We start from the raw sequence: 57671 nt of genomic DNA, 5'->3' as shown, positions 1-57671 counted from the left end.
CCGGTCGCAAACACAAAATTCACACCACGAGCCGTCAGCAGTTTCAGCGTCTCTTTGGCATACGGGGACAGGGTATGGTCGGGGGAAAGCAGCGTACCGTCTAAATCAGATGCAACTACCTGATACATAAAAAATTAAACCTCTAAGCAAAGCGGTGTCCGCTGGATGAGTTATGCCTGTCGAAAAATTCAACAATGGCGTTGAGCGCGACTGAGCGCATTGCGTCCTTTTCAAAAAGGATCTCATGGTAGGCGCCTTTTATGACCAGCGGTTGACCTCCTTCTACAGGATGGCCCGCTGCAGCGCGGAGTTCACAAAAACGATAGTGCATGCGGTTATCCACCACACGCTCTTCTTCAGCCTGAATAAGCAACGTCGGGGTCGCATCATCTCCGGCCCCGGCCAACACCTGCTCACCCGCCAGAATGCCTTCACGCACCCAATGATAGGTCGGACCGCCTACGCGCAACTGCGGATCATCAGCATAGAAGCGCAGATTACGCCGATAGCGCTGTCGGCTATGGGTGAGCGCATTCATCCCAAACGGCAACGCCCGCCAGCGACCGGTCCCCATGGCATAGCCTTCGCGAATGCGCGGATACCCTTCAGCCCAGTCAAGAATATGGCGCACCATCCAGTCAGGAAAGCGCATCACGATCCCGAACATCGGGGCGCTGAGGGCAATAGCATCACACTGATTAGGGTGGCGCTGCAGGAACAGCGTGGCAATAGCGCCTCCCATGGAATGCGCCAGTATATAGCGTTTTCTCCATGGACCTGGCTGCACTTCCTGCTGCCAGAAGGCGGTCAAATCGTCGACATAGTCATTAAAGTTATCCACATGGCCACGGTGCGGATCCGAGAGCATCCGCCCGGAACGCCCCTGGCCACGATGGTCGATAATGAGGACGTCAAAACCAGAATAAAACAGGTCATACGCCAGTTCAGCGTATTTTACGTAGCTTTCTATGCGCCCGGGACAAACGACGATGACGCGATCGTTTTTTTCTGCACGAAAGCGAACAAAGCGTACGGGAACATTATCTACGCCAGTGAATTCCGCTTCCTCCCGCTGACGCCAGAAATCTGTCAGTGGCCCCATGGAAAAAGCGGCAAACGCGTTTTCTCTTGTTTCCCAGTCTTTTTGCTGCTGAAACATCGGGTATCCAGCCTCGTTGACCAAGTAAAATCGTTTTTTTTGCCGAGCCTGTTACAACGCATCGGCAGTAGCGTATTGTGGCATAAAAATAGACAAGTCGGGAGTTTCTCATGACCTTTGAATGGTGGTTCGCCTACCTGCTGACGTCCATTGTTTTGAGCTTGTCGCCAGGTTCAGGGGCGATCAACACCATGACAACCGCCATCAGCCATGGTTATCGGGGAGCAGCGGCGTCGATTGCCGGTTTGCAGACCGGGCTTGGCATTCATATCGTGCTGGTCGGTGTTGGGCTAGGAACGCTATTCTCACGGTCAGTGATCGCCTTTGAGGTACTGAAGTGGGCGGGGGCAGCCTATCTTATCTGGTTGGGCATTCAGCAATGGCGCGCGGCGGGAGCCATCGACCTGAACACCATCGCCAATACGCAATCACGCAGTCGCCTGTTCAAGCGCGCCGTCTTCGTCAACCTGACCAACCCAAAGAGCATTGTATTTCTCGCCGCCCTGTTCCCGCAGTTCATCATGCCGCAGGAGCCGCAGTTGATGCAGTACGTGGTGCTGGGCGTGACCACCATCGTGGTCGATATTATTGTGATGATCGGTTATGCGACGCTGGCTACCCGCATTGCGGGCTGGATTAAAGGGCCAAAGCAAATGAAGGCGCTGAACAAAGTGTTTGGTTCGCTGTTTATGCTGATAGGTGCCCTGCTGGCGTCAGCACGGCATGCCTGAGATCAGTGCCGGATGACGCTACCGCTTATCCGGCCTACTGGTAAGTTAACGCGAAATAATCAGATGAATGCCGAAGCCCGCGAATAACGCGCCGGCAAAGCCGTCAATCCACTTCGCCAGACGCTGATAGCCACGACGCATTTTCGGCAGTGCAAACAGGCTGGCAACCACGGTAAACCACGCCAGCGTCTCGACGATAATCAGCGCGAAAATACCCCAACGGGCAGCGGTACCGACGTTGTCGCCGACAAACAGCGAAAAGACGGAGCCAAAATAGATAATGGCTTTGGGATTCGCCAGGTTGGTCAACAGACCTTTTAAAAAACTGCGTCCGCTCTGCGCCAGCTCAACCTGCGGCGCGGGTGCCGCAACGTCCTGTTTTTTAAACGCGCCGCGCAGCATCTGATACCCCATCCAGCACAGATACAGACCACCGCCGACCATAATAATAGTGTGCAGCCAGGCCATTTTTTCGATGATCAGATGCAGACCGAGCAGTGCCACGCCCGCCCAGACCATGACGCCGCAGGTAATACCCAGCACACCCATCATCGCCTCTTTGCGCGAGCGACTAACGGCCGTTTGCGAAACAAAGAAAAAATCGGGGCCAGGACTCATCAGCGCTACGATGTGTACCAACGCAACGGTAAAAAATAGCGTTAACATAAAAATGACTCGCGGGGAAATAGTTCAGAGAGTCACCATCCTGGCATTTTTTTGCCTGGCTGACTACTCTTCGTCGTCACCATCAACATGTGCGCGGATAAGTGCCATAAACTCTTTGCCAAAACGCTCAAGTTTACGCATTCCCACGCCGTTGACGCTCAGCATTTCGCTCGGTGACACCGGCATTTGCTCGGCCATTTCAATCAGCGTGGCGTCGTTAAAGACCACATACGGCGGGATATTCTCCTCATCGGCAATGGCTTTACGCAGCTTACGCAGTTTGGCAAACAGCTTACGATCGTAGTTACCGCCAAAGGATTTCTGCATTGCGCGTGGTTTAAGCGCCACAATACGCGGCACGGCAAGCTGTAGCGGCACAACGCCGCGCAGTACCGGACGCGCAGCTTCGGTTAACTGCAACGCGGAGTGGTGGGCAATATTCTGCGTCACCAGTCCGAGGTGAATCAGCTGGCGAATGACGCTCACCCAATGTTCGTGGCTCTGTTCACGACCAATACCGTAGACCGGCAGCTTGTCATGCGCCATCTCACGAATGCGCTGGTTATTCGCCCCGCGCAGAACCTCGACGACATAGCCCATACCAAAACGTTGGTTAACGCGGTAGATCGTCGACAGCGCTTTACGCGCATCCATTAAGCCGTCGTACTGTTTTGGCGGATCGAGACAAATATCGCAGTTGCCGCACGGCTCCTGACGCCCTTCGCCAAAATAGTTCAGCAGCACCAGACGACGACAGGTTTGCGCCTCGGCAAAGGCCCCCATCGCATTGAGCTTGTGACGCTCGATATCCAGCAGCTGTCCGGCGGGTTTCTCTTCGAGACAACGGCGGAGCCACGCCATATCGGCCGGATCGTAAAACAGCATCGCTTCTGCGGGCAGGCCATCACGCCCGGCACGCCCAGTTTCCTGATAGTAGGACTCGATATTACGCGGGATATCAAAATGCACCACGAAGCGCACGTTGGGTTTGTTAATTCCCATGCCAAACGCCACGGTCGCGACAACGATTTGCAGGTCGTCGCGCTGGAATTTCTCCTGCACGTCGGCGCGCACGTTGTTGTCCAACCCGGCATGATAGGCCCCAGCGCTGATCCCACGGCTTTGCAGACGCGCCGCGGTGTCTTCAACCTTCGCGCGGCTGTTACAGTAAATAATGCCGGACTTTCCGCGTTGTTCCTGCACGTAGCGCATCAGCTGATCGAGCGGCTTAAACTTCTCCATTAGCATGTAGCGGATATTGGGACGGTCAAAGCTGCTGATCTGAATGAGGGGATCGTTAAGCCCGAGCAGACGCACAATATCCAGCCGGGTGGTGTCATCAGCGGTGGCCGTGAGCGCCACAAACGGCAGTGCAGGGAAACGCTGACGCAGCTGACCCAGCGCGGCATATTCCGGGCGGAAATCATGCCCCCACTGGGAAATACAGTGCGCTTCATCTACCGCCAGCAGTACCGGGTTCCAGTGCGCCAGATTATCAAGGAAGTTATCCAGCATCAGGCGCTCGGGCGCAATGTACAGCAGGCGGATTTGCCCGCTACGGCAGCCTGCCATCACCTCTTGCTGCTGTTCACGGCTCTGGGTGGAGTTCAGACACGCCGCCGCTACACCGTTTGCCAGCAGCTGATCGACCTGGTCTTTCATCAGGGAAATCAGCGGCGAGACAACAACGGTGAGGCCGTTCAGCAGTAATGCGGGAATTTGATAACACAGGGATTTACCACCACCGGTTGGCATAACGACCAGGCAGTCGCGGCCAGAGAGCACGGTGTCGATGATTTCTTCCTGACCAGGGCGAAACTGTTGGTAGCCAAAGGTTTCCTGCAAAACCTGTTTAGCGCCCATTTCCAGATTCAACACTTCCGCCTGCGCCACATTAACCCCGTTAACCTTAAATAAAAACAGGCGCTATTTTCAGCGCCTGAGAGAGAAACTGCAATGATTAAAATACTCTCAATGCCGATCAGAAGATATCGTTGAGCATTACGCCCACGCCAACGCGCGTCTGATTAAAGTTATAGTCAATCAGCGACTCGCCATAACCACTGTAGACCTGGGTATAAAGACGAACATGTTTGGTGATGGGGTAGCTGACACCCAACTCAGCGCCGCCGTAGCCGGTATTCCAGTTGTACTGACCTTTCACGCTTAACACGGCGTCACCGAGGTGGTAACCCAGTTTGAGCTGATAGTAGCCCATATATTTAGTGATATCTGGGTTATCGTCAGTGCTGCCGATGACGTACCACGGCTTCACTTCTACCAGCCAGTTACCGTTTTCTGCCATCAGGCGGGTATACAGGCGGTTCCAGCTGCGCGAGGTCGGTTCGGAACGACCGTTAGAGTCGTGGTTGTATCCCATTTCCACATCACGTAGCGTCCAGCCGGCAACGCGGTAATCGGTGGCGAAACCGAGGAACAGTTGTGGTTCGTAGTTAGTTTCGCGAAACGGTGCCGATTCTTCGCTATTAGAAAGCTGCCACCAGGATTTCTGGGTATAGGAACCACCAAGCACGGAGTTCGGGCCTAAAATCCCGCGCCACAGCGGAAACGCCAGGCTCAGCTGAAACTTCACCTCATCTTTACGCGCATTTTCAGACCAGCTATAGCTGCTGATGGCCTCTTTATTCATGTCGCTGGTATTGGTGTAGATGAGGTAGTTGGTGTCATAAGGGTAAAGCGTGAAAGGATTGTCATGCTCTTGCAGCATGTTGGCAATAATACTGCCGCGCACAGCGGGTGCATCATGAATCTCTTTCACTGTCGCTTCCTGCGCATACACGGTCAACGGCAGCATAACTGCTGGTAGTAACCATCCCAGAATCGCCCGCATCGGTCATGTTCTCCTGAACTAAAATATTGATGAATTGTAAGATTTTATTGATAGCATTTTACATACTTAGTGCGCTCTTCGTTAGTTATCCCGTCCCAAAGTAGAAAACAACAATTAAGAAGCATAATATCAACACCTCATTAACCATCGAGAGTTAGGGATTGTATGTCTGCCGTACTGACTGCTGAGCAAGCACTGAAATTAGTGGGCGAAATGTTTGTCTACCATATGCCGTTTAACCGGGCGCTGGGGCTGGAGCTGGAACGTTACGAAAAAGAGTTTGCCCAACTGGCCTTTAATAACCAACCGATGATGGTCGGCAACTGGGCGCAAAGCATCCTGCATGGCGGCGTGATTGCCTCAGCATTGGACGTAGCAGCCGGACTGGTGTGCGTGGGCAGTACGCTGACCCGTCATGAAACCATCAGCGAGGACGAGCTGCGCCAGCGGATGTCGCGCATGGGAACCATCGATCTCCGCGTCGATTATCTGCGCCCAGGCAGGGGGAATCGCTTCACGGCTACCAGCAGTTTGCTGCGGGCAGGCAATAAAGTTGCCGTTGCACGCGTGGAGCTGCATAACGAAGAGCAGCTTTATATCGCCAGCGCCACCGCAACGTATATGGTGGGGTAAGCGCCTGAAACAAGGTAAACTGCTGTTACATTTCTGAAATGAGTTTTCCCGATGGATGCTAAGCAAACGCGGCAGGGCGTATTACTCGCTCTTGCTGCCTATTTTATTTGGGGCATTGCACCCGCATATTTCAAGTTGATTTACTACGTCCCCGCAGACGAGATCCTGACGCACCGTGTGATTTGGTCATTTTTCTTTATGGTGGTGTTGATGAGCATCAGCCGCCAATGGTCAGGGGTCAAAACGCTGCTGCAAACGCCAAAGAAGGTTTTCCTGCTGGCGCTTTCCGCGGTGCTCATCGGCGGAAACTGGCTGCTATTCATTTGGGCGGTCAACAACCACCATATGCTGGAAGCCAGCCTCGGCTACTTTATTAACCCCCTGGTGAATATTGTATTGGGCATGATTTTCCTCGGTGAGCGCTTTCGCCGCATGCAGTGGCTGGCCGTACTGCTCGCCGCCTGCGGCGTGTTGGTACAGTTGTGGACGTTTGGATCACTGCCAATCATTGCGCTGGGACTGGCCTTCAGCTTTGCTTTTTATGGCCTGGTGCGTAAGAAGATCGCCGTCGAGGCGCAAACCGGCATGCTGATCGAAACCTTGTGGCTGTTACCGATTGCGGCAATCTATCTGTTTGGTATTGCCGACAGCCCAACCAGCCATATGGGACAGAACCCCATGTCGCTCAATCTGTTGCTGATTGCAGCAGGGGTCGTGACCACCATTCCACTGCTGTGCTTTACCGGTGCAGCGACCCGTCTGCGTCTGTCCACGCTGGGCTTTTTCCAGTATATCGGGCCGACGCTGATGTTCCTGCTGGCGGTAACATTCTACGGTGAAGTACCGGGCGCAGATAAGATGGTGACGTTCGCCTTTATCTGGGTCGCGCTGGCGATATTCGTGATGGATGCGATTTATACCCTACGCAGAACGCGAAGGGGGCTGTGATTGCGCCTGATGGCACTGATTTTGTAGGCCGGATAAGACGGTTACGTCGCCATCCGGCATCTTTCTGCCTGATGGCGCTGCGCTTATCAGGCCTACGGGAGCGTTAATAATTCTCTGCTACAGCCAGTTCTTGCGCTTAAAGTACAAATACGGCGCCAGGCCCGCGAGCATCATAAAAACAATCGCTCCGGGGTAACCGAAGCTCCAGTGCAGTTCCGGCATGAACTCAAAGTTCATGCCGTAGCTGGATGCCACCAGCGTCGGCGGCAGGAACACGACGGAAACCACCGAGAAGATCTTGATGATGCGGTTCTGTTCGATGTTGATAAAGCCCATCGCCGCCTGCATCAGGAAGTTAACCTTCTGGAACAGGGATTCATTGTGCGGCAGCAGGGATTCGATATCTCGCAGGATCTCGCGCGCCTGCTCCAGTTGACCGCCCGGCAGTCGCGCCTTACGCACCAGGAAGTTTAATGCGCGCTGGGTATCCATCAGACACAGACGAACTTTCCAGCCGATATCTTCCAGTTCCGCCAGCGTGGAGAGCGCTTCGTCATATTCATCGCCCTGACGCCCTTCCATAATCACGCGGCTGAGTTTTTCCAGATCGCTGTAGATATTTTCTATTTCATCCGCCAGCTGTTCAATTTTCGTTTCGAACAGATCGAGCAGCAGCTCGTAAGCGTTGCCGTCGACCATCGACTGGCTGCGCGCACGCATACGGTACAGGCGAAACGCTGGCAGTTCGCGCTCGCGCAGGGTAAACAGACGACCTTCGCGAATGGTGAATGCCACGGTTGAGTTGCCCGCATGATCGTCGGCATCTTCATAGAAGAAGAAGGAGTGGATGTGCAGGCCGTCTTCGTCTTCAAAAAAACGTGCGGATGCTTCGATGTCTTCCAGTTCAGGGCGCGTAGCCAGGTTCTGGCCCAAGTCCTTTTGCACACGGTTTCGTTCATCGTCATCCGGCTCGACTAAATCGACCCAAACCGAACTGGCGAGATGATCAATTTCATCCGCCTCAAGACGTATTAAACGATTGTTTTCCAGTTGAAATGCGCTCAGCATGACCGGGACTCCCAATGCAAAAAATTATCGGACAGTTCGGTGGGCACACAGAAACAAATTGGGTTTCAGACCATTAAACAGCCTGACTCGGCGCGACGAGAAAAAACAGAAGGTCGCTGACAACCGCGAAGGCTATCAGCAAAAAGGGATAGCCTTAGGAGTTGATCCTGGATGACAGGATAATGAGCCAGTATCTACTGGGTGTGTCCAAGGCGAATGTCCTCTTAGCGTAATCGTGCGCGCATGTTACGCCAGCAAAATTTTGACGTCAACACGCAACAGATGGCGAAAAAGTAATAATTTCCCCTCATGCTGCAAGGTTAGCAGAACGGGGGGATTTATCTATGATTTCAGAATATTAACCGAAAGATTGCCGGATGGTGGCTTCGCCTTATCCGGCCTACAAATCATAATATTAAGCGACATGCAGGCCTGATAAGCGTAGCGCCATCAGGCGATCAAACGGTTTCTAGTCTGGCGTAGGCAGCAACCAGCCATTTGATCCCCTGCCCCTGGAACGCGACCTGCAAACGACTGTGTTCACCGCTACCTTCCAGGTTGACGATGGTGCCCTCGCCAAATTTGGCGTGACGCACACGCTGACCGAGCTTATAGCCGGTGTCGTTCTCCGCCATCGGCGTACCCATCCGTTGATGACTTACCGGACGGCTGACCGTGGCGCGCAGGCGAACCTCTTCCACACAGGTCTCTGGTAATTCACCAATAAACCGGGATGGACGGTGGTAAACCTCTTTGCCGTACAGGCGACGCGTTTCGGCGTAGGTCAACGTCAGTTTCTGCATCGCACGGGTAACGCCCACATAGGCCAGTCGGCGTTCCTCTTCGAGGCGCCCACCTTCATCGAGTGACATCTGGCTGGGGAACATGCCCTCTTCCATTCCGACAATAAACACCTGCGGGAACTCCAGACCTTTGGCTGAGTGCAAGGTCATTAGCTGGACCGCATCCTGCCAGGTATCCGCCTGCCCTTCGCCCGCTTCCAGCGCCGCGTGGGAGAGGAACGCCTGTAGCGGCATCAAGTCTTCGTCTTCTTCGTTGTAGCTGAACTGGCGCGTTGCCGTCACCAGTTCCTCTAAGTTTTCGATACGCGTCTGGCCCTTCTCACCTTTTTCCTGCTCGTACATCATGCGCAGGCCGGAGTCTTTTATTACCCGGTCGGTCTGCACGTGCAGCGGCATATCGGCGGTTTCCTGCGCCAGTGCGTCGATAAGTTCCATAAAGCGCTGTAGTGCGCTGGCGGCACGCCCGGCCAGGGCTTTTTCCTGCAGCAGTTCACGACACGCCTGCCACATTGTCAGCTGGCGGTCGCGCGAGGTCTGCCGCACCACGTCCAGCGTACGATCGCCGATACCGCGCGTGGGGGTATTCACCACACGCTCGAACGCGGCGTCGTCGTTACGATTAGCTATCAGACGCAGGTAAGAGAGCGCGTCTTTGATTTCCTGACGCTCGAAGAAGCGCATTCCACCGTAAATACGGTACGGCATACTAGCCTGCAACAGCGCTTCTTCCAGCACGCGCGACTGGGCGTTGCTGCGATAAAGAATGGCGCACTGTGTCAACTGACCGCCATTGTCCTGCCAGGCTTTGATTCGGTTGACCACAAAACGCGCTTCATCGAGTTCGTTGAACGCGCAATAGAGTGAGATCGGCTCACCGTCGACGCCCTCGGTCCACAGCTTTTTGCCCAAACGCCCGTTATTGTTTTCAATCAGGGCGTTAGCCGCGCTAAGGATATTATTGGTCGAGCGGTAGTTCTGCTCCAGACGAATAGTTTCGGCACCGGGGAAGTCGTTGAGGAAGCGCTGGATGTTTTCCACCTGCGCCCCGCGCCAACCGTAGATTGACTGATCATCATCGCCGACGATCATCACCTTGCCGGTGTCACCCGCCAGCAGGCGGATCCAGGCGTACTGGATATTGTTCGTATCCTGGAATTCGTCCACCAGGATGTTGGTAAAACGTTCGCGGTAGTGCTGCAGAATGTGCGGTTTGTTGAGCCACAGTTCATGCGCGCGCAGCAGCAGCTCGGCGAAATCCACCAGCCCGGCGCGATCGCACGCTTCCTGGTAGGCCTGGTAAACCTTCTGCCAGGTTTGCTCGACCGGATTGCCGTAGCTCTGCAAATGGTGCGGGCGCAGCCCTTCGTCTTTCTGGCTGTTGATAAACCACATTGCCTGGCGCGCTGGCCACTGCTTCTCATCGAGGTTCATCGCTTTGATCAGACGCTTCAGCAGGCGCAGCTGGTCTTCGCTGTCGAGGATCTGGAAATCCTGCGGCAGGTTGGCATCCATATGGTGCGCACGCAGCAGGCGGTGTGCCAGTCCGTGGAAGGTACCGACCCACATACCACCCTGGCTGGTTCCCATGATCTGACCAATACGGTGGCGCATTTCTGCCGCCGCTTTGTTGGTAAAGGTCACGGCCATAATCGAGTATGGCGAGTTGTTTTCAACCGTCAGTAACCAGGCGATGCGGTGTACCAGCACGCGCGTTTTACCACTCCCCGCGCCTGCCAGAACCAGCATGTTGCTGCGTGGCGCAGCCACAGCCTGGCGCTGTTCGTCATTGAGGCTATCGAGCAGGTAAGAAACGTCCATTGGCACCGCCGGAATCAACAGGGCCCAGCCGGACCCCTGGGAATTTATACAGAGTTGTTGATGATTATATCAGCGAGGTCAGAGATGCCAACTGTGAAATTTCGATATGCGGCAGTAAACGGCTGTCAGCGGTTTGCATCAGGTCGGCATTTTCCGGCTTGATCCAGCAGGCCTGCATGCCACAGCGGATGGCCCCGGCGACATCTGTCGTCAGGTCGTCACCGACGTGCAGGATCTCACCCATGGGCATATTCAGTTTTTCCGCCGCCAGCAAATACATGTCGCTGAACGGTTTTGATCGCCCATCGGGGCCGGCACGCAGTACAAACTCAAAATATTCGCCCAGACCAAACAGCTCCGGCTGCGCGTTACCGTTGGTGATCGCCACCAGCGGCCACTTGCGGGCCAGTACCTTCAACGTGTCATGCGTAGATTGCGGGACGTCGATGCGGCTGCGCCATTTGGCGAAGTTCATCATCGCCGCGTTTGCCCCCATTTTCGCCTCTGCCGCCGACAGGCCAGCCTCCAGCATAGCGCGCTCTACGGCACGATGACGCCATTGGGTGACGTCATGGTAAATATCCGGCTCGGCGTCGCGCACAGCCTGGCGCAGGCGCTGCAGGTCGGTATTTTGTAAGGAGCTCAGCGCCGGGTGATAATTTTGCACAAACGCGAGCGCTTCCTGCTCGGTGCGCGTGATAACGGGACGGTTATCGTAAAGGGTGTCATCAAGGTCAAAGGTGAGCGCAGAAATACGCCCCAAAGGCCGGTAAAAACGCATTATTTCCCCCGTTTGGCGCGCGGATGCGCCGCATCGTACACTGAAGCCAGGTGTTGAAAATCAAGATGGGTATAGATTTGCGTGGTAGAGAGGTTGGCGTGTCCCAACAGCTCTTGTACCCCGCGCAGGTCGCCGCTCGACTCCAGCATATGCGTCGCAAACGAGTGGCGCAGTTTATGGGGATGCACATGGCTATTCAGCCCCTGCTTGATACCCCATTCGGCAAAACGTTTCTGCACGTTACGCGCGGAGATACGTTTGCCCAGTTTTGACAGAAACAGCGCGTCTTCGTCACTGCCGAAAAGCCCGCGCAGATCCAGCCAGTGTTCGATCCACGCCACCGCATTGCGGCCAATTGGCAGGCGGCGCTCTTTGCTGCCTTTACCCATCACCCACACTTCGCCGGTGTCGAGATCGAGATGTTTAATATCCAGGCCAACCAGTTCCGACAAACGCAGTCCCGCGCCGTACATCACCTCCAGCATAGCCCGGTCGCGCACGGCGAGGGGATCGTTGAGATCGATATCCAGCAGTCGGTTAACGTCATCCACATCAATATTTTTCGGCAGATGCCGCGGTGCCTTCGGCGCAGAAATACCTTTTGCCGGGTTGGCTTTCAGCTCACCCTGATTCACCAGCCAGTCGAAGAAACTGCGTAATGCGGAGAGGCGCAATGCCAGACTCGCCGGTCCCAGACCGTTGCGGCGACTGCGCACAGCAACACTGCGCACCCTTGCAGCATCACATTGTTGCCAGCTTTGCAGGCCGGTTTCTTCGGCTATCGCGATGATGGCATCCAGCTGACGCCGATAATTGAGTAACGTGATGGGACTAAGCTGACGCTCCACGCCCAGATAGCGTAAGAAGCGTGCAACGTCCTGAGAAAGCGGTGAGTCGGTCATACGCGTTCAATCCAGCGCTCCAGCAGTTCCGGCAACATCAGCGAGATTTCCTGCAATAGCTGCGTGCCTTGCCCTTGCTGGTAATGATTAACATCACGGCTGCTGAACAGCATGACGCCAAGGGAACCATCTTGCCCCAACATCGACATGGCTACCGAACCAATCGCTTTCGCCTCCGGCATCATCACCAGCAGTTCCGGGCCATTGAGCGGACCCAGATAGTGCTGTGACTGCCCGAGACGCTGAATACGCAGCGGCTCGAAGGCCTGACGACTTAATGCCAGATGGGTAAACTTTGAAGGGGCGCCAAGCCGCCAGCGATCCGGGAACAGACGAACCGTCGCGCCAGCCAGCCCCAGCTCACGTGCCCAGCGATGAAATCGCATCAGCATATCGTCGAGGCTGCTGGCCGCCGCCAGCCGTCCTTGCAGATTTAACAGGCGATAAAACAGACTTTCGTTGGCGTTAGCCTGTTCCATCAATAACGTCATGTTCTCTTCAAGCACGTTGATGTGATTACGCGCTCGAGCCATATACCATTCAACTAAAGAGATCGTACCCCGCACCGGGTGCGGGACGCGCATCGCTTCAACCGCTTGCGCATTACGGATAAAAAACTCAGGGTGACGTTGTAGATATTCGACGACCGCCCGATCGTCAAGTTCCATGAGCGTTTCCTGTAGTTCTTCCCCTGGTTGCTTCATAGATGAATAAATCCGTCGTAGACATGTGCCGCCGGGCCAGTCATATACAACGGATGACCCGGGCCTTTCCAGGCGATATCAAGGCAACCGCCCGGTAGTTCCACGCGCACTTCTTCTGCCAGCAGGCCCTGCTGAATACCAACAGCGACAGCAGCGCACGCTCCGCTGCCACAGGCCTGCGTTTCACCCGCCCCACGTTCATAGACGCGCAGCCGGATGTGTTCGCGTTTCACCACTTGCATAAATCCAATATTGGCGCGCTCAGGAAAGCGTTCATGGCTTTCCAGAACCGGTCCCAGCGTTTCCACCGTGGCTGTATCCACATCATCAACCTGAATGACGCAGTGTGGATTCCCCATTGATACCACGCCGCACAATACTGTCTGCTCGGCCGCCCGCATAATATAGGTCTTCTCTGCTTTATTGGCGCGAAAAGGCACCTGCGAGGGTTCAAAATTGGGCTCGCCCATATTGACCCGCACCAGCTCATCGTCCGTCACAGTTAATACCATGCGGCCATTCGCCGTACTGACGCGGATATCACGTTTATTGGTCAGCCCTTTCAGGCGTACAAAACGCGCAAAACAACGGGCACCGTTACCGCACTGCGACACTTCGCTACCATCAGCATTAAAGATACGGTAATGGAAATCCAGCTCCGGATCATACGGAGGCTCAACCACCAGCAGCTGATCAAATCCCACACCAAGATGCCTGTCGGCCAGGCGGCGGATCAGCTCAGGTGAAAAAAAGACATTCTGCGTTACCGCGTCGACGACCATAAAATCGTTGCCAAGGCCATGCATTTTAGAGAATTGCATCGTTCACTCCGTTCACGCGGGTACAGAGACTTCGCTTTAGTAGTTTACCTGGGAAGGCCCATCTCCCGTTGCTCGATCGTTTCGATCGGGCACTGTGGACTGCGATTGCGTTTCAACTGGCTTCGTCGGTGGCGGCGCGGTTTTATCTGCTGGCGGGAAATAGAGTGGACCTTTCAGACCACAGCCCGTCAGGCTGAACAGAGTAAGAAGTACAGCGAGTGCCTGAAACACGTTTTTCATTATGGATTGCCCGTAAAGTTCATACTTTCTGTTTTCTATCATCGCAGGAGAAGACGTAAAAGCAAGAGTTTGGCTAAAACTGCAACGTGAATTCTTTCAGGTTATACTCTCGCCATCATGAAAAAACGGAAAAACACCAATGAACGACAGTGAATTTCACCGCCTTGCCGACACCCTGTGGATGACCATTGAAGAGCGTCTGGACGACTGGGACGGCGACAGCGATATCGACTGTGAGATCAACGGCGGCGTGCTGACCATCAGCTTTGAAAACGGCAGCAAGATTATTATTAACCGTCAGGAGCCGCTGCATCAGGTGTGGCTGGCGACCAAACAGGGTGGCTACCATTTTAACTTGAAAGGTGACGAATGGATTTGCGACCGTAGCGGTGAACGCTTCTGGGATCTGCTGGAGCAGGCTGCAACGCAACAGGCGGGAGAAGCCGTGAGCTTCCGTTGAGGTTTTGTGCCGGATGCGCTTTGCTTATCCGGCCTACCCGTTTCGCGTCAATTGTAGGCCGGATAAGGTGTTTACACCGCCATCCGGCACAATAATCACGAAAAATACTGCTGCAACATCGGCGTGTCATTATCCTGATTAGCCGGCGGGACCGGGTTAATCGGCTGGGTACGGAACGGGATAACCTGCGCGCGACCATCGGTTTTCACAATCTGATAGAACTGCGGCAGATTAAAGTTAATGAAGCTGGAGCCGTAGGTAAAGCGATCGTGCGACGAGGAGTAGAAGCGGCTAACATCGCGAACCAGCTCTTCTTTGCTGCCTTCGCAATGGTGATACACCTCGACCCGATTACTCTCGTCCAGAATGTAGATATTAAAGCCCTGCTCATCACCCGTTTCTTCGAAAAAGAACTGGATGATCCCTTCACTGGCAAAACCATCCACTACAGACGGCAATTTCACGTGATTGGTCTCAACCTGAACGGAAAGACCGTGCAGCTTGTTGTGTGAAATTGCGCCGTAGAACTCAATGGCGTTTTCCAGTTTCTGTACCGACACATTCAAACGCTCAAAGAACAGTCCCCACGTCTGCCCGGCAACGCGCAGCGCTTTGAAGCGACCGGTTTCATGGCGTGTACTGGAAAGGCGCAGCTCAATGCACTCGGACACCAGTTGCTGGACGCGTGTACGGATCAGACCACGTAAATGCTGGCTATAACAGAAGACCTCGACGCTGTCCGGCGGTGCCGCATCTTGATGCATTTTGCCGAGAATCGTTTTTAACGCTTCAATCATCGCCTGCTCGCCGTTGAAGTGCAGCGTACGTACTTCGTTCCACGAGTTGCGGTACAGCAGGTCTACGCTACCGACCAGGCAATTTTGTTCTTCGCCAAAGCTGAAGACGTCCAGCTTACGGAAATCAAAATGCACCACCTGATTGCGGAATGCCGCCGTAGGGTCGTATTCAAGGTTGACGATAATCGCCAGATGGCGAATCTCACACGGGCTGTACAGCGCTTTCGGCGTAGGTGCCGGCAAGCGCAGCGGGAAGTGGTGCGATACGTCAGCGACCATCTCCTGCAGCTTCGGCAGATCGACAATGCCGTTGCCCTTAATAAACAAATGCGTACGTGATGTCAGCAGACCGTTAAACCACGCCCACGCCACCAGTTTGTTCAGGTAGCGGTTATATTCCAGCGGCTGATGGCTGATGATCGAATCCATGTTGGGCGCACGGTTGTAGAGATACCAACCTGAACGGTTAGCACGACCCGGCGGCACATGGATAAAGGTCAGATACGGTTCCGAGAGGTCCGGTGAGATCTGCGGGTTCACCAGCGTCACTTTGCCCGGCAGGGCCTCAAACGCAGCGTAAAGCTTACGGGTCAGCACGCCAATGTCCTGCGGGCTGGCGCTGACGCTGAGGTTGTTACGACGCGCGAAGCGGATCAGGTTACGGTAACTCTGCATCATTGCATCGAGCAGTTCGTTGTGCGCTTCACGAACCTGGTCAATCTTCCAGTTGGCGCGGTTATCCAGCATGGTCAGACGGGCGTCGTCCCAGCCCCACTCTTTCACTAACTGACTTAGCACTTCACGACGCCAGCCCACACAGGCGCGCTCGCGGCTCAGTTTCTCGCACACTTTTAAGTAGAAACATCGACGAACTAAATCGAGGCGCGTCGGATCTTCGATTGCCGTGAGGTACTCGGTCACGCGCTCCAGCATCATGCAGTACGGATCGAGACCAAAAGAGACGATCTCGCCGTCGTGCAGGCGCTGTTTAATGTCTTTCGCCAACAGGCGTGGATTGGGGTATTCCCAGGAATACGCTTCCAACAGCAGCGTTTTCAGCACCGCTTTGTACGGGGAGTCGATACTCTTGTACAACTGCCAAAGGCTGGCGCCAAAGTACTCTTCGGCGGAAAGCGAGCTGAGCCCACCCAGATCCAGCCATTCGTTTGGCGTTAACACCCCCTGTGCGTAGAGCGTCATAACGTAATCGTCGTAATGCTCTTCTTCGTCGCCCGGCACCATATTCCATAGAATACGTTTGCCCGCGAGGCGCACGGCGGTGCGATAAAATTCATCAAGCAACAGGATGTGCTGCGTTGAGCCACAGTCTTCACCACCCAGACTGCCGCTTTCATTGTGACGGAAACGGTTTTCATCAATCAGGAAGAAACTGACTTCCACGCCCAGCGAGGCGGCCCAGCTTTCCAGCAGGCTGCATTTACGCTGCAGCAACTGGCGCTCTTCGCTATCCAGCCAGGATTGATGGCAGACCCAGATATCCAGGTCAGAGGAACAGCTTTGCCCGACTGAAGAGGTGCTGCCCATCGAGTAAACGCCGGTAATCGGCAGCTCACCCTTCGGGGGGTCCTGCGGCGACATGCCGCGGTACAGCTCCAGTTCATTCAGGTAGTGACGTTGGGTTTCATCAGGCGTGTAAAAGCATATGCCTTTGGGAACGTTACCATCGAGGTAACCCGGCATCAGCGGATGGTGGTAGTGCAATAATGTCGGCAGCAGACTGTATACCTGCTGAAAAGCAGGGCCCATGGCAGCAAGCGCGCGATCGACACGCAGTTGATTTATGGCATCCAGTCTCTGTTTCAGAGTCTCAATATAGAGGTACAAGACGTATCGCCTGATTTTGCTATCCGTCATGGTGTCGACTGCTGCAGCGCATGCGCTTACCAACACTCTTCAGCAATTCGGATAAACCGTATGTCAAAAATAACCGTTACCTTTTTTTCTCCGCACTTTTTTTAGGGAGTACAGCCGAAAAAATGGTCTAAAACGTGATCAATTTAACACCTTGCTCATTGACCGTAAAGAAAGATGCGCTACATACAAGTGTAGCACCGTTCGTTGCGTGTAAATTCCTTCATACGGTCGGGAGGTATCTCGTCATTAATCACTGCCAGTGATGATGCAGCGCCTTTTCGTCTCACTACGTTTGAGCGTAACGCTGACATCCCTTTGATAAGGATGTTAGGATGGTTAATGATTGATAATGACGGTAACAAGCATGTTAGACAATGTTTTGAGAATTGCCACACGCCAAAGCCCCCTTGCGCTCTGGCAGGCACATTATGTCAAAGACGCTTTAATGGCAAATCACCCCGGTCTGGTCGTTGAACTGGTCCCTATGGTGACCCGTGGCGACGTGATCCTGGATACTCCGCTGGCGAAAGTCGGGGGGAAAGGTTTATTTGTCAAAGAGCTGGAAGTCGCGCTGTTAGAAAAACGCGCCGATATCGCCGTGCATTCCATGAAGGATGTGCCGGTCGAGTTCCCTGAAGGACTTGGGCTGGTTACTATCTGTGAACGCGAAGATCCACGCGATGCGTTTGTCTCAAATAAATTTAACTCACTGGATGACCTCCCGGAAGGCAGCATCGTTGGGACGTCGAGCCTACGTCGCCAGTGCCAATTGGCGAAGCAGCGCCCGGATCTTGTTATCCGCTCATTGCGTGGCAACGTGGGCACACGCCTGAGCAAACTGGATAACGGCGACTATGACGCCATTATTCTTGCCGTCGCCGGGCTAAAGCGTTTAGGGCTTGAGTCACGCGTCCGGACCGCGCTGCCGCCAGAGGTCTCTCTGCCAGCTGTCGGGCAAGGTGCTGTGGGCATAGAATGTCGACTTGACGATCTACGTACCCAGGCGCTGCTGGCCCCGCTCAACCATGAAGAAACCGCCCTGCGCGTCAAAGCGGAACGCGCCATGAACACCCGCCTGGAAGGGGGCTGTCAGGTGCCTATTGGCAGCTATGCAGAACTCATCAACGGTGAGATTTGGCTACGTGCGCTGGTCGGTGCACCTGACGGGTCGCAGATGGTGTGTGGAGAGCGTCGTGGTGCACCGCAGGATGCCGAACAAATGGGCATTTCCCTGGCGGAAGAACTGTTAGAGAACGGTGCGCGCACCATTCTGGCTGACGTTTATAACGGAGAAGCACCGGCATGAGTATTCTGGTCACCCGCCCGTCTCCCGCAGGGGAAGAGTTAGTGAGCCGTCTGCGCACACTGGGGCAGGTGGCCTGGAGTTTTCCGCTTATCGAGTTTTCGCCCGGTCGGGAACTGGCAACGCTAGCCTCCCGGCTGTCGGCGCTCACGGAAAACGATCTGGTCTTTGCTCTCTCGCAGCATGCCGTCACCTTTGCCGACGCCGAGCTTTCGCAGCAGGGGGCAAACTGGCCCACTCTCCCGCGCTATTTTGCTATCGGTCGCACAACAGCGCTGGCATTGCATACCGTGAGCGGATGCAATATTCACTATCCGCTGGATCGGGAAATCAGCGAAGTCTTGCTACAATTACCTGAATTACAAAATATTGCGGGAAAACGCGCGCTTATTTTACGCGGCAACGGCGGTCGTGAGCTGATAGGCGAAACCTTAACAGCTCGTGGTGCAGATGTTGATTTTTGTGAATGTTATCAACGCAGTGCAAAACATTACGATGGTGCAGAAGAGGCGATGCGCTGGCATTCACGCGGTGTGACGACGGTGGTTGTCACCAGCGGAGAGATGCTGCAACAGCTCTGGTCTCTTATTCCGCAGTGGTATCGTGAGCACTGGTTACTACGCTGTCGGCTGCTGGTCGTCAGTGAGCGTCTGGCGCACCTCGCCCGGGAACTGGGCTGGCAAGATATTAAGGTCGCTGATAACGCCGACAACGATGCGCTACTGCGCGCATTACAATAACTCTCATAATGGGATGCCATAATGACGGAACAAGAAAAATCCTCCGCCGTGGTTGAAGAGACCAGGGAGGCCGTGGAAACAACGCCACAGCCAGTCAAAGCAGAAAAAAAGAACCACAACAACACCGCACTGATCCTAAGCGCAGTGGCAATTGCGATTGCACTGGCGGCGGGCGTGGGTCTGTATGGCTGGGCGAAACAGCAGGCAACAACGCAAACAGCAACCAGCGATGCGCTGGCGACTCAGCTCATCGCGCTACAAAAAGCGCAGGAAAGTCAGAAGAGCGAGCTGGAAGGCATTATTAAACAGCAGGCCACACAGCTGGATGAAGCCAGTCGACAGCAGGCCGCGTTGGTCAAACAGCTTGATGAAGTCCAGCAGAAGGTCGCCACCATCTCCGGCAGTGATGCAAAAACCTGGCTGCTGGCACAGGCTGATTTCCTGGTGAAACTGGCCGGACGTAAATTATGGAGCGATCAGGACGTTACGTCTGCGGCAGCGCTGCTGAAAAGCGCCGATGCCAGCCTGGCAGACATGAACGATCCCAGTTTGATTACCGCCCGTCGCGCCATCACCGATGATATCGCCAGCCTGTCTGCGGTTTCACAGGTCGACTACGACGGCATTATCCTCAAGGTAAATCAGCTCTCTAACCAGATTGATAACCTACGCCTGGCGGACAACAACACCGACGATTCACCGATGGATTCCGACAGCAGTGAGCTTTCCAGCTCTATTAGCGAATGGCGCGTCAATCTGCAAAAAAGCTGGCAGAACTTTATGGACAGCTTTATTACCATTCGCCGTCGCGATGAAACTGCCGTTCCGCTATTGGCACCAAATCAGGACGTTTACCTGCGCGAAAATATCCGTTCTCGCCTGTTAGTGGCCGCACAAGCCGTGCCACGTCATCAGGAAGAAACCTATCGCCAGGCGCTGGAGAATGTCTCCACCTGGGTACGCGCCTATTACGACACCGACGATGCAACCACCAAAGCGTTTCTTGATGAAGTGGATCAGCTGAGCCAGCAAAGCATCAGTATGAACGTGCCGGACACGTTGCAGAGCCAGACCATTCTCGAGAAGCTCATGCAAACCCGCGTGCGTAATTTACTGGCACAGCCAACAACCTCTCCAGCCGAGGCTGAAACTGCACCTGCACCTGCACCTGCACCTGCACCTCAGGCTGACACGCCGGCAACCGCGCCGCAGGGAGAATAATGATGCTAAAAGTATTATTGCTCTTTGTGCTGCTGATCGCCGGGATCGTCGTCGGCCCAATGATCGCCGGTCATCAGGGATACGTGCTGATCCAAACAGACAACTACAACATTGAAACCAGCGTGACGGGTCTGGTGATCATCCTGATCGTCGCCATGGTCATTCTGTTTGCGATTGAATGGCTGCTGCGCCGTATTTTCCGCACCGGTGCGCATACGCGCGGCTGGTTTGTGGGTCGCAAGCGCCGCCGTGCACGTAAGCAGACCGAGCAGGCTCTGCTCAAGCTGGCAGAAGGCGACTATCAGCAGGTTGAAAAACTGATGTCGAAAAATGCCGATCACGCGGAACAGCCGGTAGTCAATTATCTTCTGGCAGCAGAAGCGGCTCAGCAGCGTGGTGATGAAGCTCGCGCTAATCAGCACCTTGAACGTGCAGCTGAACTGGCCGGGAACGATACAATCCCGGTGGACATCACCCGTGTTCGCCTACAGTTGGCCCGCAATGAGGACCACGCCGCGCGCCACAGCGTCGACAAGCTGCTGGAAGTGACGCCGCGTCACCCGGAAGTTCTGCGTCTGGCTGAGCAGGCTTACATTCGCACCGGTGCATGGAGTTCCTTACTGGATATCATTCCTTCTATGGCCAAAGCACGCGTGGGTGATGAAGAACACCGTGCCATGCTGGAACAACAAGCCTGGGTGGGCCTGATGGATCAGGTTCGCGCCGATCAGGGTAGTGAGGGTCTACGCGCATGGTGGAAAAACCAGAACCGTAAAACCCGTCATCAGGTTGCCCTGCAGGTCGCCATGGCTGAGCATCTGATTGAGTGCGACGATCATGATACGGCACAGCAAATCATCATTGAGGGTCTGAAACGCCAGTATGACGACCGCCTGGTACTGCCTATCCCGCGTCTGAAAACCAACAACCCTGAGCAGATAGAAAAAGTGCTGCGCCAGCAGATTAAAGCCGTGGGCGATCGCCCGCTTCTGTGGAGTACGCTTGGTCAGTCGTTGATGAAGCACGGTGAATGGCAGGAGGCAACGATCGCCTTCCGTGCGGCCCTTAAACAGCGTCCGGATGCCTACGACTACGCCTGGCTGGCCGACGCGCTGGACAGACTGCATCAACCGGAAGAAGCCGCCACGATGCGTCGTGATGGCCTGATGCTGACGCTACAGAACAACAATCCTTCGCAGTGATTCCCTCTTGCCCGGTGGCACTTCGCTTACCGGGCAATCGTATACACAAAATCATTCAAGATGCATCAAGGCGGCAAGTCTGGGAATCCCCAGGAGCTTACATAAGTAAGTGACTGGGGTGACAAATCTGTCAGGAACAGATTTGAACGCTGTTTGCGGCGGCCCCGTAGGGGTGAGGCCCAGGGATGGGCCGAATAACCCAGGCGTAGCCAACAAAGAGGCAGCTTGAAGGATGACGTGATATGCATAAAAAAACGCCCGCTCTTTTGGAGCAGGCGTTAAACAGGTCTGTATGACAACATAAATGGGTGCTTCACTCAACGTTATGTCCATGGTGTTTGATGAGGCTAACGCGACATCTGTCAGTGGACGATAAGCACCGGAAACGGCTCTGCGTCATTCCTGAGTTTATGAGGCCAGATGGCGAACATAAGAGATGGAATGAGCATCTACACGCATATTATTGCACAAGGCATGCCATGATTGCACTGCAAAAACTAGGTATTCGGACTTTTTAAGACATCAGGTAATTCGGGACATGGCAGCGATATCACACAGGTCTTTCTTTGTGTAAGTGCCTGAAAGAAGAGAAAATCAGAAAACAAAAAACCCCGCCGAAGCGGGGTTCAAAATTGGTCGGCGAGAGAGGATTCGAACCTCCGACCCACTGGTCCCAAACCAGTTGCGCTACCAAGCTGCGCTACTCGCCGTTTTACTGCTTTTTGAATTTTTAGTTCAATTCTTTAAGTCGTGGTGCGAGGGGGGGGACTCGAACCCCCACATCCTAAGGACACTAACACCTGAAGCTAGCGCGTCTACCAATTCCGCCACCTTCGCATTTCACAACTTTAAATTAATGGGGTGGCTAATGGGATTCGAACCCACGACAACTGGAATCACAATCCAGGGCTCTACCAACTGAGCTATAGCCACCACTGCAAATCTTTTACGCGGTATTAAAACCACCGCAGCTCTGGCACCCTACTAAATGGTGCGCCCGACAGGATTCGAACCTGAGACCTCTGCCTCCGGAGGGCAGCGCTCTATCCAGCTGAGCTACGGGCGCTTAGCGCCGTTGCGGGGCTGGATATTACGGAGGTCTCGGTCTGCTGTCTAGTGCTTTTTTAAAATAAATTACCGTTTGGTCACGGAATGTGCGTTTTGTCGCTTATTCCTCCAGTTTTTGGCTTTCCCCATGCCGATTCAGACCAAAAACCTTATAAATGAGCGTCACAGCCAGTATGAAGCCCATACCCACAAACAGCGACATTCGGGTATCTTCATTAAAATACATGCCGATCAATACGCAAATCAGGAACGCCATCGTCAAATAATTCGCCCACGGGAACAGAATGGAGCGGAAAGGATGGCTGGCAATCGCCTCTTTGTGTGCCTGACGAAAACGCAGCTGGCTAATCAGGATAACAAACCACGGTACCATCCCCGGCAACACACTGGCGCTATAGACATACACAAAGAAACGCTGCGGATTCGGAATAACGTAATTCAGGCATGAGCCAATCAGCAAGATGGCGATAGAAATTGCTACGCCAGCAACCGGCACGCCATGACGAGAGACTTTTCCGACAACGGCAGGTAATTGACGGTTCTTCGCCAGCGCGTACAGCATACGACCACAGCTATACATCCCGCTGTTGCAGCCAGACAGCGCGGCGGTCAGGACCACGAAGTTGATAATCCCGGCCGCAGCGGTAATTCCAATTTTGGCAAACGTGAGAACGAACGGGCTGCCGTTGCTGCCAATCTCATTCCACGGGAAGATAGTGACGATCACAAATATCGCGCCGACGTAGAAAATCAGGATACGCCAAAGCACTTTCCCTACCGCGCTACGCAATGTGACCTGCGGATTTTTGGCTTCACCCGCCGTGATGCCGATCAGCTCCACCCCCTGGTAGGAGGCCACCACGATACATAACGCGGTCAGGAAGCCTTTCCAGCCACCGGCAAAAAAGCCGCCGTGCTCGGTCAAGTTGCCGAAACCAATCGCCTGACCGCCATTACCAAAGCCAAAGAAGATAACGCCGACCCCAATGACGATCATCACAATGATGGTGGTCACTTTGATCATCGCAAACCAGAACTCAATTTCACCGTACAGCCGAACCGCCGCCAGGTTTGCCAACGCCACTAACCCGACTGCAATCAGCGCGGGTATCCACTGTGCCATATCCGGGAACCAGAACTGCACGTAGACGCCAATGGCGGTAATTTCCGAGATCCCCACCGCCATCCACATAAACCAGTACGACCAGGCAGTGAGATAACCAAAGAAGGGGCTCATATAACGGTGGGCATACACCGCGAATGAACCGGCAACCGGCTCCAGAAACAGCATCTCGCCCATGGAACGCATAATGAAAAAGACGAACAGCCCGGCGACAATATAGGCCAACAGAACTGATGGCCCCGCCCATTTGAGGGTGCTGGCGGCGCCCATAAACAATCCAACGCCAATAGTGCCCCCAAGGGCAATTAATTCGATATGACGAGCCTCCAGCCCACGCTGTAGCTCAGGTTTACTTTCTGCCATAAATCCTCTTGTTGTGTTTGTATGCTTTCCGGTATGACCGGTTATCGTTATGGGTACATCGTTTTTTTGCCATAACAGGCCATACGGCGCCGACCGCTTGACGGTTGGCACCCAAAACACCACGGCACTATCATGATTGTTGCGAATGGTTTCCTAAAATCACTTAAATGGCAATTAAAGCATTCAAAAAATGAATAGATTGTTTGAGAAAGCAGCGATTATGTTGTGAATAAGTAGCGCACTCAGCAGAATGCGCTACATACCAAAGAAGGGAGGAAATCAGAGATTGCCGGTATAGTGCCAGCGCAGATAACGTAATAAGCGAAGTTGACGCGTGATACGGCTCGGCTGCGACAGCAAGCGGTACAGCCACTCCAGCCCGAGGTTTTGCCAGACTTTAGGCGCACGCTTTACATGGCCGGTAAAGACGTCGTAGGTTCCACCCACGCCCATATACAGCGCATCGGGATGAACCTGGCGGCAATCACGCATAAAGATTTCTTGTTTCGGTGACCCCATCGCTACGGTAACAATCTGCGCACCGCTGGCGTGAATCCGCTCGAACAGCGCCTGACGCTGCTGCGGCGTAAAATAGCCGTCCTGGCTGCCCACAATGTTCACGTTCCATTGTGTACGTAGTTTTGCTTCCGTCTGCGCCAGCACCTCCGGCCTGCCGCCAATCAGGAAGACCGGCGTTCCTTCCCGGCCAGCTCGTGCCATTAAGGCCTCCCACAGATCGGCACCGGCCACACGTGAAACCTGGGCCTGTGGAAATTTTTTTCGCACGGAACGCACGACGCTGATCCCATCGGCGTATTTGAACTCAGCGGCATCGATCAGCGCGCGTACCTCAGGGTTATCTTCCGCTGTCAGCATCTTCTCAGCATTGATCGCCACCAGCGTCCCCTGCCTAAGATGCCCTTCTGCAAACAGGTAATTCAGCGCATGCTGCATATCGCGCCAGCCAATCAGTTGTAATCCGCGCAGTGAATACAACGGCGCAGTGGTGTTATCAGTCATTACTATCCTTCAACCTGTGTCCGGGGCAGCGATTTTATGCGTTTATGAATCAGTCCGGCACTGTCAAACAGCCAGAACAACAGTTTTGCCACCAGCAAACAGACACCAAAAATCACGAGGAAAAAGACCACTCGCGAGACAAACGAATCCAGTCCTTCACGTGCTAACACGATCATATTGAAAATGGCACCGAAACAGAAACTGTGCAAAATCGCCGACTTGTAGCGGTTTGTTTCCCGGTTACCTAACTCGTACAGCCAGTCGAACCATTTGATGATAAGCCCAACCACAATCGCGCCTAACGGGATAAACAACGCCCCGCCCATCACCACCAGCGAGCCAATTAATGTTGGTGAGATAGCCAACCCCGAGTGGTTGTTCAACACTTCCCAGGTAAAGTAGTTCGCCGAATTGAGTACGATGCTCGGTCGCCCAGGCCACAGCCAACTGGGGATAAACACATAGAAGTCACGCACGATCGGCGCCAGACCCTGGAACTCAATATTGTGGTAATTCTGCAGCAACAATGCCAGGTTTTCCCACGGCGAGAAGGTGTCGCGCGTCAGATACAGGAAAGTATAGAACGCTTCGTCTCCGCTGACGTTCATGCCGTAGCGCTTCAGCGCCAGCCAGAACATCCCCACAATGCCCAGCACGCCAGCGGCCGCCAGCATCCACAGCGAAATCCAGCCGCGAATAATGCCGATAAACAGGAAGATGGCAAAGGCGATGATGATATTGGCGCGCGTGCCGCCCACAATCATATAGGTCAGCAAGCCAAACGCGACGGTGCTTACCAGAAAAAACAGCCACGCTTTGCTGTCCTGACGCAGGAAGTACACCACCAGCATCGCTGGGATGAAGAAGTAGAAGAAGCGCTTCAACGCCACACCGGAAACTTCACTGGAGAAGATCTGGCTGTAGGACTGCAGTCTGAACAGCAGGAACCCGTTGTGCATAAAGAATATGCCCACACTCACTAGCGCAATCGCCATCAATATTATCCACGTCAGATGAGCCTCAACGCGGTTGATAGTAAACAGTGGCTTACGCGGTCTTTCCGCCGTTCGCCTGCGTAAACGGGTTTTATAGGTCACGTAATAGACAGCATAGAAACAGGCGGCTGACAGCAGCGCCTGCAGCAGAATTTCCGGCGGGGCCACCGCCACGTCGAAGCGGAATACCAGCACGCTAGTCAGCGGAAAGCCAAAGAAAAACGTCAATAAAAACAGCAATGAGAAGAACACATTGAAGTTAAAGCGTACCCGTCGGAACTCAAACCAGGTCAACGTGGCGATAAACAGTGTGGAGAGCAGCCACACCACCAGCAGACCGCTGAATTGCATCAGGCTCATACCGTTTCTCCGGAAGCAATTTTCAGCGCGTTATGCCACGGCTGTAGGTAATTCGGGCTAAAGAAGGTAATGGCGCTCTTATCGACCGAGGCCAGCTGACGCTGCGCTTCGCGCACAATACCTTCATTGAGTTCATCGGTGGTAAACAATACCGGCAAGTTTTGCTCTGCCATATCCTGCCAGAAGGGGTTTTCGCGGTTAAGCACACACGGAATACCGGCCTGGATCAACAGACACAAGGTGCCGATCCCCTGCTGACGAGCAAAAATAAAGTAGCCCAAATCGCACTGACGCAGTAACGCCAGATAAGCCTCAAATTCCAGCTTTTCGCTGAGAATGTGCAGGTTTTCCGCACGAAATAATGCCAGTCCAGCCTGACGAACGTCATCGATATACGCCGCATTATTGGCAGGGTAACCCATGGGCACAATCACGTTCACCGTATCGCCAAACTGCTGATGCACGGCGCGCAGCGCGGCAATATGTTCATTGCTGCGGTCGCCGGAGTTTCCCACCAGAATGGTCATTTTCCCGCTGCGTTCACGCCCGTCGCTCATCGTATTGAGCGATGGATCCATGCGCGTCGGGAAATACAGCAGCTCACCGCGCACGCGCGGATGCAGCCCAGCGAAATAGCGCAAATCACCCCGCGTGGCAAACACGCAGCCCACGCGGTTTTGCGCCAGCCGACGAAGCGGATAAAACAGGCGGAATTTCAGTCCACTGGAGACTTCATACAGATCGGCGCCCCAGATGTGCCAGTAAAACTGCTCGGGTTTAATTCCCCCACTCAGCAGTGCCAGCCATAAGCTGGTATTGAACTGACCGTGAAAGAAGAAACGCTGTTGACGATCCGCTTTCGCTTTCTTAATAACCGCCTCTGCCAGCGCCTTTTTCCCGCTATAGAAACTCAGCGATAACGCCGGGCAACTTTCGCTGAATCCCGCATCCTGACCGGCAACCATAAACACGCGCGCGTGCTCGCTCGTCGCAGCCAGCGAGTCGTTGAAAAACCGCAATACGGTTTGGTTATGGTGAGGGATATCCGATCCCAGAACGTGAATCAGTACTGTCATGCCCGCCTACGCCAGAGTAAAAATACGCCGCAACAGAGAGAAAAATAGACCACATAGGTTGCCATATATGCCTGGGCTGCTCCCAGAGCGCCATGCGCAGGGATCAGCCAGTGGGCAAATGCCGTCAATAACGTGAACTGGCTAATTTCAGCCAAAATATAAAACCGTAGCGACGCTTTCGCGATCACCAAATAGCCAAAAACGTAAGCCCCTACTTTCAGGACATCGCCCACCAGTTGCCAGGCAAATAGATCGCGCATCGCGGTAAATTTAGCCGAAAACAGCAGCCAGATAGCAAAGTCACGCAGCAGCCAGACGGTGAAACTCGCGGCAGCAACCGCCGGTAGCACAAACTTCAGCGACTTTACGACCTCGCGCGAAATGTCATGCTTTTCAGTTAAGCGCGACAGCGTCGGCAGCAAGTAAACGCTGAATGAGGCGGTGATAAATTGCAGATACGCATCGGAAATACTGCTCACCCCCTGCCAGATCCCCACGTCATCCCAGCTGTAATGGGCTGCCAGCAGGTTTCGCATCATTACGTACGCCACCGGCAGCGTCACGGAGGTGACCAACGCCATCAGCGTGAACTTGCTTAACTGCCCGGCCAGACCGTTATCCCAGCAGGGTTTCAGGTAGCGCAGTGGGATAGTTCCACGCTTAATCAACATCGCAGCAGCGGGGATCACTACCAGCGCAGGCACCAGCGCCAGCCCTAACAACGCACCTTCGTAACCCCCGAGACGATAGCAACCATAATAGGCCACCACGCCCACCAGGCTACCGACAATCAGCGATAGCGCATTGCCGGCAGCATCGCGAAAACCTTTCATCAGCGCCAGCAGCAGGTTCGCCCAGGCTATGCCCATCTGTACCAGTGCAACCAGCCGCACTAACCCTTGATAATGCGTATGACCAAATAAACCCTGGCTGATCGGCGCTGCTGCCAGCAGAAAAAGGGCGGCCATCAGCGTGGAGAATCCCAGCACCATCGCCGAAGAGGTACCGACCACACGGCGTAACTGTGCCGGATCGTCATGATGCTGTGCGACGTACTTCGTGACGCCGTTGAATATTCCGGCCCCCGCCAGTACACCGAGCACAGTAACCATCTGGCGGAAGTTACCCGCCTGCCCCACACCGGCCGGGCCAAATGAAACCGCCAGCAGTTTCACCACCAGAAGGCCCGCACCAATTTTTACCAGCGTACTGGCTGCCGTCCACAGGGACGCTTTAGCAAGCGACATATCAGGCGAAGTAGTTCAGTAAGGTCGTAATCACTGTGCGCTGGTTGACCGGCGACAGATTGTAAAACAGCGGCAGGCGCAGCAGACGTTCGCTCTCCTGAGTGGTGTAACGATCAACTCCGGCAAACTCACCAAATTTATCGCCAGCCGGGCAATCGTGCAGCGGGATATAATGGAATACCGCCATGATTTCGGCTTCTTTCAGGAAGTTGATCAGCGCACTGCGATCGTCGATATCGCGCAGCTTGATATAAAACATATGGGCATTTTGCACGCAATCCTGCGGGATGGAAGGCAGTTCAATACGCCCGGCGCGTGCCAGCGGTTCCAGCGCATCATAATAATGATGCCACAGCGCCAGACGCTGCTGGTTGATACGATCCGCCGCTTCCAGTTGTGCCCACAGATAGGCGGCCTGCAGATCGGACATCAAATAGCTGGAACCAATATCTCGCCAGGTGTATTTATCCACTTGGCCACGGAAGAACTGGCTACGGTTGGTCCCTTTTTCGCGGATGATCTCAGCACGTTCGATTAATTTTTTATCATTAATCAGCGTGGCTCCACCTTCGCCACCCGCGGTGTAATTTTTGGTTTCGTGGAAGCTAAAGCAGCCAATATGACCAATTGTTCCCAGCGCGCGGCCTTTGTAGGTCGACATCACGCCCTGAGCGGCATCTTCCACCACGAACAGGTTGTACTTAGCCGCCAGTGCCATAATGGTGTCCATTTCGCAGGCAACGCCCGCGTAATGCACCGGTACGATAGCGCGGGTTTTGTCGGTGATCGCCGCTTCAATCAGCGTTTCGTCAATGTTCATGGTATCCGGACGGATATCGACAAAGACGACTTTGGCCCCACGCAGCACGAAGGCGTTGGCGGTGGAGACAAAGGTGTAGCTCGGCATGATCACTTCATCACCAGCCTGGATATCCAGCAGCAATGCCGCCATCTCAAGCGAGGCGGTACAGGAGGGTGTCAGCAGCACTTTCGCGCTGCCAAAATGTTGCTCCAGCCACTGCTGGCAACGACGGGTAAAGCCGCCGTCACCGCACAGTTTTCCGCTGCTCATCGCAGACTGCATGTATTCAAGCTCGGTGCCCACCACCGGCGGTGCGTTAAATGGGATCATGTTGTCACCTGTATAACCAGTACGCGGTGCTTTCTACATTGGCACCGCTCTGTATGTAACGTTTAAGCGCGGCGATATTGCCCATCTGGGTCGCCACGCGCAATGTTGTTTTACCGCGAGCCTGCGCCCAGCACAGCGCAGCCTGCATCAGTTCTGCGCCCGCACTGCGACCAGCCAGTAGGCCAATACGCGCATCGGTCTCATTCAGTTCACGCAGTGAGACATAGCCACGAATATCGCCAGCCTGTGTGCGAAAAACGAGACACTGATGGTCGAACGTGCCCAGTACGGCATTTTCAATCCACTGCGCGTAGAAACGCGCGCTGGCATCGGGCGCATACCACGGCGCACGAAAACGGCTTTGCGCGAACGCCTGCCCCGCCAGCTGGCGTAACGCCGGGATATCTGCAGTTTGTGCGACCTGCGCGCTAGGATTGTCATAAACGCCCGTGACCGACAGCGCTAAATCCACTTCCCCTTCGACCAGCGAGAAACCCAGCTGCTGCAATGCATCTAACTCCTGGGCGTTCGCCGCAGGAATTTTCGCCTGTACCCGCTCCCAGGGCTGCAACGAATCCGCAGTCAGAACCGGCGCATGCGGGTCAACACGCACAATGGCGCTCTTCACGCCAAAGAACGTACTCTCCCAATTCAGCGGCTCAATACTGGCGCGGACGAGCACGGAGTAGCTCCAGCAGATATTGACCATAACCGGTTTTAGCCAGAGAACTGGCGGCACGCTTCACGCCTTCATCATCCAGCCAGCCGTTGCGCCAGGCGATTTCTTCCAGGCAGGCAATTTTAAAGCCCTGACGTTTCTCAACCGTCTGTACGAACATACTCGCTTCAATCAGGCTGTCATGCGTACCGGTATCCAGCCAGGCAAAACCACGGCCGAGCAGTTCCACCGTCAGGTTACCCGCGTCAAGATACATCTGGTTGATGGAGGTAATCTCCAGCTCTCCACGCTCGGAAGGCTTCACGCGTTTTGCGTACTCCACCACCTTACTGTCGTAAAAATAGAGTCCCGTCACCGCCCAGTTAGATTTCGGTTCTTTCGGCTTCTCTTCCAGCGAGACGGCGCGGAAATTATCGTCAAATTCCACCACGCCGAAACGCTCAGGATCCATAACCTGATAGCCAAATACCGTCGCCCCTTCCGTTCGGGCAGCAACGTGGCGCAGTTTTGGACTAAATCCCTGCCCAAAGAAGATGTTGTCACCTAAAACCAGACAGGAAGGCTCACCGTTAAGGAACGTTTCGCCGATGATAAACGCCTGCGCCAGTCCGTCCGGGCTGGGCTGCTCGGCATAGTGCAACTCAATGCCAAACTCAGAGCCATCGCCCAGCAAACGCTGGAAATAGCCTTTATCTTCCGGCGTGGTGATAATCAGGATTTCACGGATCCCCGCCAACATCAGCACCGATAGCGGGTAGTAAATCATCGGCTTGTCGTAAATCGGTAATAGCTGTTTCGATACGCCACGCGTAATGGGGTGCAGGCGAGAACCCGAACCTCCCGCCAAAATGATACCTTTCATGCGTACCTCCTCCGGAAATTAACCCTTCAGACCTAAACGTTCACCCTGGTAGCTGCCATCCTGCACGGGCTTCCACCACGCCTCATTCGCCAGATACCATTGCACGGTTTTGCGCATGCCGCTCTCAAACGTTTCCTGCGGCATCCAGCCAAGTTCACGTGCAATCTTCGACGCATCAATGGCGTAACGTTGATCGTGGCCAGGACGATCGTCAACAAAGGTGATCAGTGAGCGGTACTGCGCAAGGCCCTGTGGCTTGTTGGGGGCCAGTTCTTCCAGCAGACAGCAAATCGTCTCGACTACGTCCAGATTCTTACGCTCGTTGTGCCCGCCGATGTTATATGTTTCACCCACGGCCCCGGTGGTCGCTACGCAATACAACGCGCGGGCATGATCCTCCACGTACAGCCAGTCGCGGATCTGCTGCCCGTTGCCGTATACCGGCAGCGGTTTGCCCGCCAACGCGTTAAGAATCGTCAGTGGGATCAGCTTTTCCGGGAAGTGGTACGGGCCGTAGTTGTTGGAGCAGTTGGTAATCAGCGTAGGTAAACCGTACGTACGTAGCCAGGCACGGACCAGATGGTCGCTACTGGCTTTCGATGCGGAATAAGGACTGCTTGGTGCATACGGCGTGGTTTCAGTGAAAAAATCATCCGTAGAATGGAGATCGCCATACACTTCATCGGTCGAAATATGATGGAAACGAAACGCCGATTTTTTCTCATCGGTTAATACGTTCCAGTAAGCGCGCGCCGCTTCCAGCAGGGTGTAGGTACCCACAATATTGGTTTCGATAAATGCAGCCGGACCATCAATGGAACGATCAACGTGGCTTTCCGCCGCCAGATGCATGACGCAGTCTGGCTGATACTGTTGAAAGACACCGTCAAGCGCAGCCCGATCGCAGATATCAACTTTCTCAAAGGCAAAACGGTCATTCTGTGCGACCGGCGTTAGCGACATCAGGTTGCCGGCATAGGTCAGTTTATCGACCACCACCACAGCATCCTGCGTCTCGTTAATGATATGCCGTACAACCGCGGAGCCGATAAATCCGGCGCCACCGGTGACCAGAATTCGTTTCATTATCGCCAGACTCCTTTGGTATCAACCACGTACTGCTGGTGTACCGCATCGCCTTTAATCGCTTTAAATTCATTATGGTCGACCAGCATCACCAGCACATCAGCGCTTGCCAGTGCGTCGTCCAGTTTCGCCAACATACACAGGCCATCCAGTTTTTTTGGCAGTTGATGAACATTCGGTTCCACCACCAGCGTTTCACCGCCGTGCCACTGGGCGATACTCAGCGCGATACCCATCGCCGGGCTTTCACGTAAATCGTCAATATTCGGTTTAAATGCCAGGCCAAAACAGGCAATTTTTACCTCGCTGGCGCGTTTGTTTGTCTTCGCCAGACAATCCGCTACGGCGGCTTTTACCCGATCAACAACCCAGTGAGGTTTGCCATCATTGACTTCACGGGCGGTGCGGATCAATTTCGCCTGCTGCGGGTTCTGCGCCACAATAAACCATGGATCGACTGCAATACAGTGACCGCCAACGCCGGGGCCAGGTTGCAGGATATTGACGCGCGGGTGTCGGTTCGCCAGGCGAATCAGTTCCCAGACGTTAATCTCCTGTTCGGCGCAAATCAGCGACAGTTCATTGGCAAAGGCGATATTCACGTCGCGGAAGCTATTTTCAGTAAGTTTACACATTTCCGCCGTGCGGGCGTTAGTCACCACACATTCACCTTCAAGGAAGATGTTGTACAGCTCGCTGGCGCGCGCGGAACAGACGGGCGTCATCCCGCCAATCACGCGATCGTTTTTAATCAGCTCGACCATCACCTGGCCCGGCAGCACACGCTCTGGACAATAGGCAATATTGACGTCTGCCTGTTCCCCAGCCTGTTGCGGGAACGTCAGATCAGGCCGAATTTCGGCAAGCCATGCGGCCATCTGCTCGGTCGCCCCGACGGGTGACGTTGATTCGAGGATCACCAGCGCGCCTTTTTTAAGCACCGGTGCCACTGACTTCGCCGCCGCTTCGACGTACACCATATCGGGTTCATGCTCCCCTTTGAACGGGGTAGGCACAGCGATTAAATACGCATCCGCTTCCGTGGGTTTGGTGGTCGCCCGAAGATACCCCTCTTCTACAGCTGTTTTCACCACCGCACCGAGGTCGGGTTCAACGATATGGATCTCACCACGGTTAATGGTGTCCACCGCATGCTGATTAACATCTACGCCAATCACGTGTTTTTGACGGGAAGCAAAAGCAGCTGCGGTTGGCAGCCCGATATAACCCAGCCCAATGACAGAAATGGTCGTAAAACTCATAGCGATATCCGATTGTTTTTTAACGCGTCTAAAATGCGACCACACGCTTGCCCATCGCCATACGGATTATGGGCTCGGCTCATGGCCTGATATTCATCTTCGTCATGCAGCAAGCGCGTGACTTCTTCCACAATACGCTGCGGATCGGTCCCCACCAGCCGCACCGTGCCTGCAGTAATGGCCTCCGGGCGCTCCGTCGTTTCGCGCATCACCAGCACTGGCTTGCCCAGAGATGGGGCTTCTTCCTGGATACCGCCAGAATCGGTCAGGATCAGCCAGGCGTGGTTCATCAGCCAGACAAACGGCAGGTACTCCTGCGGCTCGATCAAAATCACATTGTCAACGTGACCCAGGATGCGATTAACCGGTTCGCTGACGTTAGGGTTCAGGTGCACCGGGTAGACAATCTGCACATCCTGATTCGCCGCTGCAATTTCTGCCAGCGCATGGCAGATTTGCTCAAAACCGCGACCAAAGCTTTCCCGACGATGACCGGTCACCAGGATCATCTTTTTATCCGCGCTCAGGAAAGGATAATGCTCGGCCAATTCGGCCCGCAGTTCATCGCTCGCCAGTACGCGATCGCGAACCCAGATCAACGCATCAATCACCGTATTGCCGGTGACAAAAATGCGGTTATCGGCAATGTTTTCGCGTAACAGGTTCTGCCGAGAGTTTTCAGTAGGTGCAAAATGATACATCGCCAGACGCCCGGTCAGCGTGCGGTTTGCCTCTTCCGGCCACGGAGAATAGAGATCGCCGGTTCGCAACCCGGCCTCAACATGTCCGACAGGAATACGCTGATAAAACGCGGCCAGACTGGTGGCAATGGTCGTTGTCGTATCACCGTGTACCAGTACGACATCCGGTTTAAACTCAGCCAGAATCGGCTTTAACCCTTCAAGGATTCGGCAGGTAATTTCGGTGAGTCCCTGACCGGGCTGCATAATATTGAGATCGTAGTCAGGCACAATGGAAAAGAGGTTCAACACCTGATCAAGCATCTCCCGATGCTGCGCTGTGACGCAAACTTTCGCCTCAAAATCAGGATCTTTTGCCAGCGCATGAACCAGAGGTGCCATCTTGATGGCCTCCGGTCGCGTGCCAAATACAGTCAGTACTTTCACATCGATTCTCTTCGGATTGGCAGCGAGGGCCCAGCCCCTCACTGCAACGGTATTGCTAAATCGGGCGGCGGCGGGTTAACGCGACACCGGCACCGATCAAGGCCCCGACAATGCCCCACATAATCATCAGGAAGGCACGGCGCGGGCTATCACGTTTTACCGGTTCTTCCGGCGTCCGCAAATAACGATAGGTCTGAAAACGTGGGTCCAGAGTAGGACCGACGTTCAGCGTATTGAGCATGGCTCTGTTTTGGAAATAATCCAGATCGAACTCTGGACCAACGGCCTGCAAGTTTTCGAGTCGCGCCTGCAGCATAGGACGTCCGAGCAAAAATAGCTCAGAGTCAGGTAACTCATCCGCAGGTACATCGGTTGAAGTGCGAGAAATATTATGTTGCTCGGCTATTTTGAGCGCTTGTTCAATGTTGTGAACGCGACGAGAAAAGAGTGATTTCGCCACCTCTTCCTGGCGTTTAACCTGCGCTTTCATCTGTACCGTGCGCGCAGCCCACGCGCCTTTTAACTCATCGTTCAGATGGCGTGCTGCACGCTGGCTGGCAAATGCCACATACTGGCGCAGCAGGTTGTTAGCATCTGGAGCCGTTTCCGCAATCAGCTTCACGCTGTCATTGGTGTTGCGCTGTGCATCACCAGGCATAAACTGAATGTTATTAATCAGCTCATCCAACAATGCCGCATCGGCTTTACTGTTGCCGACCATCCGTTGCTTAAAGTAATCGGTCTGCTGCCAAAACTCACGGCGCGTATCCCACGAGGCAACCTGCATGACAAATTCTTTATACGCTTCGTCCATCACCGACGGTTGATCCGTGGATGCCAGGCTAGCCTTAATATCCAGGTTACGTAAAAACTGCTGCTGAGAGTAATAGCCCCCCAACATATTCACCGTAGGCCGGTCAGAAATGGCGGTCGCACTCCACTCCTGACGCGCAAAAAACGTATAAGCGAGAGCAACAAGCGCAAAGACGAGGGCCATACCGACAATCCACACCTTCCCTGCCCATAAGGTCCGAAACAACCCACGGATGTCCAGTTCATTTTCAGTGTTCACGGCATGTTCTCCCGGTAATGGCTGTGTCATCGCATCCTCATTTACTTGGTTAAGTTTGGTTTGTTTTCGCGGTTTCTTCGTAGCCTGCGTTTCATACGTTTGATAAATCTTGCCACCTTCCAGGCTCGCTTGATGCAATAACCGTAGAAGAAGAATGCTAGCAAAAACAGCACCAGCATGAACCATTCAGGAACTAAATGAGAATATTCTGCCAGCACGCCGATGGCGGCCAGAATCGCAGCAGCCAGCGTAATCAGGACAAACGCTTGTCGGGAAGTAAACCCGGCACGCATGATCAAATGATGAATATGCTGGCGATCCGGAGAGAACGGACTCATCCCCTTACGCAAACGACGGTACATGATGGCCACTATATCCATCAGAGGAATGGCGATAATCCACAGCGCAGTGACCGGGCTAATAGGATGGGTTTTACCCTGCGTGGTTTCCAGCAGGATCCAGATAACGGTGAAGCCAATTAGCGTACTGCCCGCATCGCCCATAAACACTTTGTAGCGACGACCTAACACGCCGAGGTTGAGCAGAATATACGGCAGAATGGCGGCAATCATCGCGAAGCACCAGATTGCCAGGCTAGTTTGTCCATCAAACCAGAGGATCAGGCCCATTGCGGCAAAGGATACGCTGGACAGCCCGCCAAGCAGGCCATCAATACCATCAACCATATTGAAGGCGTTAATCGCCGCCCAGACGGCGAAGAGCGTCAGGAAATAGCCGAACGGGCCGAGAACCATCTCCCATGGACCAAAAATGAAGCCCAAGCTGCTGAGATAGAGTTTACCAACCACCATCATAATGACGCCGATGGCCGCCTGAATTGTGGCGCGAATTTTTACGCTGATATCATAACGATCGTCCAGCGCGCCGATAAAAACCAGCACACCGGCACAGGCGAGGTAGAGAGAAGCATGTGGGATATAATAATCGGCGATGATAAACGTAAAGCAAATACCGGCGTAAACCGAGATCCCCCCAACCAACGGTATCAACCCCTGGTGGCGTTTACGATAGTTGGGCTTATCCACTAAACCAATCTTTTTTGCGACCTTACGCGCAAAAAAAAGGAACAGTGTCGTGAATAGAAAAATACTGATGAGATCAGTACTTGCTGTCAGTAAATTCACAATGCGTGCTCTCAGAGAAAATTATTAGCAGAAGTATAACCACGAAGACCGTTATTCAGAAGGGAAACTCCGTTCCGAAATGCCTGTTTTGTATAATTATTAATCACACAACGCGAATGATGTATCGAGCGCAAAATAAAGGCGAGTGACATCACTATTGCTTATGTGTCGCTTAGGTCACAGTCATAAAAGCAAAACGCCACGTAAAACGTGGCGTTTTCAGAGAATGCCCGACTTAAGAGCGCTTCATCATATCGAAGAAGTCGTCGTTGGTCTTGGTCATTGCCAGCTTGTTAATGAGGAATTCCATCGCGTCGATTTCACCCATCGGATGAATGATTTTGCGCAGGATCCACATTTTCTGCAGCTCTTCCTGAGTGGTGAGCAGCTCTTCTTTACGGGTACCGGAACGGTTGTAGTCGATAGCCGGGAAGACGCGTTTTTCAGCAATCTTACGCGAGAGGTGCAGTTCCATGTTGCCGGTACCTTTAAACTCTTCATAGATAACTTCATCCATTTTAGAGCCGGTATCGACCAGCGCAGTCGCGATGATGGTCAGGCTGCCGCCCTCTTCCACGTTACGTGCTGCACCAAAGAAACGCTTCGGACGGTGCAGGGCGTTGGCATCAACACCACCGGTCAACACTTTACCGGAAGCCGGTACCACAGTGTTGTAGGCACGCGCCAGACGGGTGATGGAATCAAGCAGGATGATAACGTCTTTCTTGTGCTCAACCAGACGTTTCGCTTTCTCGATAACCATTTCCGCAACCTGAACGTGGCGAGATGCGGGTTCGTCAAAGGTGGAAGCAATCACTTCACCTTTAACCAGACGCTGCATCTCAGTCACTTCTTCCGGACGTTCGTCGATCAGCAGTACCATCAACACGCAGTCTGGGTGGTTGTACGCGATGCTCTGTGCAATGTTCTGCAGCAGCATGGTTTTACCGGCTTTCGGTGGTGCCACAATCAGACCACGTTGGCCGCGACCGATCGGAGACGCCAGATCCAGGACACGAGCCGTTAAGTCTTCTGTAGAACCGTTACCACGTTCCATACGCAGACGTGAGTTTGCGTGCAGCGGGGTTAAGTTCTCGAACAGAATCTTATTACGCGCGTTTTCCGGCTTGTCGTAGTTAACTTCGTTAACTTTCAACAATGCAAAGTAACGCTCACCCTCTTTAGGAGGACGAATCTTACCGGAAATGGTGTCACCAGTGCGGAGGTTGAAACGGCGGATTTGGCTAGGGGATACGTAGATGTCGTCTGGGCCTGCGAGGTAGGAACTGTCTCCAGAACGAAGGAAACCAAATCCATCCTGCAATATCTCCAGCACACCGTCACCAAAGATATCTTCGCCACTCTTTGCGTGCTGCTTCAGGATGGCAAAAATAATGTCCTGCTTGCGCATACGAGCCAGGTTTTCCAGGCCCATATTTTCGCCGAGAGTGATCAGCTCAGAAACCGGCGTATTCTTTAATTCGGTAAGATTCATAATGGTGTGAGTTCTTAAACTTGGGGTAAATCTCGAACTTAATGTTGTGAATGGTATGGCAGGGTCATCCATGCCTGTTTACGGCCATCGACTCATGTCTGTTCGCTGTCTGGTCACAGGAAAGTACGCAGAACTGAAACGACAAGACGGATTGAGCGACAAGCCAGGAATCTGTCCACTTCTCGCGCGAGAAACAACGGGAAGCATTGGATAAACAAGATTCAAACTTAATAAGGTATGTTTAATACGAAGTCAACACTAACTTAGCACGACTCAAGTCGGGCGTCCAGTCATCCGAAGAATTTTGGAATCAGGTCGCCCGAACTTGATAATTCCATCTTACGCCAGGTTAGCGTCGAGGAACTCTTTTAGCTGACCTTTGGACAGTGCGCCGACTTTTGTCGCCGCAACTTCGCCGTTTTTAAACAGCAGCAGGGTCGGGATACCACGGATACCATATTTCGGTGCGGTGCCTGGGTTTTGGTCAATGTTCAGTTTCGCAACCGTCAATTTACCCTGATACTCGTCAGCGATTTCATCCAGAATTGGAGCGATCATTTTGCACGGACCGCACCACTCTGCCCAGAAATCAACGAGGATAGCTCCGTCCGCTTTGAGTACATCCGTGTCAAAACTGTCGTCTGTCAGGTGAATAATTTTATCGCTCATAATAACTCCACAGGAAAAAGCCTGGTGTGTTGGTGTAGCATTAACCAACTAAAGGTTGACTTTATTTCACCGTATACGCTTTCGTAAAGCAATAGTAAGCTGATATTCTACCACACTATGAGCAAAACACATTTAACAGAACAGAAGTTTTCCGACTTCGCACTGCACCCACAGGTGATAGAAGCCCTTGAAAATAAAGGGTTTCATAATTGCACGCCCATTCAGGCACTGGCCCTCCCGCTAACGCTGGCAGGTCGTGATGTCGCAGGACAGGCGCAAACCGGAACCGGGAAAACGATGGCGTTTCTGACGTCAACGTTTCATTATCTTCTCTCTCATCCCGCGATTGCCGATCGCAAGGTGAACCAACCGCGTGCGCTAATTATGGCGCCAACGCGTGAGTTAGCCGTGCAGATCCATGCCGATGCGGAACCGCTGGCGCAAACTACCGGTCTGAAATTAGGCCTGGCTTATGGCGGCGACGGTTACGACAAACAGCTGAAAGTGCTGGAAAGCGGCGTCGATATCCTTATCGGCACCACGGGCCGTCTCATTGACTACGCAAAACAGAACCACATCAACCTGGGTGCCATTCAGGTCGTGGTACTGGATGAAGCCGATCGCATGTACGATCTGGGCTTTATTAAAGATATCCGCTGGCTGTTCCGTCGGATGCCGCCAACCAACCAGCGTCTGAATATGCTGTTTTCCGCGACCCTCTCTTACCGCGTTCGCGAACTGGCGTTCGAACAAATGAACAACGCCGAGTACGTAGAAGTCGAACCGGAACAGAAGACGGGCCACCGAATCAAAGAAGAGCTCTTCTATCCTTCAAACGAAGAGAAAATGCGTTTACTGCAAACGCTGATCGAAGAAGAGTGGCCAGATCGCGCCATTGTTTTTGCAAACACCAAGCACCGTTGCGAAGATATTTGGGGCAGCCTTGCCGCTGACGGTCATCGCGTCGGTCTGCTGACCGGTGACGTGGCACAGAAAAAACGTCTGCGCATTCTGGAAGAGTTCACCCGTGGCGATCTCGACATTCTGGTTGCAACCGACGTTGCCGCGCGTGGTCTGCATATTCCGGCTGTTACGCATGTATTTAACTATGACCTGCCGGATGACTGCGAAGACTACGTACACCGTATTGGTCGTACCGGTCGTGCAGGCGCAAGCGGACACTCCATCAGCCTGGCCTGTGAAGAGTACGCGTTGAATTTACCTGCCATCGAGACCTATATCGGCCATTCGATTCCGGTCAGCAAGTATAACCCGGATGCACTGATGACCGATTTGCCGAAGCCGCTTCGCCTGACGCGAACGCGCCCTGGCAATGGCCCACGCCGCACCGGTGGTGCTCCGCGTAATCGTCGTCGTTCAGGTTAAGAAACGTTATGCCATACACAAAATCATTCAGCCTGTATCAAGGCGGTGAGAAAACGCAGCCAACACAGATACAGGTTGAAGGATGAAGTGTATGAATTCTACCTCGTTGTATGCAGCAATCGATCTCGGCTCCAATAGTTTTCATATGCTGGTTGTACGCGAGGTAGCGGGAAGCATCCAGACGCTCACGCGGATTAAACGCAAAGTGCGTCTGGCCGCTGGCCTGAATAATGATAATGCGCTCTCTGCTGAAGCCATGGAGCGCGGTTGGCAGTGTCTACGGCTGTTTGCAGAGCGCCTGCAGGATATTCCTCAGCCACAAATTCGCGTGGTTGCCACGGCAACACTGCGTATCGCCACCAATGCCGACATTTTTATTGCCAAAGCGCAAGAGATCCTCGGCTGTGCCGTTCAGGTTATTAGCGGTGAAGAAGAAGCCCGGCTGATTTATCAGGGGGTTGCCCACACCACCGGCGGTGCCGATCAGCGTCTGGTCGTCGATATCGGCGGAGCCAGTACCGAACTGGTCACCGGCTCAGGTGCACAAACCACCTCCTTGTTTAGCCTGTCAATGGGCTGCGTCACGTGGCTCGAACGGTACTTTACCGATCGAAATCTGGCGCAGGAAAACTTTGACGAGGCAGAGAAGGCAGCGCGTGAAGTCTTGCGTCCTGTCGCTGACAATCTACGTTTTCACGGCTGGAAAGTGTGTGTCGGGGCTTCTGGCACCGTACAGGCACTGCAGGAAATCATGATGGCGCAGGGCATGGATGAGCGCATTACGCTGGCAAAACTTCAGCAATTAAAGCAGCGCGCCATTCATTGCGGACGTCTTGAAGAGCTGGAAATCGAAGGGTTAACGCTGGAACGTGCGCTGGTGTTCCCCAGCGGACTGGCAATCCTAATCGCCATTTTCACTGAGCTCAATATCCAGTGTATGACCCTTGCTGGCGGCGCATTACGTGAAGGTCTGGTCTATGGCATGCTGCATCTGGCCGTGGACCAGGACATTCGCAGTCGCACGTTGAGAAATATTCAGCGTCGATTTATGGTCGATACCGATCAGGCGCATCGTGTCGCTAACCTGGCAAGTAAGTTCCTCGATCAAGTAGATAAAAAGTGGCATTTGGAAGCTATCAGCCGCGAACTACTGATTAGTGCCTGTCAGTTGCATGAAATTGGACTTAGCGTCGATTTTAAGCAAGCGCCGCAGCATGCGGCCTATCTGGTGCGCAATCTCGATCTTCCGGGATTTACCCCCGCACAGAAAAAACTGTTAGCCACGCTGTTACTCAACCAAACCAACCCGGTCGATCTCTCTTCGCTCCACCAGCAAAACGCGGTGCCGCCGCGTATTGCGGAACATCTTTGCCGTTTGCTCCGTCTGGCGATCATTTTTGCCAGCCGTCGCCGGGACGATTTAGTTCCGGAAATTCATCTCGAAGCAAAGAATGAACATCTTACGATAACGCTGCCTGAAGGCTGGCTGGTGCATCATCCGCTGGGTAAAGAGCTTATCGATCAGGAAAGCCAGTGGCAAAGCTATGTCCATTGGCCTTTAGAAGTGCACTAATCCTCAAGTATTGCCGGATAGCCTACGCTTATCCGGCCTACAAAAACCTACTTCTCTTTTGCTTTCGCCATCATTGCCCGAATATTCGCGATGCTGGCTTGCCCTTTCTGCATCCGCTCCTCAGCGCTGACCACTTTTCGCTCCTGCTCCCAGATAATATCGTCCTGCGGTAATTCCATCAGAAAACGACTCGGCTCCGGGCGCACCAGTTCACCGTACTGACGACGCTCTTTACACAGTGTAAAAATCAGTTCTTTCTGCGCGCGAGTGATGCCAACATAGGCCAGACGTCGTTCTTCATCGATGTTATCTTCATCAATGCTGCTCTGATGTGGCAAAAAGCCTTCTTCCATGCCCACCATAAACACGTACGGGAACTCCAGCCCTTTGGAGGCATGTAACGTCATGAGTTGTACCTGATCCAACTCTTCTTCACTCTCGCCACGTTCCATCATGTCGCGCAGGGTAAAGCGGGTAACAACCTGGGTCAGCGTCATCGGTTCATCAATATCACTACCTTCCAGCATTTCCGTCATCCAACTGAAGAGTGTATTGACGTTTTTCATACGCATTTCGGCAGCTTTCGGGCTGGGTGAGGTTTCATAGAGCCACGATTCGTAGTCAATGCCGTGGATCAGATCGCGCACAGCCGCAATCGGGTCACGCTCGGCCAGGCACTGAATTTCACCCAACCACTGTGTAAAGCGGGTCAGCGACTCATAGCCACGCCCGGTTAGCGTCTGGCTAAGCCCCATATCAAAGCTGGCGGTGAACAAGCTTTTATTACGCGTCATCGCCCACTCGCCCAGTTTTTGCAGCGTCGCTGGACCAATTTCACGTTTTGGCGTATTCACAATACGCAGAAATGCGCTGTCATCATCCGGGTTACTCAGTACCCGCAGATAGGCCAGCAGATCTTTAATCTCCGGACGGGAGAAAAACGACGTGCCGCCAGAAATTTTGTACGGGATGCGGTTCTGCATCAGGAATTTTTCGAACACCCGCGACTGATGATTACCGCGGTACAGAATCGCGTAATCTTTATACTGCGTCTTGTTAACAAAGTGGTGGGCAATCAGTTCGCCGGTCACGCGCTCTGCTTCATGTTCTTCGTTATTGGCGCTTAATACCTTAAGTTCGACACCGTAACCCAGCTCAGAAAAGAGTCGTTTTTCAAAAACATGTGGGTTGTTGGCAATGAGGATGTTTGCCGCTTTCAGGATACGTCCGGAAGAACGGTAGTTCTGTTCCAGCTTAACCACCTGCAACGCCGGGAAATCTTTGCTCAGCAGCACCAGGTTTTGCGGACGTGCACCGCGCCAGGAATAGATAGACTGGTCGTCATCGCCCACCACGGTAAAGCGCGCACGGCTACCCACCAGCAGTTTTACCAGCTCGTACTGGCTGGTGTTGGTATCTTGATATTCATCCACCAGCAGATAACGAATCTTGTTCTGCCAGCGTTCACGGACCTCTTCATTGCGCTGAAGCAGCAGCGTAGGCAGCAAAATCAGATCGTCAAAATCGAGGACGTTACACGCTTTCATGTGCGCGTCGTACAAACCGTAGCAGTGGGCAAAAATACGATCGCGCTCGCCTTTGGCGCTGGCTGCCGCCTGTGAAGGCGTCATCAGATCGTTTTTCCAGTTGGAGATCGTCGAGATCAGCTGTTGGAGGATCAACTTATCGTCTTCGATGAGCCCTTCGGTCAATTCCTTCAGCAACGCCACCTGGTCGGTGTCATCGAACAATGAAAAGTTCGACTTCATGCCCAGCGCTGCGTATTCACGCTTGATAATGTCCAGCCCCAGGGTGTGGAAGGTGGAGATCATCAGCCCGCGCGCCTCTTTACGGCCCAGCGTCTGCGCCACACGCTCTTTCATCTCACGCGCGGCCTTGTTGGTAAAGGTCACCGCCGCAATATGCCGTGCCTGATAGCCGCAAACGCGGATTAGGTGCGCAATTTTGTTGGTGATCACGCGGGTTTTGCCGGAGCCAGCACCCGCCAGCACCAGGCAGGGTCCGGTGACGAATTCGACGGCTTGTTGTTGTCCGGGGTTTAAACGCATAAAGATCACTCAATGAAAGTCGGGAGGGGAGATTTAGAGCATGGTAGTATAGCCAGCCTCAACCACCCCACTCAAGGCACGATCATGGCAAAAACAGCAGCAGCACTGCATATCCTTGTTAAAGAAGAGAAACTGGCACTGGATCTTCTGGAGCAAATTAAAAATGGTGCCGACTTCGAGAAGCTGGCGAAGAAACACTCCACCTGCCCGTCAGGTAAGAAAGGCGGCCATCTGGGTGAATTCCGTCAGGGCCAGATGGTTCCGGCGTTTGATAAAGTGGTCTTCTCCTGCCCGGTGCTGGAGCCAACAGGCCCGCTGCACACCCAGTTCGGTTACCACATCATTAAAGTGCTGTACCGTAACTAATAGAAAGCCCGGAGTATAAACCTCCGGGCTTTTTTGCCTGATAGCGCTTCGCTTATCAGGCCTACTAAATTCTATAAATATGACATTCTTCTATGCATTTCGTCTTAGCGGAAGGCGGCAAGGAAGTTCATCTCCAGTCACATAGATAACTATGTGACTGGAGTGTACGAACGTAGCCAACGCATCAGCAAGTTGAAAGACGACGGGGAATTAGCCTGCGACGGCGATACGCTTCATGTCAGTCATGTAGCCGCGCAGTTTCTGACCAACTTCTTCAATCGCATGGCTACGAATAGCGTCATTGACGTCACGCAGCTGAGCGTTATCTACCGCACCTTCAGCAATGGCTTTGCCCAGGTCACCAGTTTGCAGCGTGGTCATGAACTCTTTCAGCAGCGGTACGCAAGCGTAAGAGAACAGGTAGTTACCGTACTCAGCGGTATCGGAGATTACCACGTTCATTTCATACAGACGCTTACGGGCGATAGTGTTGGCAATCAGCGGCAGCTCATGCAGTGATTCGTAGTAAGCCGACTCTTCGATGATGCCGGAATCCACCATGGTTTCGAATGCCAGCTCAACGCCCGCTTTCACCATCGCGATCATCAGAACGCCTTTATCGAAGTACTCCTGCTCACCGATTTTACCGTCAAACTGAGCGGCGGTTTCGAACGCGGTTTTACCGGTCTCTTCACGCCAGGTCAGCAGTTTCTTATCGTCGTTAGCCCAGTCAGCCATCATGCCGGAAGAGAATTCGCCGGAGATGATGTCGTCCATATGTTTCTGGAACAGCGGCGCCATGATTTCTTTCAGCTGTTCGGACAGCGCGTAAGCACGCAGCTTAGCTGGGTTAGACAGACGGTCCATCATCAGGGTGATGCCGCCCTGCTTCAGCGCTTCGGTGATGGTTTCCCAGCCGAACTGAATCAGTTTTTCCGCGTATGCCGGATCAGTTCCTTCTTCCACCAGCTTGTCGAAGCACAGCAGAGAACCGGCCTGCAGCATACCGCACAGGATAGTCTGCTCGCCCATCAGGTCAGATTTCACTTCCGCGACGAAAGAGGATTCCAGCACACCCGCACGGTGACCGCCGGTTGCGGCTGCCCAGGCTTTAGCAATTGCCATGCCTTCGCCTTTCGGATCGTTTTCCGGGTGAACCGCGATAAGCGTCGGTACACCGAAACCTCGTTTGTACTCTTCACGCACTTCGGTACCCGGGCACTTCGGCGCAACCATCACGACGGTAATGTCTTTACGGATCTGTTCGCCCACTTCCACGATGTTGAAACCGTGGGAATAGCCCAGCGCCGCGCCGTCTTTCATCAGCGGCTGTACGGAACGCACCACGTCGGAGTGCTGTTTGTCTGGCGTCAGGTTAACCACCAGGTCAGCCTGCGGAACCAGCTCTTCGTAGGTACCGACTTTAAAGCCGTTTTCGGTCGCTTTACGCCATGAAGCGCGCTTCTCAGCAATCGCCTCTTTACGCAGTGCGTAGGCGATATCCAGACCGGAGTCACGCATGTTCAGGCCCTGGTTCAGACCCTGAGCGCCACAGCCGATGATGACCACTTTTTTACCCTGAAGGTAGCTCGCGCCATCGGCGAATTCATCGCGGCCCATAAAGCGACATTTACCCAGCTGTGCCAGCTGCTGGCGCAGGTTCAGTGTATTAAAGTAGTTAGCCATGATGGTGTACTCCGTGATGTTGTGTGTCTTATTGTTCGGTTCGCTTTTGCGAGAATGAACCCACTATATGACAGGAAATTTATTGCGGAAATTGATATATTCACAACGTCACGTTGCAATTTATGCAATGTAAAATCGTGGAGTGCGAGCCTTGGATTTACGCGATCTAAAAACCTTCCTGCACCTGGCGGAAAGCCGCCACTTTGGCCGCAGCGCGCGGGCGATGCACGTCAGTCCCTCCACGCTTTCCCGGCAGATTCAGCGACTCGAAGAGGATCTTGGCCAGGCGCTGTTCGTGCGAGATAACCGCACGGTTACCCTGACCGAAGCGGGCGAAGAGCTGCGCATTTTTGCCCAGCAGACGTTATTGCAGTATCAGCAACTGCGCCACACCCTCGATCAGCAGGGACCCTCGCTGTCGGGCGAGCTGCATATCTTCTGTTCGGTCACCGCCGCCTACAGCCATCTGCCGCCAATCCTTGATCGCTTTCGCGCAGAACACCCGTCGGTCGAAATTAAACTGTCTACCGGCGATGCCGCCGATGCGATGGAAAAAGTGGTCACCGGAGAAGCGGATCTGGCAATAGCCGGGAAACCGGAAACCCTGCCTGGTGCGGTGGCATTCTCTATGCTGGAAAATCTGGCGGTGGTGTTAATTGCTCCGGCATTGCCGTGTCCGGTACGCAATCAGGTGTCCATCGATGATCCCGACTGGTCCACTGTGCCGTTTATCATGGCCGACCAGGGCCCGGTACGCCGCCGCATTGAGCTGTGGTTCCGCCGTCATAAAATCAGTAATCCATCAATCTATGCCACGGTCGGCGGTCACGAGGCGATGGTCTCGATGGTGGCGCTGGGCTGCGGCGTGGCACTGCTGCCGGAAGTAGTGCTGGAAAACAGTCCGGAGCCGGTGCGTAACCGCGTGATGATTTTAGAACGTAGCGACGAGAAAACGCCGTTTGAGCTGGGCGTTTGCGTACAAAAAAAGCGGCTGCATGAGCCGCTGATTGAGGCATTCTGGAGCTTGCTGCCTGGCCACTAATGCCGGATGGCGGCACAAGCGCCTTATCCGGCCTACCCTGCCAGAAAGAACCTGAACGCCGGGTTATGACTCTCATCATGGCAATCGTAGCCCAGTTCGTTGATCCGCGTTTCAAAATCCGGCTCATGATCGCCCAATTCAAACGCCGCCAGCACGCGACCATAGTCGGTGCCGTGACTGCGATAATGGAACAACGAGATATTCCAGTGGGTCCCTAAGGTATGCAGGAATTTCAGCAGCGCCCCTGGCGACTCGGGGAACTCAAAGCTGTAAAGACGTTCCTGTAGCGGTTTCGAGGGGCGTCCACCGACCATATAGCGCACGTGTAGCTTGGCCATTTCATCATCGGACAGATCCACCACGCTGTAACCGCCGTCGCTAAGCAACTGGAGGATTTCTTTGCGCTCTTCCAGACCGCGGCTCAGGCGTACGCCGACAAAAATGCAGGCATCTTTCGCATCGGCAAACCGGTAGTTAAATTCGGTCACCGAACGTCCACCCAACAGCTGGCAGAATTTCAGGAAACTCCCCTTTTCTTCCGGGATTGTCACCGCCAGCAGCGCTTCACGTTGTTCACCCAGCTCGCAGCGTTCAGACACATAGCGCAGGCCGTGGAAATTGACGTTGGCACCGGACAGCACGTGCGCCAGACGTTCACCACGAATATTGTGCTGGGCGATGTATTTTTTCATCCCCGCCAGCGCCAGTGCGCCAGACGGCTCCGCCACCGCACGCACGTCTTCGAACAAGTCTTTCATCGCCGCGCAGATTGCATCGCTATCAACGGTGATAATGTCGTCGAGGTATTCCTGACACAGGCGGAAGGTTTCATCACCGATGCGTTTCACCGCCACGCCTTCAGCAAACAGGCCTACGCGCGGCAGATCGACCGGGTGGCCCGCATCCAGTGCCGCCTTCAGGCAGGCTGAGTCTTCGGCTTCCACGGCAATAACTTTGATTTGTGGCATCAGCTGTTTAATCAGCACCGCCACACCCGCCGCCAGACCGCCGCCGCCAACCGGAACAAATATCCGATCGAGATGCGCATCCTGCTGCAGCAGCTCAAGCGCCAGTGTGCCCTGCCCGGCAATCACCATCGGGTGATCGAATGGCGGAACCCAGGTGAAACCTTGTTGCTGTGCCAGTTCAATCGCTTTGGCTTTCGCTTCATCAAAATTGGCACCGTGCAGCAGCACTTCGCCACCGAAACTGCGAACGGCATCGACTTTGATATCCGCGGTAGCCGTTGGCATGACGATCAGCGCCTTCACCCCAAGGCGCGCAGAGGAGAAGGCCACGCCCTGAGCATGGTTTCCTGCCGACGCGGTGATCACGCCCTGCGCTTTTTGCGCTTCAGTCAGGCCCGCCATCATCGCGTAGGCCCCGCGCAGCTTGAAACTGTGTACCGGCTGTCGGTCTTCGCGCTTCACCAGGACCACGTTATCGAGGCGCGAAGAGAGTTTTTCCATTTTTTGCAGCGGCGTAACCTGCACCGCTTCATAGACCGGCGCACGCAGCACCGCCCTGAGATATTCTGCCCCCTCAGGGGAGCCGGACAGGGGTTGTGAATCAGCCATGGTATTAGCCCCCCAGCTTCGATTTATCGCGCACCGCGCCTTTGTCAGCGCTGGTTGCCAGGCTGGCATAGGCACGCAGCGCGAAGGAGACCTGACGCTGGCGATCTTTTGGCGTCCAGGCTTTGTCACCGCGAGCATCCTGCGCTTCACGACGGGCCGCGATCTCCGCATCGCTCAACAACAGCTGAATGCCACGATTCGGGATATCAATCGCAATCATGTCGCCATCTTCAATAATCGCAATATTACCGCCGCTCGCCGCTTCCGGAGACACGTGACCGATAGACAGACCTGACGTCCCGCCGGAGAAACGACCGTCGGTGATCAAGGCACAGGCTTTACCCAGCCCCATGGATTTCAGGAAGGTGGTTGGGTAGAGCATTTCCTGCATCCCTGGTCCGCCTTTCGGTCCTTCGTAGCGAATCACCACCACATCACCAGCAACCACTTTGCCACCGAGGATGGCTTCAACGGCATCGTCCTGGCTTTCGTAGACTTTCGCCGGGCCGGTAAACTTCAGGATGCTGTCATCCACACCGGCAGTTTTCACGATACAGCCGTTTTCCGCAAAGTTACCGTACAGCACCGCCAGACCGCCGTCTTTGCTGTAAGCATGTTCCAGCGAGCGGATACAGCCTTCAGCACGATCGTCATCCAGCGTGTCCCAGCGACAATCCTGCGAGAACGCCTGGGTGGTACGAACGCCCGCCGGGCCGGCGCGGAACATGTTTTTCACCGCCTCATCCTGGGTCAGCATGACATCATAGCGATCCAGGGTTTGTGGCAGGGTCAACCCCAGCACGTTTTTCACATCGCGATTCAATAACTCGGCACGATCCAACTCGCCTAAAATCCCCAGCACACCGCCCGCGCGGTGAACATCTTCCATATGGTATTTCTGGGTGCTCGGCGCGACTTTACACAGCTGCGGCACTTTGCGGGACAGCTTGTCGATATCACTCATGGTGAAGTCGATTTCAGCTTCCTGTGCAGCCGCCAGCAGGTGCAGAACGGTGTTTGTGGAACCCCCCATGGCGATATCCAGGGTCATGGCATTTTCAAACGCCGCCTTGTTGGCAATATTGCGCGGCAGCGCAGAATCATCATTCTGTTCGTAATAGCGTTTGGTCAGCTCAACGATACGTGAACCCGCATTGAGGAACAGCTGTTTACGATCGGCGTGGGTGGCCAGCAGCGAACCGTTACCCGGCTGCGACAGACCCAGCGCTTCAGTCAGGCAGTTCATCGAGTTAGCGGTGAACATCCCCGAACAGGAACCACAGGTCGGACAGGCGGAGCGCTCAATCTGATCGCTTTGCGAATCAGAGACTTTCGGGTCCGCACCCTGAATCATCGCATCCACCAGATCGAGTTTGATTATCTGATCTGAGAGTTTGGTTTTACCGGCTTCCATCGGGCCGCCGGACACAAAGATCACCGGGATGTTCAGGCGCAGGGAAGCCATTAACATCCCCGGGGTGATTTTGTCGCAGTTAGAGATACAGACCATCGCATCGGCGCAGTGGGCGTTCACCATGTACTCCACCGAATCGGCGATCAGCTCACGTGACGGCAGGGAATACAGCATGCCCCCGTGGCCCATGGCGATACCGTCATCCACGGCGATAGTATTAAACTCTTTGGCTACGCCGCCGGAGGCTTCGATCTGTTCGGCAACCAGCTTACCGAGATCGCGCAGATGCACGTGGCCCGGCACGAACTGGGTAAACGAGTTTACGACGGCGATAATCGGCTTACCGAAGTCATCGTCAGTCATCCCGGTGGCGCGCCACAGCGCGCGGGCTCCCGCCATATTGCGGCCATGTGTTGTTGTGGCGGAACGATACTTAGGCATGCTTTATTTACTCCCGTCTGACTATTTAAATGGGACGGTGCGTGCCGTCCCAAATTTATACTTAGTGATTAACCTGATCCAACCAGCCGTATTTATCTTCCGTTTCACCGGTGAAGAGGCCAAAGAAGGCCTGCTGAATGCGCTTGGTGACCGGGCCACAACGGCCTTCACCCACCTGGATACCATCAACGCTGCGCACCGGGGTAATTTCTGCCGCCGTACCGGACATGAACACTTCATCGGCCAGATACAACGACTCGCGAGACAGCACCTGTTCACGCACTTCGATATCGAGGTCTTTCGCCAGTTTGATAATCGCATCACGTGTGATGCCCGGCAGCGCGGAAGAGGTAAACGGTGGAGTAAACAGAATGCCGTCTTTAACTTCAAACAGGTTTTCACCCGCGCCTTCGGAGATGTAGCCGTTCACATCCAGCGCAATACCTTCCTGATAACCATGACGACGCGCTTCGCTACCCACCAGCAGTGAAGACAGGTAGTTACCACCCGCCTTGGCGGCGGTAGGAATGGTGTTGGGTGCGACACGGTTCCAGGAAGAAACCATCGCGTCGATCCCCTGATCCAGGGCATCAGCACCCAGGTAAGCCCCCCACGGGAACGCAGCAATGATCACATCCGTGGTGTATCCCGCCGGTGGGTTAACGCCCATGCCGACATCGCCAACAAACACCAGCGGGCGGATGTACGCACTGGTCAGGTTATTTTTACGGATCACCGCACGGCAAGCTTCCATCAACTCATCAACGCTCTGAGAAACCGGAAAACGATAAATTTTGGCTGAATCACGCAGACGCTGCATGTGCTCGCGATGACGGAACACCACCGGCCCTTTGTGAGAATCATAGCAACGGATACCTTCAAATACTGATGTACCGTAGTGCAGCGCATGGGACATCACGTGAACCTTCGCGTCTTCCCAACGAATCATCTCGCCATTAGACCAAATGAAATCAGCTTTTTTCGTCGTCATTTCTCTTCCTTTTGCGCTCAGGCGCGAATTTGTTGTGATGTGGTTGTGCTCTGGCAGATAGCAACATGTGCAACATCGACCAGTTTACTTAACTGACTAAACAGTAAGTCGACCGACCGTGGGCTGGCAACGGTCAATTCAATATTTATATTCTGCGCATCGCTGGCAGCATTCATATTCATGGAGCACACCTGAAAACCACGATGGCGTACCACGCGCAAAACACGTTCTAACGTTTCCGGATTGAAACGAGCCTCAACGGCGACCTGATGTTGCATCATGATGATTTCTCCAGCATTTCTGAGTTACTGGCACCAGGAGGTACCAGAGGCCAGACATTCTCAAGTTCGTCGATTGAGACATGAAGCAGGTATGGCCCATTACTGTTCAGCATGGTGTCGAGAGCCGCTTCAACCTGGTCTTTACGGGTGATGTGTTGGCCAGGGATGCCGAAGGCGCCGGCCAACATAAGGAAATCGGGATTATCGGTCAGGGTAGTTTCGCTATAGCGTTCCTGGAAAAACAGCTGCTGCCATTGTCGCACCATGCCTAACCGCTGGTTGTCGAGTAAGACGATTTTCAGCGGCAACTGCTTGCGTTTTACGGTGCCCAGCTCCTGCACATTCATCATGAAGGAGCCATCACCGGAGATACAGATGACCGTATCATTCGGACGGGCCACCTGCGCCCCCACTGCTGCAGGTAAGCCAAAGCCCATCGTCCCCAGGCCGCTGGAGGTGATGAAGTTCTCCGGGCGAGTGTAGGTCATGTGTTGTGCTGACCACATCTGATGCTGACCAACATCCGTCGTCACCACGCTATCCTTATGTTTCCTTTCGGACAGCTGTTTTAACAACAGCGGAGCGTAAATAGCCTCCCCCGGATGATCATAGCGCCAGGCATGTTCTGCACGCATGTCGGCGGCATACTGGCACCATTCGTTGATGGCCAGCGGTTGTTGCAATGCAGGTAACAGCGTATTTAAATCGCCTTGCAGCGCAACGTGTGCCAGGCGCAGTTTGTTCATCTCGGCCGGATCGATATCCATGTGGATCACGCTGGCATTGGGGGCGAAAGTGTTCAGCTTGCCAGTCACCCGGTCATCAAAACGCGCACCGACGGCGATCAGCAAATCGCACTCCTGCACCGCAAAGTTTGCCGCTTTGGTGCCATGCATGCCCAGCATACCCAGATAGTACGGGTAATCTGGATCCACAGCGCCAAGGCCTTTCAACGTACAAACCACCGGCACATGCGTTGCGGCGATAAACTCACGCAGCGCTGGAACTGCCTGCGCCATCCCTACGCCACCACCTACGTACAGCACGGGTTTCTGTGCCTTCGCCAACATCTTGCGGGCTTGTTCAATCTCAGCATGTGGGAAAGCAACTGCGTTTTCGACGGTGGTGAAATAGGGCTCCAGCGTACCACTGGCTAACTGAATGTCTTTCGGGATATCAACCAGAACCGGACCCGGACGACCAGAGTTCGCCACGTCGAAGGCCTCGGCCATGATACGCGGCAGCTCTTCCAGCGACTGCACCAGGAAACTATGTTTGGTACATGACAGCGACATGCCGAGTACATCCACTTCCTGGAACGCATCGGTGCCGATAAACGGGGAAGAGACTTGACCAGTGATCGCCACAACGGGAACGGAATCTAACAGCGCATCTGCCAGGCCGGTGATCAGGTTGGTTGCACCAGGACCGGAAGTCGCGATACAGACACCGGTTTTACCGGTTGAGCGGGCATAGCCAATCGCCGCCATCGCCGCCCCCTGCTCGTGTCGACACAACAGGTGTTCTACGCCGCCGTCGTACAACGCATCGTAAACCGGCATAATTGCGCCACCGGGATAGCCAAAGACGGTTTTCACCCCTTGTGCACGCAACGCATGTACCACCCACTGTGCCCCATTCATAGTTACATCCCCGCCGTAAATCTTGAGAAACAGAATTTTATGCTAGTGTTCACTTTCTGCTCCTCGTTTAAGTTTTTAAGGTCAAAAAAAACCCCCGAACCTTTCGGTGCGGGGGTCTTAGTTCGTTAAGGCTTGTTTTTTAAGCCTTTCCTCGTCCAAGTGCAGCCCCGCACGGTGGGATAATAATCACCACCACGCTAATCACGACCAGGCTAATCACTCGTAGAAGGGCTGTCATTTTTGTATTTTCTTGCATCTTGTTCGAAGGAATACCTAAAGAGTTACCATAGAGTTTCACTATGGCACAAGATATTTCTGCATTCATTTTTCTGACACGGTTAACGGTTTCTATAAATCGCGTTGTTTTTTATACAAAAAATAGAAAATGAAAATATTTCACGTTATTCAGTAAACACGATCATGTTTTCCCTCTGCAGGCGGCACTTTGAGCGGCGCTTGTGAGCGTTGTTCCAGAGGTTACGTAAAATATTAACCCTTGCATAAAAATACATGAATCAGCATCTAAAAGTATCAATCAAGCAAGATATCGTCGCCATCTATTAAGACATAATGCCTGCATCAGGAGGGGTTATGTCACTGTCGATAGTCCACACGCGCGCCGCATTAGGCGTCAATGCACCACCCATTACTATTGAAGTCCATATTAGTAATGGCTTGCCCGGTTTAACCATGGTTGGACTACCCGAAACCACCGTGAAAGAGGCTCGAGATCGAGTTCGCAGTGCGATTATTAATAGCGGGTATGAATTTCCGGCCAAGAAGATAACCATCAACCTTGCCCCGGCAGATCTGCCTAAAGAAGGAGGGAGATATGATTTACCTATCGCCATTGCGCTTCTGGCTGCGTCAGAGCAGCTTACAACACATAATCTCGATACTTATGAGTTAGTCGGTGAACTAGCGCTTACAGGTGCTCTACGTGGCGTTCCCGGAGCAATATCCAGCGCAACTGAAGCAATTCGCGCAGGTAGGCGAATTATTGTCGCAAAAGAGAACGCTGCAGAAGTGGGGCTAATACACGGCGAGGGCTGCCTGATTGCCGATCACCTGCAAGCCGTGTGCGCATTTCTCGAAGGTAAGCATGAATTAGAAAGGCCTGTTTGCGTAGAGATTCCATCTTCAGGCTCATCTGATGACCTCAGTGACGTCATCGGCCAGGAACAGGGCAAGCGAGGGCTGGAGATTACCGCTGCAGGCGGCCACAATCTCTTGCTCATCGGCCCGCCGGGTACGGGAAAAACGATGCTTGCCAGTCGCCTTCGCGGATTGTTACCACCGTTAAGTAATGATGAGGCTCTGGAAAGCGCGGCAATTCTCAGCCTGGTCAATTCCGACACCATACAAAAACAGTGGAAGCAACGCCCCTTTCGCTCACCCCATCACAGCGCGTCCTTAACCGCAATGGTAGGAGGAGGATCGATACCGGCACCGGGTGAGATTTCTCTGGCACATAACGGCATATTATTTCTGGATGAATTGCCCGAGTTTGAACGCCGTACGCTGGATGCCCTGCGTGAGCCTATTGAATCCGGACAGATTCATTTATCACGCACCCGGGCAAAAATAACCTACCCGGCACGCTTTCAATTGATAGCAGCAATGAATCCAAGCCCAACAGGGCACTATCAGGGAAACCACAACCGTTGTACCCCAGAGCAAACGCTACGTTACCTCAATCGCTTATCTGGCCCTTTTCTCGACCGCTTCGATTTGTCCCTCGAAATACCCCTTCCACCGCCCGGTATACTCAGTCAGCGAGCAGCAAAGGGAGAAGACAGTGAGACGGTGAAGAAACGGGTTATGGCAGCGCGTGAGCGCCAGTATCAGCGGCAGAATAAGTTAAATGCGCATCTGGGCAGCCAGGATATACATCAATTCTGCGTCTTACACAGGGATGACGCACGCTGGCTGGAGGAAACGTTAGCACATCTTGGATTGTCCATCCGCGCATGGCTGCGCTTGATAAAGGTCGCTCGCACAATTGCGGATATTGAGCAATGTGACCAGATCACCCGTCAACATTTACAGGAAGCCGTTGGCTATCGGGCAATAGACAGGTTGTTAATCCATTTACAGAAACTACTGGCATAAAAAAAGGGCTTTCGCCCTTTTTTTATTAATCCTCTGACTCGGTGTAATCTTCCGCACCTTCTACCTGAGGTTTGCCGCCAGACAGCGTGTGGAAACGTTTTGGACGCTTAATACGCGTCATGTATTTAGACCACACACGTTCCGCTTCGGTAACCGGCTCACGTTCACCACGGCATACCGCCACAAACAACTTCTCTTCTTCAGTTACCGGCTCACGCTTGCCCAGATCCAGCTCATTAAAGGCATAACCGTGACGCTCAAGCAGCTGTGCCTCTTTAATGGTGAAATCACCATGACGGGAGAATCCGCGGGGGTAATATTTATTGTCGAAATATCGATTAGTCGTCGTAAAGCTTTCCGCCATCCTGCACGCTCCTAATTCTTTGGCCGAGCTATTTATGGCGCGGAGTATTAGTTACGCTTGACAGAGCGTCAAACAAAAGATTTAAATCATAACGACAAATAATTTTATGGAGTGAGTTGTGGATACGGAATTGTTAAAGACTTTCCTGGAAGTTAGCCGAACGCGCCACTTTGGCCGGGCAGCTGAAGCGCTCTATTTGACCCAATCGGCGGTCAGTTTTCGCATCAGACAACTGGAAAATCAACTGGGTGTGAACCTCTTCACCCGACACAGAAACAATATCCGTTTAACCGCTGCGGGTGAAAAATTATTGCCATATGCTGAAACACTGATGAATACGTGGCAAGCAGCACGTAAGGAGGTCGCAAATACCTCACGCCATAATGAGTTCTCTATCGGTGCCAGCGCTTCCCTTTGGGAATGCATGCTCAATGGCTGGCTGGGTCGTTTATATCAGTCGCAGGTGCCGCAAACCAGCCTGCAGTTTGAAGCCAGGATCGCGCAGCGCCAGTCGCTAGTAAAGCAACTCCATGAACGACAGCTTGATCTGCTGATTACTACTGAATCCCCAAAAATGGACGAATTTAGCAGTCAACTACTGGGGTATTTCACGCTGGCGCTCTATTGCAGCGCTCCATCACAAACAAAAGATGAACTGAATTATCTGCGTCTGGAGTGGGGACCTGATTTTCAACAACACGAAGCGGGATTAGTTGCCGGCGACGAAGTACCAGTGCTAACCACCAGTTCTGCTGAGCTAGCAAGACAGCAACTTCCTGTACTGAAGGGTTTTAGTTGGCTTCCCGTGTGTTGGGCGAAAACAAAAAACGATCTCCATATAGTTTCTGACAGCACGACACTTTCACGTCCGTTGTATGCGGTCTGGCTACAAAATAGCGATAAACATACGCTTATCTGCGATCTGCTGAAAACGAATATTCTGGATGATTAAAATGGACGCTGGCAAGGATGCCAGAAACAGGAAATAAACAGTATGAAGGTGGCGTGATTTTCAGATAAAAAAAATCCTTAGCAAAAATGCTAAGGATTGTTTCTGGCAGGGGCGGAGAGACTCGAACTCGCGACACCCGGTTTTGGAGACCGGTGCTCTACCAACTGAGCTACGCCCCTATATTTCTTATCATTAAGCCTGCTAAGGTAGCAGGCTTAATTTTCTAATAAGTGGCGGAACGGACGGGACTCGAACCCGCGACCCCCTGCG

General features: G+C 53.6%; 53 protein-coding genes and 5 tRNA genes (1 of these 58 running past the window's edge). 14 read left to right on the top strand and 44 right to left on the bottom strand.

Features of this window, described 5'->3' with window-relative positions; genetic code table 11:
• Positions 1-128: the 5' end (the start) of a sugar/pyridoxal phosphate phosphatase YigL gene (gene yigL / locus FDX22_RS01575; protein ID WP_096758916.1), read on the bottom strand. It extends 673 nt beyond the left edge of the window; only the first 128 of its 801 coding nucleotides appear in the window; its start codon is at positions 126-128; its stop codon lies off the left edge, out of view.
• Positions 129-142: 14 nt separating this feature from the next.
• On the bottom strand, positions 143-1159 hold the full coding sequence (pldB, locus tag FDX22_RS01570; RefSeq protein ID WP_096758917.1) for a lysophospholipase L2: 1017 nt from the start codon (positions 1157-1159) through the stop codon (positions 143-145).
• A gap of 110 nt (positions 1160-1269) precedes the next feature.
• Between pldB and rhtB the strand changes: the two genes are divergently transcribed.
• Positions 1270-1890 (top strand): homoserine/homoserine lactone efflux protein, encoded by a 621-nt coding sequence (gene rhtB / locus FDX22_RS01565; protein WP_096758918.1) that lies wholly within the window; start codon positions 1270-1272, stop codon positions 1888-1890.
• A 45-nt stretch (positions 1891-1935) separates the two neighbouring features.
• On the opposite strand, the gene rhtC is transcribed toward rhtB, so the two are convergent.
• The 3 genes from rhtC to pldA all read right to left on the bottom strand — a co-directional run bounded on the left by rhtC (position 1936) and on the right by pldA (position 5407).
• Positions 1936-2556 carry a threonine export protein RhtC gene (rhtC, locus tag FDX22_RS01560; protein ID WP_096758919.1) on the bottom strand — a complete coding sequence of 207 codons (621 nt, stop codon included), beginning with the start codon at positions 2554-2556 and terminating at the stop codon, positions 1936-1938.
• 63 nt (positions 2557-2619) lie between these two features.
• A complete protein-coding gene (gene recQ, locus FDX22_RS01555) occupies positions 2620-4449 on the bottom strand; it encodes an ATP-dependent DNA helicase RecQ (protein WP_115259840.1) in 1830 nt (609 codons plus the stop codon).
• An 88-nt stretch (positions 4450-4537) separates the two neighbouring features.
• Positions 4538-5407, bottom strand: a complete 870-nt coding sequence (pldA, locus tag FDX22_RS01550) for a phospholipase A (protein ID WP_137399139.1) — start codon at positions 5405-5407, stop codon at positions 4538-4540.
• 165 nt (positions 5408-5572) lie between these two features.
• On the opposite strand from pldA, the gene yigI reads away from it, so the two are divergent.
• Both yigI and rarD read left to right on the top strand, forming a co-directional pair.
• Positions 5573-6040 (top strand): acyl-CoA thioesterase YigI, encoded by a 468-nt coding sequence (gene yigI / locus FDX22_RS01545; RefSeq protein ID WP_005133301.1) that lies wholly within the window; start codon positions 5573-5575, stop codon positions 6038-6040.
• A 51-nt stretch (positions 6041-6091) separates the two neighbouring features.
• A complete protein-coding gene (rarD, locus tag FDX22_RS01540; protein ID WP_096758922.1) occupies positions 6092-6988 on the top strand; it encodes an EamA family transporter RarD in 897 nt (298 codons plus the stop codon).
• 117 nt (positions 6989-7105) lie between these two features.
• Here rarD and corA read toward each other — a convergent pair whose 3' ends face one another.
• The 8 genes from corA to FDX22_RS01505 all read right to left on the bottom strand — a co-directional run bounded on the left by corA (position 7106) and on the right by FDX22_RS01505 (position 14125).
• Complete coding sequence (gene corA / locus FDX22_RS01535; protein WP_096758923.1) at positions 7106-8056, bottom strand: magnesium/cobalt transporter CorA; 951 nt, start codon at positions 8054-8056, stop codon at positions 7106-7108.
• 154 nt (positions 8057-8210) lie between these two features.
• Complete coding sequence (gene ysgD, locus FDX22_RS30400; RefSeq protein WP_212723238.1) at positions 8211-8267, bottom strand: YsgD/CorL family protein; 57 nt, start codon at positions 8265-8267, stop codon at positions 8211-8213.
• A 247-nt stretch (positions 8268-8514) separates the two neighbouring features.
• The gene (gene uvrD, locus FDX22_RS01530) at positions 8515-10677 is read right to left on the bottom strand and encodes a DNA helicase II (protein ID WP_096758924.1); all 2163 of its coding nucleotides are present in this window, start codon (positions 10675-10677) and stop codon (positions 8515-8517) included.
• Between the two features lie 64 nt (positions 10678-10741).
• Complete coding sequence (gene yigB, locus FDX22_RS01525; RefSeq protein WP_096758925.1) at positions 10742-11458, bottom strand: 5-amino-6-(5-phospho-D-ribitylamino)uracil phosphatase YigB; 717 nt, start codon at positions 11456-11458, stop codon at positions 10742-10744.
• Positions 11458-12360, bottom strand: coding sequence for a tyrosine recombinase XerC (gene xerC, locus FDX22_RS01520; RefSeq protein WP_115259842.1), 903 nt, complete (start codon positions 12358-12360; stop codon positions 11458-11460). Before xerC ends, yigB begins: the two co-directional genes overlap by 1 nt.
• On the bottom strand, positions 12357-13064 hold the full coding sequence (locus FDX22_RS01515; protein WP_146716628.1) for a DUF484 domain-containing protein: 708 nt from the start codon (positions 13062-13064) through the stop codon (positions 12357-12359). The genes xerC and FDX22_RS01515 overlap by 4 nt, the downstream gene beginning before the upstream one ends.
• A complete protein-coding gene (gene dapF, locus FDX22_RS01510) occupies positions 13061-13885 on the bottom strand; it encodes a diaminopimelate epimerase (RefSeq protein ID WP_146716627.1) in 825 nt (274 codons plus the stop codon). Before dapF ends, FDX22_RS01515 begins: the two co-directional genes overlap by 4 nt.
• A gap of 36 nt (positions 13886-13921) precedes the next feature.
• Positions 13922-14125: a lipoprotein gene (locus FDX22_RS01505; RefSeq protein WP_115259844.1), complete on the bottom strand. Its 204-nt coding sequence runs from the start codon at positions 14123-14125 to the stop codon at positions 13922-13924.
• Positions 14126-14264: 139 nt separating this feature from the next.
• Here FDX22_RS01505 and cyaY point away from each other — a divergent pair, with 139 nt between their 5' ends.
• The gene (cyaY, locus tag FDX22_RS01500) at positions 14265-14585 is read left to right on the top strand and encodes an iron donor protein CyaY (protein WP_096758930.1); all 321 of its coding nucleotides are present in this window, start codon (positions 14265-14267) and stop codon (positions 14583-14585) included.
• Between the two features lie 95 nt (positions 14586-14680).
• Here cyaY and cyaA read toward each other — a convergent pair whose 3' ends face one another.
• Positions 14681-17227, bottom strand: coding sequence for a class I adenylate cyclase (gene cyaA / locus FDX22_RS01495; RefSeq protein WP_096758931.1), 2547 nt, complete (start codon positions 17225-17227; stop codon positions 14681-14683).
• Positions 17228-17621: 394 nt separating this feature from the next.
• Between cyaA and hemC the strand changes: the two genes are divergently transcribed.
• Genes hemC through hemY form a run of 4 tightly spaced genes read left to right on the top strand, consistent with a single transcriptional unit; the run spans position 17622 to position 21723 of the window.
• On the top strand, positions 17622-18563 hold the full coding sequence (gene hemC / locus FDX22_RS01490) for a hydroxymethylbilane synthase (protein WP_135912796.1): 942 nt from the start codon (positions 17622-17624) through the stop codon (positions 18561-18563).
• Positions 18560-19300 (top strand): uroporphyrinogen-III synthase, encoded by a 741-nt coding sequence (gene hemD / locus FDX22_RS01485; protein WP_096758933.1) that lies wholly within the window; start codon positions 18560-18562, stop codon positions 19298-19300. Before hemC ends, hemD begins: the two co-directional genes overlap by 4 nt.
• Positions 19301-19321: 21 nt before the next feature.
• Entirely contained in the window at positions 19322-20521 is a 1200-nt protein-coding gene (hemX, locus tag FDX22_RS01480) for a uroporphyrinogen-III C-methyltransferase (protein WP_146716626.1), read from the top strand.
• A gap of 2 nt (positions 20522-20523) precedes the next feature.
• Positions 20524-21723: a protoheme IX biogenesis protein HemY gene (gene hemY, locus FDX22_RS01475; protein ID WP_096759491.1), complete on the top strand. Its 1200-nt coding sequence runs from the start codon at positions 20524-20526 to the stop codon at positions 21721-21723.
• A 633-nt stretch (positions 21724-22356) separates the two neighbouring features.
• Here hemY and FDX22_RS01470 read toward each other — a convergent pair.
• The 20 genes from FDX22_RS01470 to trxA form a co-directional block, all read right to left on the bottom strand.
• Positions 22357-22433: transfer RNA gene (locus FDX22_RS01470), tRNA-Pro, on the bottom strand.
• A gap of 41 nt (positions 22434-22474) precedes the next feature.
• Positions 22475-22560, bottom strand: a tRNA-Leu gene (locus FDX22_RS01465).
• 20 nt (positions 22561-22580) lie between these two features.
• Positions 22581-22656: transfer RNA gene (locus tag FDX22_RS01460), tRNA-His, on the bottom strand.
• 56 nt (positions 22657-22712) lie between these two features.
• A tRNA-Arg gene (locus FDX22_RS01455) sits at positions 22713-22789 on the bottom strand.
• A 102-nt stretch (positions 22790-22891) separates the two neighbouring features.
• Positions 22892-24277, bottom strand: a complete 1386-nt coding sequence (locus tag FDX22_RS01450) for an amino acid permease (protein ID WP_146716625.1) — start codon at positions 24275-24277, stop codon at positions 22892-22894.
• 279 nt (positions 24278-24556) lie between these two features.
• A complete protein-coding gene (gene wecG, locus FDX22_RS01445; RefSeq protein ID WP_146716624.1) occupies positions 24557-25297 on the bottom strand; it encodes a lipopolysaccharide N-acetylmannosaminouronosyltransferase in 741 nt (246 codons plus the stop codon).
• Positions 25298-25299: 2 nt separating this feature from the next.
• On the bottom strand, positions 25300-26652 hold the full coding sequence (wzyE, locus tag FDX22_RS01440; RefSeq protein WP_096758937.1) for an ECA oligosaccharide polymerase: 1353 nt from the start codon (positions 26650-26652) through the stop codon (positions 25300-25302).
• Positions 26649-27728 carry a TDP-N-acetylfucosamine:lipid II N-acetylfucosaminyltransferase gene (locus FDX22_RS01435; protein ID WP_115259852.1) on the bottom strand — a complete coding sequence of 360 codons (1080 nt, stop codon included), beginning with the start codon at positions 27726-27728 and terminating at the stop codon, positions 26649-26651. Before FDX22_RS01435 ends, wzyE begins: the two co-directional genes overlap by 4 nt.
• A complete protein-coding gene (wzxE, locus tag FDX22_RS01430) occupies positions 27725-28975 on the bottom strand; it encodes a lipid III flippase WzxE (protein ID WP_117343790.1) in 1251 nt (416 codons plus the stop codon). Before wzxE ends, FDX22_RS01435 begins: the two co-directional genes overlap by 4 nt.
• Before the next feature lies 1 nt (position 28976).
• On the bottom strand, positions 28977-30107 hold the full coding sequence (gene rffA, locus FDX22_RS01425; protein WP_146716623.1) for a dTDP-4-amino-4,6-dideoxygalactose transaminase: 1131 nt from the start codon (positions 30105-30107) through the stop codon (positions 28977-28979).
• A gap of 4 nt (positions 30108-30111) precedes the next feature.
• Positions 30112-30789, bottom strand: coding sequence for a dTDP-4-amino-4,6-dideoxy-D-galactose acyltransferase (rffC, locus tag FDX22_RS01420; protein WP_146716622.1), 678 nt, complete (start codon positions 30787-30789; stop codon positions 30112-30114).
• Positions 30767-31648, bottom strand: coding sequence for a glucose-1-phosphate thymidylyltransferase RfbA (rfbA, locus tag FDX22_RS01415; protein ID WP_137363068.1), 882 nt, complete (start codon positions 31646-31648; stop codon positions 30767-30769). Before rfbA ends, rffC begins: the two co-directional genes overlap by 23 nt.
• Positions 31649-31666: 18 nt before the next feature.
• The gene (rffG, locus tag FDX22_RS01410) at positions 31667-32734 is read right to left on the bottom strand and encodes a dTDP-glucose 4,6-dehydratase (protein ID WP_146716621.1); all 1068 of its coding nucleotides are present in this window, start codon (positions 32732-32734) and stop codon (positions 31667-31669) included.
• A complete protein-coding gene (gene wecC / locus FDX22_RS01405; protein ID WP_146716620.1) occupies positions 32734-33996 on the bottom strand; it encodes a UDP-N-acetyl-D-mannosamine dehydrogenase in 1263 nt (420 codons plus the stop codon). The genes rffG and wecC overlap by 1 nt, the downstream gene beginning before the upstream one ends.
• Complete coding sequence (gene wecB / locus FDX22_RS01400; protein ID WP_146716619.1) at positions 33993-35123, bottom strand: non-hydrolyzing UDP-N-acetylglucosamine 2-epimerase; 1131 nt, start codon at positions 35121-35123, stop codon at positions 33993-33995. The genes wecC and wecB overlap by 4 nt, the downstream gene beginning before the upstream one ends.
• A gap of 55 nt (positions 35124-35178) precedes the next feature.
• Entirely contained in the window at positions 35179-36225 is a 1047-nt protein-coding gene (wzzE, locus tag FDX22_RS01395; RefSeq protein WP_146716618.1) for an ECA polysaccharide chain length modulation protein, read from the bottom strand.
• A gap of 11 nt (positions 36226-36236) precedes the next feature.
• On the bottom strand, positions 36237-37340 hold the full coding sequence (wecA, locus tag FDX22_RS01390) for a UDP-N-acetylglucosamine--undecaprenyl-phosphate N-acetylglucosaminephosphotransferase (RefSeq protein ID WP_146716617.1): 1104 nt from the start codon (positions 37338-37340) through the stop codon (positions 36237-36239).
• 235 nt (positions 37341-37575) lie between these two features.
• Positions 37576-38835 carry a transcription termination factor Rho gene (gene rho / locus FDX22_RS01385; RefSeq protein WP_096758948.1) on the bottom strand — a complete coding sequence of 420 codons (1260 nt, stop codon included), beginning with the start codon at positions 38833-38835 and terminating at the stop codon, positions 37576-37578.
• Positions 38836-38913: 78 nt separating this feature from the next.
• Complete coding sequence (locus FDX22_RS01380) at positions 38914-39042, bottom strand: rho operon leader peptide (RefSeq protein WP_102191218.1); 129 nt, start codon at positions 39040-39042, stop codon at positions 38914-38916.
• A gap of 132 nt (positions 39043-39174) precedes the next feature.
• Positions 39175-39504 carry a thioredoxin TrxA gene (gene trxA / locus FDX22_RS01375; protein WP_001280776.1) on the bottom strand — a complete coding sequence of 110 codons (330 nt, stop codon included), beginning with the start codon at positions 39502-39504 and terminating at the stop codon, positions 39175-39177.
• A gap of 117 nt (positions 39505-39621) precedes the next feature.
• Here trxA and rhlB point away from each other — a divergent pair, with 117 nt between their 5' ends.
• Positions 39622-40890 carry an ATP-dependent RNA helicase RhlB gene (gene rhlB, locus FDX22_RS01370; protein ID WP_096758950.1) on the top strand — a complete coding sequence of 423 codons (1269 nt, stop codon included), beginning with the start codon at positions 39622-39624 and terminating at the stop codon, positions 40888-40890.
• A 91-nt stretch (positions 40891-40981) separates the two neighbouring features.
• A complete protein-coding gene (gppA, locus tag FDX22_RS01365; RefSeq protein WP_146716616.1) occupies positions 40982-42463 on the top strand; it encodes a guanosine-5'-triphosphate,3'-diphosphate diphosphatase in 1482 nt (493 codons plus the stop codon).
• A gap of 47 nt (positions 42464-42510) precedes the next feature.
• Here the strand turns inward: gppA and rep are convergent, their stop codons facing one another.
• Positions 42511-44532, bottom strand: a complete 2022-nt coding sequence (gene rep / locus FDX22_RS01360) for a DNA helicase Rep (protein ID WP_146716615.1) — start codon at positions 44530-44532, stop codon at positions 42511-42513.
• 84 nt (positions 44533-44616) lie between these two features.
• Here rep and ppiC point away from each other — a divergent pair, with 84 nt between their 5' ends.
• Positions 44617-44898 carry a peptidylprolyl isomerase PpiC gene (ppiC, locus tag FDX22_RS01355; RefSeq protein WP_015960967.1) on the top strand — a complete coding sequence of 94 codons (282 nt, stop codon included), beginning with the start codon at positions 44617-44619 and terminating at the stop codon, positions 44896-44898.
• A 210-nt stretch (positions 44899-45108) separates the two neighbouring features.
• Here the strand turns inward: ppiC and ilvC are convergent, their stop codons facing one another.
• A complete protein-coding gene (gene ilvC, locus FDX22_RS01350; protein WP_096758953.1) occupies positions 45109-46584 on the bottom strand; it encodes a ketol-acid reductoisomerase in 1476 nt (491 codons plus the stop codon).
• Between the two features lie 151 nt (positions 46585-46735).
• Here ilvC and ilvY point away from each other — a divergent pair, with 151 nt between their 5' ends.
• Positions 46736-47626: an HTH-type transcriptional activator IlvY gene (ilvY, locus tag FDX22_RS01345; protein WP_115259861.1), complete on the top strand. Its 891-nt coding sequence runs from the start codon at positions 46736-46738 to the stop codon at positions 47624-47626.
• A 32-nt stretch (positions 47627-47658) separates the two neighbouring features.
• Here ilvY and ilvA read toward each other — a convergent pair whose 3' ends face one another.
• From ilvA to ilvL, 6 genes are all read right to left on the bottom strand, one after another.
• Positions 47659-49203, bottom strand: coding sequence for a threonine ammonia-lyase, biosynthetic (gene ilvA / locus FDX22_RS01340; protein WP_096758955.1), 1545 nt, complete (start codon positions 49201-49203; stop codon positions 47659-47661).
• Between the two features lie 4 nt (positions 49204-49207).
• The gene (gene ilvD, locus FDX22_RS01335; RefSeq protein WP_146716614.1) at positions 49208-51058 is read right to left on the bottom strand and encodes a dihydroxy-acid dehydratase; all 1851 of its coding nucleotides are present in this window, start codon (positions 51056-51058) and stop codon (positions 49208-49210) included.
• A 61-nt stretch (positions 51059-51119) separates the two neighbouring features.
• Positions 51120-52049 (bottom strand): branched-chain amino acid transaminase, encoded by a 930-nt coding sequence (locus tag FDX22_RS01330; RefSeq protein ID WP_096758957.1) that lies wholly within the window; start codon positions 52047-52049, stop codon positions 51120-51122.
• 17 nt (positions 52050-52066) lie between these two features.
• On the bottom strand, positions 52067-52330 hold the full coding sequence (gene ilvM / locus FDX22_RS01325) for an acetolactate synthase 2 small subunit (RefSeq protein WP_096758958.1): 264 nt from the start codon (positions 52328-52330) through the stop codon (positions 52067-52069).
• Positions 52327-53973 (bottom strand): acetolactate synthase 2 catalytic subunit, encoded by a 1647-nt coding sequence (gene ilvG, locus FDX22_RS01320; RefSeq protein ID WP_146716613.1) that lies wholly within the window; start codon positions 53971-53973, stop codon positions 52327-52329. The genes ilvM and ilvG overlap by 4 nt, the downstream gene beginning before the upstream one ends.
• Before the next feature lie 139 nt (positions 53974-54112).
• On the bottom strand, positions 54113-54211 hold the full coding sequence (gene ilvL, locus FDX22_RS01315; protein WP_001311244.1) for an ilv operon leader peptide: 99 nt from the start codon (positions 54209-54211) through the stop codon (positions 54113-54115).
• 353 nt (positions 54212-54564) lie between these two features.
• On the opposite strand from ilvL, the gene FDX22_RS01310 reads away from it, so the two are divergent.
• Positions 54565-56085 carry a YifB family Mg chelatase-like AAA ATPase gene (locus FDX22_RS01310; protein WP_146716612.1) on the top strand — a complete coding sequence of 507 codons (1521 nt, stop codon included), beginning with the start codon at positions 54565-54567 and terminating at the stop codon, positions 56083-56085.
• Positions 56086-56110: 25 nt separating this feature from the next.
• Here the strand turns inward: FDX22_RS01310 and maoP are convergent, their stop codons facing one another.
• Positions 56111-56449 carry a macrodomain Ori organization protein MaoP gene (gene maoP / locus FDX22_RS01305; protein ID WP_096758961.1) on the bottom strand — a complete coding sequence of 113 codons (339 nt, stop codon included), beginning with the start codon at positions 56447-56449 and terminating at the stop codon, positions 56111-56113.
• Between the two features lie 118 nt (positions 56450-56567).
• Between maoP and hdfR the strand changes: the two genes are divergently transcribed.
• Entirely contained in the window at positions 56568-57401 is an 834-nt protein-coding gene (gene hdfR / locus FDX22_RS01300; protein WP_146716611.1) for an HTH-type transcriptional regulator HdfR, read from the top strand.
• A gap of 103 nt (positions 57402-57504) precedes the next feature.
• Here hdfR and FDX22_RS01295 read toward each other — a convergent pair.
• Positions 57505-57580, bottom strand: a tRNA-Trp gene (locus FDX22_RS01295).
• Between the last annotated feature and the right edge of the window lie 91 nt (positions 57581-57671).

The organism is Citrobacter sp. TBCS-14, assembly GCF_005280805.1.
Lineage (GTDB): Bacteria > Pseudomonadota > Gammaproteobacteria > Enterobacterales > Enterobacteriaceae > Citrobacter > Citrobacter gillenii.
Note: the sequence above shows the minus strand (reverse complement) of the source record. Positions and strands in the feature narration are given on the sequence as shown.

Bases quoted from the DNA above. Each gene is read 5' to 3' on its own strand.
- pldB (WP_096758917.1), bottom strand. From the start codon at position 1,159: ATGTTTCAGCAGCAAAAAGACTGGGAAACAAGAGAAAACGCGTTTGCC.
- rhtB (WP_096758918.1), top strand. From the start codon at position 1,270: ATGACCTTTGAATGGTGGTTCGCCTACCTGCTGACGTCCATTGTTTTG.
- rhtC (WP_096758919.1), bottom strand. From the start codon at position 2,556: ATGTTAACGCTATTTTTTACCGTTGCGTTGGTACACATCGTAGCGCTG.
- pldA (WP_137399139.1), bottom strand. From the start codon at position 5,407: ATGCGGGCGATTCTGGGATGGTTACTACCAGCAGTTATGCTGCCGTTG.
- yigI (WP_005133301.1), top strand. From the start codon at position 5,573: ATGTCTGCCGTACTGACTGCTGAGCAAGCACTGAAATTAGTGGGCGAA.
- rarD (WP_096758922.1), top strand. From the start codon at position 6,092: ATGGATGCTAAGCAAACGCGGCAGGGCGTATTACTCGCTCTTGCTGCC.
- corA (WP_096758923.1), bottom strand. From the start codon at position 8,056: ATGCTGAGCGCATTTCAACTGGAAAACAATCGTTTAATACGTCTTGAG.
- uvrD (WP_096758924.1), bottom strand. From the start codon at position 10,677: ATGGACGTTTCTTACCTGCTCGATAGCCTCAATGACGAACAGCGCCAG.
- yigB (WP_096758925.1), bottom strand. From the start codon at position 11,458: ATGCGTTTTTACCGGCCTTTGGGGCGTATTTCTGCGCTCACCTTTGAC.
- xerC (WP_115259842.1), bottom strand. From the start codon at position 12,360: ATGACCGACTCACCGCTTTCTCAGGACGTTGCACGCTTCTTACGCTAT.
- FDX22_RS01515 (WP_146716628.1), bottom strand. From the start codon at position 13,064: ATGAAGCAACCAGGGGAAGAACTACAGGAAACGCTCATGGAACTTGAC.
- dapF (WP_146716627.1), bottom strand. From the start codon at position 13,885: ATGCAATTCTCTAAAATGCATGGCCTTGGCAACGATTTTATGGTCGTC.
- FDX22_RS01505 (WP_115259844.1), bottom strand. From the start codon at position 14,125: ATGAAAAACGTGTTTCAGGCACTCGCTGTACTTCTTACTCTGTTCAGC.
- cyaY (WP_096758930.1), top strand. From the start codon at position 14,265: ATGAACGACAGTGAATTTCACCGCCTTGCCGACACCCTGTGGATGACC.
- hemC (WP_135912796.1), top strand. From the start codon at position 17,622: ATGTTAGACAATGTTTTGAGAATTGCCACACGCCAAAGCCCCCTTGCG.
- hemD (WP_096758933.1), top strand. From the start codon at position 18,560: ATGAGTATTCTGGTCACCCGCCCGTCTCCCGCAGGGGAAGAGTTAGTG.
- hemX (WP_146716626.1), top strand. From the start codon at position 19,322: ATGACGGAACAAGAAAAATCCTCCGCCGTGGTTGAAGAGACCAGGGAG.
- hemY (WP_096759491.1), top strand. From the start codon at position 20,524: ATGCTAAAAGTATTATTGCTCTTTGTGCTGCTGATCGCCGGGATCGTC.
- FDX22_RS01450 (WP_146716625.1), bottom strand. From the start codon at position 24,277: ATGGCAGAAAGTAAACCTGAGCTACAGCGTGGGCTGGAGGCTCGTCAT.
- wecG (WP_146716624.1), bottom strand. From the start codon at position 25,297: ATGACTGATAACACCACTGCGCCGTTGTATTCACTGCGCGGATTACAA.
- wzyE (WP_096758937.1), bottom strand. From the start codon at position 26,652: ATGAGCCTGATGCAATTCAGCGGTCTGCTGGTGGTGTGGCTGCTCTCC.
- FDX22_RS01435 (WP_115259852.1), bottom strand. From the start codon at position 27,728: ATGACAGTACTGATTCACGTTCTGGGATCGGATATCCCTCACCATAAC.
- wzxE (WP_117343790.1), bottom strand. From the start codon at position 28,975: ATGTCGCTTGCTAAAGCGTCCCTGTGGACGGCAGCCAGTACGCTGGTA.
- rffA (WP_146716623.1), bottom strand. From the start codon at position 30,107: ATGATCCCATTTAACGCACCGCCGGTGGTGGGCACCGAGCTTGAATAC.
- rfbA (WP_137363068.1), bottom strand. From the start codon at position 31,648: ATGAAAGGTATCATTTTGGCGGGAGGTTCGGGTTCTCGCCTGCACCCC.
- rffG (WP_146716621.1), bottom strand. From the start codon at position 32,734: ATGAAACGAATTCTGGTCACCGGTGGCGCCGGATTTATCGGCTCCGCG.
- wecC (WP_146716620.1), bottom strand. From the start codon at position 33,996: ATGAGTTTTACGACCATTTCTGTCATTGGGCTGGGTTATATCGGGCTG.
- wzzE (WP_146716618.1), bottom strand. From the start codon at position 36,225: ATGACACAGCCATTACCGGGAGAACATGCCGTGAACACTGAAAATGAA.
- rho (WP_096758948.1), bottom strand. From the start codon at position 38,835: ATGAATCTTACCGAATTAAAGAATACGCCGGTTTCTGAGCTGATCACT.
- FDX22_RS01380 (WP_102191218.1), bottom strand. From the start codon at position 39,042: ATGCTTCCCGTTGTTTCTCGCGCGAGAAGTGGACAGATTCCTGGCTTG.
- trxA (WP_001280776.1), bottom strand. From the start codon at position 39,504: ATGAGCGATAAAATTATTCACCTGACAGACGACAGTTTTGACACGGAT.
- rhlB (WP_096758950.1), top strand. From the start codon at position 39,622: ATGAGCAAAACACATTTAACAGAACAGAAGTTTTCCGACTTCGCACTG.
- gppA (WP_146716616.1), top strand. From the start codon at position 40,982: ATGAATTCTACCTCGTTGTATGCAGCAATCGATCTCGGCTCCAATAGT.
- rep (WP_146716615.1), bottom strand. From the start codon at position 44,532: ATGCGTTTAAACCCCGGACAACAACAAGCCGTCGAATTCGTCACCGGA.
- ppiC (WP_015960967.1), top strand. From the start codon at position 44,617: ATGGCAAAAACAGCAGCAGCACTGCATATCCTTGTTAAAGAAGAGAAA.
- ilvC (WP_096758953.1), bottom strand. From the start codon at position 46,584: ATGGCTAACTACTTTAATACACTGAACCTGCGCCAGCAGCTGGCACAG.
- ilvA (WP_096758955.1), bottom strand. From the start codon at position 49,203: ATGGCTGATTCACAACCCCTGTCCGGCTCCCCTGAGGGGGCAGAATAT.
- ilvD (WP_146716614.1), bottom strand. From the start codon at position 51,058: ATGCCTAAGTATCGTTCCGCCACAACAACACATGGCCGCAATATGGCG.
- FDX22_RS01330 (WP_096758957.1), bottom strand. From the start codon at position 52,049: ATGACGACGAAAAAAGCTGATTTCATTTGGTCTAATGGCGAGATGATT.
- ilvM (WP_096758958.1), bottom strand. From the start codon at position 52,330: ATGATGCAACATCAGGTCGCCGTTGAGGCTCGTTTCAATCCGGAAACG.
- ilvG (WP_146716613.1), bottom strand. From the start codon at position 53,973: ATGAATGGGGCACAGTGGGTGGTACATGCGTTGCGTGCACAAGGGGTG.
- ilvL (WP_001311244.1), bottom strand. From the start codon at position 54,211: ATGACAGCCCTTCTACGAGTGATTAGCCTGGTCGTGATTAGCGTGGTG.
- FDX22_RS01310 (WP_146716612.1), top strand. From the start codon at position 54,565: ATGTCACTGTCGATAGTCCACACGCGCGCCGCATTAGGCGTCAATGCA.
- maoP (WP_096758961.1), bottom strand. From the start codon at position 56,449: ATGGCGGAAAGCTTTACGACGACTAATCGATATTTCGACAATAAATAT.